Annotated in this window: 55 protein-coding genes (1 of these 55 running past the window's edge); 26 read left to right on the forward strand and 29 right to left on the reverse strand. The window is 71.4% G+C overall.

The window, feature by feature from the left end; genetic code table 11:
* Positions 1-224 precede the first annotated feature (224 nt).
* From ACTMTI_RS30530 to ACTMTI_RS30560, 7 genes are all read right to left on the reverse strand, one after another.
* Positions 225-407, reverse strand: coding sequence for a hypothetical protein (locus tag ACTMTI_RS30530; protein ID WP_441124033.1), 183 nt, complete (start codon positions 405-407; stop codon positions 225-227).
* A gap of 138 nt (positions 408-545) precedes the next feature.
* The gene (locus ACTMTI_RS30535) at positions 546-914 is read right to left on the reverse strand and encodes an STAS domain-containing protein (RefSeq protein ID WP_441124034.1); all 369 of its coding nucleotides are present in this window, start codon (positions 912-914) and stop codon (positions 546-548) included.
* 562 nt (positions 915-1,476) lie between these two features.
* On the reverse strand, positions 1,477-3,453 hold the full coding sequence (locus ACTMTI_RS30540; RefSeq protein ID WP_441124035.1) for a 2'-5' RNA ligase family protein: 1,977 nt from the start codon (positions 3,451-3,453) through the stop codon (positions 1,477-1,479).
* Between the two features lie 67 nt (positions 3,454-3,520).
* Complete coding sequence (locus ACTMTI_RS30545; protein WP_441124036.1) at positions 3,521-4,792, reverse strand: hypothetical protein; 1,272 nt, start codon at positions 4,790-4,792, stop codon at positions 3,521-3,523.
* 33 nt (positions 4,793-4,825) lie between these two features.
* Positions 4,826-5,023 (reverse strand): hypothetical protein, encoded by a 198-nt coding sequence (locus ACTMTI_RS30550; RefSeq protein WP_441124037.1) that lies wholly within the window; start codon positions 5,021-5,023, stop codon positions 4,826-4,828.
* A 118-nt stretch (positions 5,024-5,141) separates the two neighbouring features.
* Complete coding sequence (locus ACTMTI_RS30555; RefSeq protein ID WP_441124038.1) at positions 5,142-6,824, reverse strand: hypothetical protein; 1,683 nt, start codon at positions 6,822-6,824, stop codon at positions 5,142-5,144.
* A 28-nt stretch (positions 6,825-6,852) separates the two neighbouring features.
* Positions 6,853-7,314, reverse strand: coding sequence for an IPT/TIG domain-containing protein (locus ACTMTI_RS30560; protein WP_441124039.1), 462 nt, complete (start codon positions 7,312-7,314; stop codon positions 6,853-6,855).
* A gap of 319 nt (positions 7,315-7,633) precedes the next feature.
* Between ACTMTI_RS30560 and ACTMTI_RS30565 the strand changes: the two genes are divergently transcribed.
* Both ACTMTI_RS30565 and ACTMTI_RS30570 read left to right on the forward strand, forming a co-directional pair.
* Positions 7,634-8,569, forward strand: a complete 936-nt coding sequence (locus ACTMTI_RS30565; protein ID WP_441124040.1) for a hypothetical protein — start codon at positions 7,634-7,636, stop codon at positions 8,567-8,569.
* Complete coding sequence (locus ACTMTI_RS30570) at positions 8,557-8,787, forward strand: hypothetical protein (RefSeq protein ID WP_441124042.1); 231 nt, start codon at positions 8,557-8,559, stop codon at positions 8,785-8,787. Before ACTMTI_RS30565 ends, ACTMTI_RS30570 begins: the two co-directional genes overlap by 13 nt.
* An 85-nt stretch (positions 8,788-8,872) precedes the next feature.
* Here ACTMTI_RS30570 and ACTMTI_RS30575 read toward each other — a convergent pair whose 3' ends face one another.
* The 5 genes from ACTMTI_RS30575 to ACTMTI_RS30595 all read right to left on the reverse strand — a co-directional run bounded on the left by ACTMTI_RS30575 (position 8,873) and on the right by ACTMTI_RS30595 (position 11,582).
* Positions 8,873-9,133: a hypothetical protein gene (locus tag ACTMTI_RS30575; RefSeq protein WP_441124043.1), complete on the reverse strand. Its 261-nt coding sequence runs from the start codon at positions 9,131-9,133 to the stop codon at positions 8,873-8,875.
* A 3-nt stretch (positions 9,134-9,136) separates the two neighbouring features.
* Positions 9,137-9,352, reverse strand: coding sequence for a hypothetical protein (locus ACTMTI_RS30580; protein ID WP_441124044.1), 216 nt, complete (start codon positions 9,350-9,352; stop codon positions 9,137-9,139).
* Positions 9,349-9,621, reverse strand: coding sequence for a hypothetical protein (locus ACTMTI_RS30585; RefSeq protein WP_441124045.1), 273 nt, complete (start codon positions 9,619-9,621; stop codon positions 9,349-9,351). Before ACTMTI_RS30585 ends, ACTMTI_RS30580 begins: the two co-directional genes overlap by 4 nt.
* Positions 9,622-9,688: 67 nt before the next feature.
* Positions 9,689-11,050: a hypothetical protein gene (locus ACTMTI_RS30590; RefSeq protein WP_441124046.1), complete on the reverse strand. Its 1,362-nt coding sequence runs from the start codon at positions 11,048-11,050 to the stop codon at positions 9,689-9,691.
* Between the two features lie 58 nt (positions 11,051-11,108).
* Positions 11,109-11,582 carry a MarR family winged helix-turn-helix transcriptional regulator gene (locus tag ACTMTI_RS30595; protein WP_441124048.1) on the reverse strand — a complete coding sequence of 158 codons (474 nt, stop codon included), beginning with the start codon at positions 11,580-11,582 and terminating at the stop codon, positions 11,109-11,111.
* Between the two features lie 74 nt (positions 11,583-11,656).
* On the opposite strand from ACTMTI_RS30595, the gene ACTMTI_RS30600 reads away from it, so the two are divergent.
* Positions 11,657-13,114: an MFS transporter gene (locus ACTMTI_RS30600; RefSeq protein WP_441124050.1), complete on the forward strand. Its 1,458-nt coding sequence runs from the start codon at positions 11,657-11,659 to the stop codon at positions 13,112-13,114.
* 26 nt (positions 13,115-13,140) lie between these two features.
* On the opposite strand, the gene ACTMTI_RS30605 is transcribed toward ACTMTI_RS30600, so the two are convergent.
* Together ACTMTI_RS30605 and ACTMTI_RS30610 are read right to left on the reverse strand one after the other, a co-directional pair.
* Complete coding sequence (locus ACTMTI_RS30605) at positions 13,141-13,803, reverse strand: FadR/GntR family transcriptional regulator (protein WP_441124051.1); 663 nt, start codon at positions 13,801-13,803, stop codon at positions 13,141-13,143.
* On the reverse strand, positions 13,800-14,924 hold the full coding sequence (locus tag ACTMTI_RS30610) for an L-talarate/galactarate dehydratase (RefSeq protein ID WP_441124053.1): 1,125 nt from the start codon (positions 14,922-14,924) through the stop codon (positions 13,800-13,802). The genes ACTMTI_RS30605 and ACTMTI_RS30610 overlap by 4 nt, the downstream gene beginning before the upstream one ends.
* A gap of 115 nt (positions 14,925-15,039) precedes the next feature.
* Here ACTMTI_RS30610 and ACTMTI_RS30615 point away from each other — a divergent pair, with 115 nt between their 5' ends.
* On the forward strand, positions 15,040-16,173 hold the full coding sequence (locus ACTMTI_RS30615; protein ID WP_441124055.1) for a GTP-binding protein: 1,134 nt from the start codon (positions 15,040-15,042) through the stop codon (positions 16,171-16,173).
* Positions 16,170-16,394 (forward strand): 30S ribosomal protein S18, encoded by a 225-nt coding sequence (gene rpsR, locus ACTMTI_RS30620; protein ID WP_441124057.1) that lies wholly within the window; start codon positions 16,170-16,172, stop codon positions 16,392-16,394. The genes ACTMTI_RS30615 and rpsR overlap by 4 nt, the downstream gene beginning before the upstream one ends.
* Positions 16,395-16,453: 59 nt before the next feature.
* Here rpsR and ACTMTI_RS30625 read toward each other — a convergent pair whose 3' ends face one another.
* From ACTMTI_RS30625 to ACTMTI_RS30645, 5 genes are all read right to left on the reverse strand, one after another.
* Complete coding sequence (locus ACTMTI_RS30625; RefSeq protein ID WP_441124301.1) at positions 16,454-16,891, reverse strand: anthrone oxygenase family protein; 438 nt, start codon at positions 16,889-16,891, stop codon at positions 16,454-16,456.
* A 107-nt stretch (positions 16,892-16,998) separates the two neighbouring features.
* The gene (locus ACTMTI_RS30630) at positions 16,999-19,797 is read right to left on the reverse strand and encodes a glycoside hydrolase family 2 TIM barrel-domain containing protein (RefSeq protein WP_441124059.1); all 2,799 of its coding nucleotides are present in this window, start codon (positions 19,795-19,797) and stop codon (positions 16,999-17,001) included.
* A 109-nt stretch (positions 19,798-19,906) separates the two neighbouring features.
* Positions 19,907-21,352, reverse strand: coding sequence for an aldehyde dehydrogenase (locus ACTMTI_RS30635; protein WP_441124060.1), 1,446 nt, complete (start codon positions 21,350-21,352; stop codon positions 19,907-19,909).
* A 20-nt stretch (positions 21,353-21,372) separates the two neighbouring features.
* A complete protein-coding gene (locus ACTMTI_RS30640; RefSeq protein WP_441124062.1) occupies positions 21,373-22,473 on the reverse strand; it encodes an NAD(P)-dependent alcohol dehydrogenase in 1,101 nt (366 codons plus the stop codon).
* A gap of 66 nt (positions 22,474-22,539) precedes the next feature.
* Complete coding sequence (locus tag ACTMTI_RS30645; RefSeq protein ID WP_441124064.1) at positions 22,540-24,177, reverse strand: sigma-54-dependent Fis family transcriptional regulator; 1,638 nt, start codon at positions 24,175-24,177, stop codon at positions 22,540-22,542.
* Positions 24,178-24,620: 443 nt separating this feature from the next.
* On the opposite strand from ACTMTI_RS30645, the gene ACTMTI_RS30650 reads away from it, so the two are divergent.
* The 3 genes from ACTMTI_RS30650 to boxB are packed head-to-tail and all read left to right on the forward strand — an operon-like array spanning position 24,621 to position 28,536.
* The gene (locus tag ACTMTI_RS30650) at positions 24,621-25,484 is read left to right on the forward strand and encodes a 3-hydroxyacyl-CoA dehydrogenase family protein (RefSeq protein WP_441124066.1); all 864 of its coding nucleotides are present in this window, start codon (positions 24,621-24,623) and stop codon (positions 25,482-25,484) included.
* Positions 25,481-27,022: a phenylacetic acid degradation bifunctional protein PaaZ gene (paaZ, locus tag ACTMTI_RS30655; protein ID WP_441124068.1), complete on the forward strand. Its 1,542-nt coding sequence runs from the start codon at positions 25,481-25,483 to the stop codon at positions 27,020-27,022. Before ACTMTI_RS30650 ends, paaZ begins: the two co-directional genes overlap by 4 nt.
* Positions 27,023-27,057: 35 nt before the next feature.
* The gene (boxB, locus tag ACTMTI_RS30660) at positions 27,058-28,536 is read left to right on the forward strand and encodes a benzoyl-CoA 2,3-epoxidase subunit BoxB (protein ID WP_441124070.1); all 1,479 of its coding nucleotides are present in this window, start codon (positions 27,058-27,060) and stop codon (positions 28,534-28,536) included.
* Here boxB and ACTMTI_RS30665 read toward each other — a convergent pair.
* Positions 28,533-29,387: a PaaX family transcriptional regulator gene (locus ACTMTI_RS30665; RefSeq protein WP_441124072.1), complete on the reverse strand. Its 855-nt coding sequence runs from the start codon at positions 29,385-29,387 to the stop codon at positions 28,533-28,535. The genes boxB and ACTMTI_RS30665 overlap by 4 nt on opposite strands.
* A 182-nt stretch (positions 29,388-29,569) precedes the next feature.
* Here ACTMTI_RS30665 and boxC point away from each other — a divergent pair, with 182 nt between their 5' ends.
* From boxC to ACTMTI_RS30700, 7 genes are read left to right on the forward strand one after another with little or no spacing between them, the layout of a single operon-like run.
* Positions 29,570-31,282, forward strand: coding sequence for a 2,3-epoxybenzoyl-CoA dihydrolase (gene boxC, locus ACTMTI_RS30670; RefSeq protein ID WP_441124074.1), 1,713 nt, complete (start codon positions 29,570-29,572; stop codon positions 31,280-31,282).
* Positions 31,283-31,284: 2 nt separating this feature from the next.
* Positions 31,285-32,850: a benzoate-CoA ligase family protein gene (locus tag ACTMTI_RS30675; RefSeq protein ID WP_441124076.1), complete on the forward strand. Its 1,566-nt coding sequence runs from the start codon at positions 31,285-31,287 to the stop codon at positions 32,848-32,850.
* Complete coding sequence (locus ACTMTI_RS30680; RefSeq protein ID WP_441124078.1) at positions 32,847-33,845, forward strand: NAD(P)/FAD-dependent oxidoreductase; 999 nt, start codon at positions 32,847-32,849, stop codon at positions 33,843-33,845. The genes ACTMTI_RS30675 and ACTMTI_RS30680 overlap by 4 nt, the downstream gene beginning before the upstream one ends.
* 13 nt (positions 33,846-33,858) lie before the next feature.
* Positions 33,859-34,188 (forward strand): ferredoxin, encoded by a 330-nt coding sequence (gene fdxA, locus ACTMTI_RS30685; RefSeq protein ID WP_441124079.1) that lies wholly within the window; start codon positions 33,859-33,861, stop codon positions 34,186-34,188.
* Positions 34,189-34,194: 6 nt separating this feature from the next.
* Positions 34,195-35,055, forward strand: coding sequence for an amidohydrolase family protein (locus ACTMTI_RS30690; RefSeq protein WP_441124081.1), 861 nt, complete (start codon positions 34,195-34,197; stop codon positions 35,053-35,055).
* Between the two features lie 4 nt (positions 35,056-35,059).
* Positions 35,060-35,587, forward strand: coding sequence for a gamma carbonic anhydrase family protein (locus ACTMTI_RS30695; protein WP_441124083.1), 528 nt, complete (start codon positions 35,060-35,062; stop codon positions 35,585-35,587).
* 11 nt (positions 35,588-35,598) lie between these two features.
* On the forward strand, positions 35,599-36,141 hold the full coding sequence (locus ACTMTI_RS30700; RefSeq protein WP_441124085.1) for a DUF6158 family protein: 543 nt from the start codon (positions 35,599-35,601) through the stop codon (positions 36,139-36,141).
* 36 nt (positions 36,142-36,177) lie between these two features.
* On the opposite strand, the gene ACTMTI_RS30705 is transcribed toward ACTMTI_RS30700, so the two are convergent.
* On the reverse strand, positions 36,178-36,912 hold the full coding sequence (locus tag ACTMTI_RS30705; RefSeq protein WP_441124087.1) for an enoyl-CoA hydratase/isomerase family protein: 735 nt from the start codon (positions 36,910-36,912) through the stop codon (positions 36,178-36,180).
* Between the two features lie 73 nt (positions 36,913-36,985).
* A complete protein-coding gene (locus tag ACTMTI_RS30710; protein ID WP_441124089.1) occupies positions 36,986-37,753 on the reverse strand; it encodes an alpha/beta hydrolase in 768 nt (255 codons plus the stop codon).
* A gap of 77 nt (positions 37,754-37,830) precedes the next feature.
* Here ACTMTI_RS30710 and ACTMTI_RS30715 point away from each other — a divergent pair, with 77 nt between their 5' ends.
* Positions 37,831-38,412: a DinB family protein gene (locus ACTMTI_RS30715; RefSeq protein ID WP_441124091.1), complete on the forward strand. Its 582-nt coding sequence runs from the start codon at positions 37,831-37,833 to the stop codon at positions 38,410-38,412.
* A 32-nt stretch (positions 38,413-38,444) separates the two neighbouring features.
* Here ACTMTI_RS30715 and ACTMTI_RS30720 read toward each other — a convergent pair whose 3' ends face one another.
* Positions 38,445-40,013 carry an OmpA family protein gene (locus ACTMTI_RS30720; RefSeq protein WP_441124093.1) on the reverse strand — a complete coding sequence of 523 codons (1,569 nt, stop codon included), beginning with the start codon at positions 40,011-40,013 and terminating at the stop codon, positions 38,445-38,447.
* 226 nt (positions 40,014-40,239) lie between these two features.
* Between ACTMTI_RS30720 and ACTMTI_RS30725 the strand changes: the two genes are divergently transcribed.
* The 5 genes from ACTMTI_RS30725 (at position 40,240) to ACTMTI_RS30745 (ending at position 47,163) form a co-directional block, all read left to right on the forward strand.
* On the forward strand, positions 40,240-41,208 hold the full coding sequence (locus ACTMTI_RS30725; protein ID WP_441124302.1) for an alpha/beta fold hydrolase: 969 nt from the start codon (positions 40,240-40,242) through the stop codon (positions 41,206-41,208).
* Between the two features lie 59 nt (positions 41,209-41,267).
* The gene (locus ACTMTI_RS30730; protein WP_441124095.1) at positions 41,268-41,849 is read left to right on the forward strand and encodes a PadR family transcriptional regulator; all 582 of its coding nucleotides are present in this window, start codon (positions 41,268-41,270) and stop codon (positions 41,847-41,849) included.
* Positions 41,846-42,730: a CPBP family intramembrane glutamic endopeptidase gene (locus ACTMTI_RS30735; protein WP_441124097.1), complete on the forward strand. Its 885-nt coding sequence runs from the start codon at positions 41,846-41,848 to the stop codon at positions 42,728-42,730. The genes ACTMTI_RS30730 and ACTMTI_RS30735 overlap by 4 nt, the downstream gene beginning before the upstream one ends.
* A gap of 84 nt (positions 42,731-42,814) precedes the next feature.
* Positions 42,815-44,704, forward strand: coding sequence for a glycoside hydrolase family 97 catalytic domain-containing protein (locus tag ACTMTI_RS30740; protein ID WP_441124098.1), 1,890 nt, complete (start codon positions 42,815-42,817; stop codon positions 44,702-44,704).
* Positions 44,705-44,754: 50 nt separating this feature from the next.
* Positions 44,755-47,163, forward strand: a complete 2,409-nt coding sequence (locus ACTMTI_RS30745) for a glycoside hydrolase family 95 protein (protein WP_441124100.1) — start codon at positions 44,755-44,757, stop codon at positions 47,161-47,163.
* 111 nt (positions 47,164-47,274) lie between these two features.
* Here the strand turns inward: ACTMTI_RS30745 and ACTMTI_RS30750 are convergent, their stop codons facing one another.
* On the reverse strand, positions 47,275-47,796 hold the full coding sequence (locus tag ACTMTI_RS30750) for a GNAT family N-acetyltransferase (protein ID WP_441124102.1): 522 nt from the start codon (positions 47,794-47,796) through the stop codon (positions 47,275-47,277).
* A 193-nt stretch (positions 47,797-47,989) separates the two neighbouring features.
* Complete coding sequence (locus ACTMTI_RS30755; protein WP_441124103.1) at positions 47,990-48,505, reverse strand: GNAT family N-acetyltransferase; 516 nt, start codon at positions 48,503-48,505, stop codon at positions 47,990-47,992.
* 248 nt (positions 48,506-48,753) lie between these two features.
* Between ACTMTI_RS30755 and ACTMTI_RS30760 the strand changes: the two genes are divergently transcribed.
* Both ACTMTI_RS30760 and ACTMTI_RS30765 read left to right on the forward strand, forming a co-directional pair.
* Positions 48,754-50,031: a winged helix-turn-helix domain-containing protein gene (locus tag ACTMTI_RS30760; RefSeq protein WP_441124105.1), complete on the forward strand. Its 1,278-nt coding sequence runs from the start codon at positions 48,754-48,756 to the stop codon at positions 50,029-50,031.
* A 110-nt stretch (positions 50,032-50,141) separates the two neighbouring features.
* Positions 50,142-50,846, forward strand: coding sequence for a hypothetical protein (locus ACTMTI_RS30765; protein ID WP_441124107.1), 705 nt, complete (start codon positions 50,142-50,144; stop codon positions 50,844-50,846).
* On the opposite strand, the gene ACTMTI_RS30770 is transcribed toward ACTMTI_RS30765, so the two are convergent.
* Entirely contained in the window at positions 50,847-51,371 is a 525-nt protein-coding gene (locus ACTMTI_RS30770; protein WP_441124109.1) for a TetR/AcrR family transcriptional regulator, read from the reverse strand. It lies immediately after the preceding gene.
* Between the two features lie 101 nt (positions 51,372-51,472).
* On the opposite strand from ACTMTI_RS30770, the gene ACTMTI_RS30775 reads away from it, so the two are divergent.
* Positions 51,473-52,393: a TIGR03620 family F420-dependent LLM class oxidoreductase gene (locus tag ACTMTI_RS30775; RefSeq protein WP_441124111.1), complete on the forward strand. Its 921-nt coding sequence runs from the start codon at positions 51,473-51,475 to the stop codon at positions 52,391-52,393.
* A gap of 67 nt (positions 52,394-52,460) precedes the next feature.
* Here the strand turns inward: ACTMTI_RS30775 and ACTMTI_RS30780 are convergent, their stop codons facing one another.
* On the reverse strand, positions 52,461-53,342 hold the full coding sequence (locus ACTMTI_RS30780; protein WP_441124112.1) for a DNA-3-methyladenine glycosylase family protein: 882 nt from the start codon (positions 53,340-53,342) through the stop codon (positions 52,461-52,463).
* 153 nt (positions 53,343-53,495) lie between these two features.
* On the opposite strand from ACTMTI_RS30780, the gene ACTMTI_RS30785 reads away from it, so the two are divergent.
* Together ACTMTI_RS30785 and ACTMTI_RS30790 are read left to right on the forward strand one after the other, a co-directional pair.
* Entirely contained in the window at positions 53,496-54,434 is a 939-nt protein-coding gene (locus ACTMTI_RS30785) for a sulfite exporter TauE/SafE family protein (RefSeq protein WP_441124114.1), read from the forward strand.
* Positions 54,435-54,485: 51 nt separating this feature from the next.
* Positions 54,486-54,866, forward strand: coding sequence for an RrF2 family transcriptional regulator (locus ACTMTI_RS30790; RefSeq protein WP_441124116.1), 381 nt, complete (start codon positions 54,486-54,488; stop codon positions 54,864-54,866).
* Between the two features lie 50 nt (positions 54,867-54,916).
* On the opposite strand, the gene ACTMTI_RS30795 is transcribed toward ACTMTI_RS30790, so the two are convergent.
* A complete protein-coding gene (locus ACTMTI_RS30795; RefSeq protein WP_441124117.1) occupies positions 54,917-55,282 on the reverse strand; it encodes an STAS domain-containing protein in 366 nt (121 codons plus the stop codon).
* 170 nt (positions 55,283-55,452) lie between these two features.
* A protein-coding gene (locus tag ACTMTI_RS30800; RefSeq protein ID WP_441124119.1) for a sigma-70 family RNA polymerase sigma factor crosses the window boundary here: on the reverse strand, positions 55,453-56,651 show its 3' portion. Its footprint extends 481 nt past the window's final position; 1,199 of the gene's 1,680 nt are visible here — the last part of the coding sequence; its start codon lies off the right edge, out of view; it ends in the stop codon at positions 55,453-55,455.

The following is a 56,651-nucleotide window of genomic DNA, read 5'->3' on the forward strand; positions in this document are numbered from 1 at the left end:
AAACCGCGACCGCAACGCGTGGGCGGCGTGCAACGCCAGCCGGGTCTTGCCGACCCCTCCCGGACCGGTCAGCGTCAGCAGTCGCGTTTTCGACACCAAGCGCCGCACATCGGACATCTCGCGTTGACGCCCGACGAAAGTCGCGCTTCCGGCCGGTTCTTGTACCCGGCCTGTTTGACCAGGCATCTCCCTGCCAGCTTACAACGCGCCTTCCACCTGGGCATTTACCACGACATCAGTCCGGTGAGGGTGGCGGCATCGCCCTTCTGCAGGACCTCCCCGAGCCGGACCGGCCAGCCCTCGCCGAGCTGATCAACCAGTGCGCTCAGGAGGAAACCGACCCTGAGCGGCACCTGACGGCCTGGGAAGCGCCCGAAACCCTGGGACTCCTGGTCTGAGGGCATCACTGCTCAAAGCGTCCAGCGGGAGCGGCACCGACCGCACGGCCTGGTTCGCGATGATCCTTTGCCTGGTGCGAGTTTACTCGGTCAGCGGTGGGTCGCGGGAGCCGAGGGCCGGGGGGAGCGACCTCCGGCTCCCGCAGGTCAGGCCGCCGTCAGGGCCGCTTCGGCCTGGACGGGAAGCGGACGGAAGATGTGGTCCAAGCCGGTGCGGTGCAAGGTCTGGGCGCATCTGCCCTGCGCCCCGGCCAGCACCAGCTCGGCGCCGAGCTGCCTGGCTCGCCGATAGGCGCCGACCAGCGCGGCCACGCCGTCGAAGTCGCAGAACGCCAGCCGCGACAGGTCCACCACGACCACGTCGGGCCGGTCGGCCAAGACGCGTCCCATCTGGTCGCAGAAGTCGTTGACGGTCGCGGCCTGCAGTTCGCCTTGCAGGCCGATCACCGGGCACACGTCCGAGTGCCACATTCCGATTGTCAGAGCGCCCTTCTGACTCTGGCTGCGGACTTCCACCGGAATCACCTCACCCGACTGCCCCTGCCCCGATTCGCGGCGATCATGTGACCGACAGGAGGCCCAAACCGCGGGATGGTCACAGGGCGCGGGAGCGCGGGCGTCCGTCGTCAGCTCAGCAGCCAGACGCCCGCGCCTGTCACGAGCTCGGCTCCCCCCTGAATCCGAACCCGCCCCACCCCTCTTCATATCAGTAGTCGTCAGATCACAATTGGTGAATCGCCGTGAGTGCGGACACGACGCCAGCGCTCTGGTCATAGAGGGACGACATGGGCGCCCAAACGCGTGAGCGAAGGCCCAACCGCCCATGTCGGCCCCCAACGAGGCTGACTCCCCTCCAGCAGTCAGCCGCACACCACCTACATACCAGTAGTCAATTGATTGCAGATAGTGAGAGCCCGAAAGATCCCCGGTTGGGACTCCGACAGAACTGCAACCCTCGATCCGCCGACGCGGCAAACGCGAGCAGCCTTCTTGCCTTACGTGCCTTAACGACCTTCAAGCCGTTGACCAGCTACTTTGCTTGCGAACCCCAGATAACCATCGCCGCGCCGCCACAGCTTCACTGCTCCCCCGACCACAGCAGCGCCGCCGCGGTGATCTCGGCGGCTTCGGCCAGCATCTCGGGGGAGAGGGCCTTCATCTCGGTCGGCAGCGCGGACGGGGCGGTCGAGTCCGGCCGGACGGTCGGCTCGTCCGGCAGTACCTCCTCCTCGTCGATGTGCCGCTCGTCCGGCTCGGTCGGGTCGGAGATGTCGATCCCCGCCCGGCGGAACACCGCGAGCAGCGACGCGACTGCCTGGCGGAGGTCCTTCGCGGTGGCTGAGGACAGCACCCGGCCTGCCTTCGTCTCCAGGCCCGCCCCGATGTGCTTGACGGCGGCCGCCGTCTCCTCGAGCACCGCCACGAGGGCGCCCTCATCCGGCGTGCCGGACATGCTCACCTCAGCGGGCAGGGCCCCGCCGATCGTCACCTGGCCGGCGGGGGTGACCTCGTACGGCACCTGGAGTGTGTGCTCGGTTTCGGTGTCGTCGTGGACGGCCACGAACGCGACGTCAGCGAACGTGGCCGCGACGGTCACCCAGCCGGTGAACCCGGCGCCGCGTGCCCACTGGGCGACGGCCTGGCGGAGCTTCTCGCGGACCTCCTCCAGGCTTACGGGCACGGGAAAGCCCATCGCGCGGGCGGCGTCGAGGTGAGCGTCCTTGGTCTCCCCGCCCTTGTCGGGGGCGCTGGTGTCGAGCAGGTCGTCCCAGCCGTCCCCGCTGCCGTCGTCGTCCGGCTCCTCGCCGGCGGCCTCTGGGCTGCCGAGCGGGAACGGCGTCACCTCGCTGCCGCGCACTACCGACACCTCTCCGAACGCCACGTCGTGGGCGGGCACCGGCTCAGGCAACGCCATCGTCTCGCCATCCGGCAGGTAGGTGAGGGTGACGTGCGGCGTGTAGCCGTGATTCGACGCCGGCGCGATCCCGGCCTCGGCCAGCCGGTCCACGAGCCGCTGCCGCAGCACCTCCAGGCCGGGCACGTCCACCGGCACATACACCGGTACGCCGTCCTCGCCTGGCGGGAACGCGCCGATCCCGCCCACCACGCCGGACAGCGGCCCCGACTCGGCCGCAACCGCGGCGACCACGTCGGCCACCGTGGCGAGCGCCTTCTCGTCGAGTTCCTTGCCGAGATAGGCGAGCGTGATGTGCAGTTCGCCGGCGGGCACGCCGTCCGGCACAGCGAGCTGCTCGGCCACCTCGCCGGGCAGCATGAACGCCACCATCACGCCCGTCCCGGCGTCGGCGCGGTCCGCCTTTACCTCCCGGCCGGCGGCGGCCGCCAGGTCCTCCAGGGCGGCCGCGGCGTCCATGCCGTCCCGCCACCCCATCGGCACCATGTCGAGCTGCCCGCGCTCGCGCGCCTGCCGGATCAGGTCCCGCTTGACCTCCAGCGGCGCGCCCTCGCGCAGGCAGTCAGCGATCCGGCCGGGCAGGTCGTCGTCGGCCAGCGCCGACTTCACACTCAGCGTGAACGTCTGGCTGTTGGCGCCGAATGCGACCGGGCTGTACTCGAACAGGTCGAGCCTCTTGATCCTGCGGACGCCCTTGGCGTCGCGGGTCGCGCCGCCCTTCGGCACCCGGTAGCCGATGGACCATTCCTGCTCACGGTCGAAGAAGCGGACGTTGGAGAACGCTTCGCGGCCGTCCTTTGTCTCCAGGTTGAACCGCATCTTGACGTAGAGGGCGCCCGCGTCGCGCGGCCACGCCACCTTCGCCTCTGCGGCCATGGCGAGCAGCCGCGGATCGCCCGGCAGCAGTTCCCCGACTTCCTCGGTGCGGGCCACCCACACCTTGTCGTCGTGTGAGAAGAAGCCCTTTGGGGTGCGTGTGGCGAGTGTCTCGGCGTACGCCCCGGGCAGGATTAGGTCGCCGACGTTGTCGGTGGCTCCTGCGACACTGACGATGGCTTCTACGACGCCTTCGTCCTGCGCGTTGACGACGCCGGCGGCAAGACCCCCGGCCGCCTTCCGTTCGAGCTCCAGCGTTGGCACGGCAGCCACCCCCCTGATCGACTGCCGTGCAGGGTGGTCGCACAGGGCCGTTAGCGTCCGGCCACGATCAGGTCAGCCACTTCACGCCCCGCCAGTTGCTACCTGCCATGACGCGGTGGCCGAGCCACGGATCGTTCCTGTGGTCACGGCCGGGCCTCCACCCGATCAGGGCGATCTCACGCGGTGACGGGTAGGCGGGATCGTGGAAGGGGAGGCGCAGCCGCTCCAGGATGGCGCGGGCGGCGTCGAGCTCGGCCTGCTCCTGCTCCATCTCCTCATCGGTCAGCCCATAGCCGGCGGGCGCGGAGCCGTCCCGGTTGACCGCCAGCAGCTTCTCCACGCGGTCGATCTCGCCCATGAGCCGCGGGACGGGCTTCTTGCGGTGCTCGCTGCCCTCGGCAGGCAGCATGAAGGGGCCCGCCTCGTAGCCGTCGAACCACACATAGCCGTTCATGGCCCACACGTAGCCGCCGGCGGCCAGGCCAGGCCGGATCTCGATCCGCTCCAGCCCGGATTCGCGATACCACCCTTCGAGGTGGCCGTTCCAGGCGGAGGCGAAGCCCTGCCCCTGGTCCTCGTCTTCCATCTTGAGGAAGTCGTGCGACACCCACAGGCTGCCGTCCGGGTCGCGGTGGAAGATGCGGGTCGTCTGCCCGGCGCTCCGGCCGTTCTTGACGACCTTGGCGTCCAGGGTGACGGTGCCGCCGAACTGCTCGGAGTAGTACGGCTCGGCCATGTCGATGACGACGCCGAAGCCAGCGTAGTCACGGTGCTGAAGTTCCCGCCGGAACGCATCCGCGATCTTCTGCGCCCGATCGTGAACGTCGTCTCTGGACGCGGGGATCAGGTCGGCGAGGGACGGCCTGGCCGGGGCCGTCGTGCCTGGCGGAGGAGCCTCGCGTAACCCCATCGCGTCCACGTCCCGCCGCCATGCAGGATCGCTGAACACCTCCCGGTAGTGCACCGTGGTGGACGGGTCGTCGCGGTCGTAGCGGACCCACCCGTCGAGGTCGCCAGTCTCGTCATAGCGGACCCACGCGTCCCCAGGATGCCCGGGGCGGGAGAAGTAGGCGGCAGCCCCATCGGGGGTGGCGGCCGGGTCCCCCTCGGGGACGTGCCGCGGCGGCGTGTACGAGGTGGGCTCGACCACCTTCAGGCGGTGGGGTGCGACGGTCGTGGTACCGCCGTCGTCCCATTCCACGGCGACGCCGCGGCGCCGACTGGCGCCCCGCACGGTCCCTGTCCGGCCGAAGCCGACCAGCTTGACGCGGTCCCCGATCTCGATCCATCGCCCGTGCCATCCTCGCGGCTGCCAGTCGCCGCCTGCTTCCCGACCCACGCCGGGGATGATCTTCGGCGGGTCGGGTTAGCGTCAGGCTTCGTCGAGTCCGTAGTTGGGGTCGCGGCCGTCGATCACGTTCATCGCGCGGACGAAGCCGGGGTCGTTGAGCATCGCGTCGTCATCGGCGCCTGGGTGGGCCGCCATCCACTCGTCGCGGAGCCGGCTGTACGCCTGCTCACGGGCGACGACGTCGGGGTGCGGCCGCTGCGGGCGGGTCCTGTCTTCCACGATGGTCATGGTAGGCGCGAGCACGGCTATGGTCTCCTTCCCTGGGGCAGACGACGGTCACGAGCGCCGCCGAACAGACACGAGAACACCAAAGAATATCTCTTGTTCTTTAGTTGTGTCAGGATTGGGCGTCCGCGTCCACCACTTGCCGGCACTCCTCCAGCAGCGCGGCCGGCACGTTCACCTCGTGCTGCCGAGCCAGGAGATCGCGGGCCGTCTCCACACGGGTCAAGCCGGACGCGCGGACGCAGGTGTCCAGGTCAGTGGCGAGCCGGCCGCCGTCCCATACGTCCCACACGCGCTTACGCGGCGACTGCGCCCCCATTGGTGTCCCTCCGATCGGAAGGGCCTTGTGCCCTGTGGTCCAGGAATCGGGGATGAGATCCATCATGCCCATGCTACGGGCGAACTCGATGGCGAGGATCTGCTCGTAGCGGCTGTTCGCCGTGGCGATGAGGTGCTGAAGGTAGAAGCGGTACTTGCCGACGCGGGCGGTGACGCGCCACCGGTCGGTGCCGCCCAGGAGCACCGCCTCCCACTCGTCCAGACAGCCGATCCCCGTGCGCGGCAGCGCGAAGACACGCTCAGCCGGGACGGTGCCGTCAATGACGACGCCGTGCTCGTGAATCCACTCGAAGGCGTCGCCTTCCTGGCCGACAAACTCCTGCGCCGTAAACGGCGACAGCGTGAACGACGACAGCGGCCGCAGCGGCACATCGGCCTCGTACGCGTCCGGTCCACGGTCTCGGTCGGCCCACGCGGGCACGCCTTCCTCGGTGTCCGTGGCGTCCCACACCATGCCGCGCAGCACATGCAGGTGAGTGACGCCCGCCTCCCGTAGCCACTCCTGGGTGGCGTCGTACTGGCCGCGCACAAACGCCTCCACGAACGGCCGCTGCTTGTCCAGGATCTCGCCGGCCATCTCCAGCCGGTGAGGCTCCACGCCGTCCATCGTGGTCCGCTCCAGACCGAACTGCTCGCGGGCCACGACCTGGATGGCCAGCGACCGGGGCGACGCGCTGTTGAACGCCCACGCGTTGATCATGGCGGCCACCATGCTCTCCCGGTGCAGGGCCCGGTAGCGGTCGGCGTCGATGACCTCGAAACCACTCATGTCCATCGACCGCTTGGCGGCCTCGAACTCCTCCGGAAGCACCTCCTGGTACGTCCAGTCGGCCAACTCGTTGGGCAGCTCGGGCGAGTTCGGCTGCGCATGCAGCGCCACGTACGGGGTGGGGGTCCGCACCATGATGGACTCGCCAGACCGGAGCCGGTCGAGTGTGAATCTGACAGGCTCCTCGAGTGCGTACAGGTCGTCCACGTGCGCAGTGCGGCGGGTGAGGTCCTCGGCGATCTGCCTTTTGGCTATCGCCCGGTTCCGCATGAACAGGTCATGATCTCGGGCCTCCAGCTCGGTCACCTTGCGCCGCCCGGACGGGTCGAGGCCAGCCCACAGCCAGTCATCGAGCGCGTCCAGGTCCGCCGCGTTCGCCGTCCGGCCTGGCTGCACCTTCTCAGGCGGTTTGCGCCCCGCGCCGCGAGACGGGGCCGGCGAGCTCACCACCGCGGCGATCTGCCTGCTGTGGACGCTCGTCACATGCCCGCTGGTGTGGCGGACCCGGTACCAATCGCCGTTGCTGCCGACGACGGTAGCTCTGCCTCCGCCGTGGAGCCGGACGACGCTGCCGACCTTGATCCACCGCCCGTGCCAGCCGCGCGGCTGGTCGGGGTCGAACGCCTTCACGTCCAGGACGGCGGCCTTGTACTGCACGCCGAACCGGCTCCACTGCCACACGGCCACGAGGGGCGGCTCCTGTCTTGTCGCCTGGTCAGGCGTAGGTGTAGCCGCCGGTCGCGGTCGCCGAGTCGTTGGTGACGGCGACGTCCGACGCGCCAGCCGTCTTGGCGGGCGTCCTGCACGTGAGCGTGGTCTCGTTGACCACGGTGATGCTGGTCGCCGCGGTGCCGCCGAAGGTGACGGTGGTGCCGAGCGAGAAGTTGCTGCCCTTGACGGTGACCAGGGTGTTGCCCGCAGCCGGGCCGGTCGCGGGGCTCACGCCGGTGATCGTCGGCGTCGGGAAGCACGCGTTCAGCTCCGACTGGCGGATGACCTGCCCGGCGGCGAACTTCAGCCGGCGGCGGACGTTCGGGTAGTTCGAGCCCTCCGCACGGACAGCCTCGTAGATGCGCTCGCTGACCTTCACGAGTGGATCGGTCACCGGTACGGCGGTGACCAGCGTCGCCGCGGTCGTCTTGTTGATCTGCGTGCCATTGGCGCGGTAAACCGTCACGGCGTCCCCCTGATGCTTGCGATCTGAAGCGGCGGGCCGTACTCGAAGTAGATGTCCGCGGGTGGCGGTTCAGGCGCGCAGATCAACCACAGGACCGACCCCACAATCAGCCCTATCGTGATCCCTATGGCGAGCCCGAACCGCCACCCCAACCCCCGCACGCCCGGCAGACTGCCGGGCCGGGGAACTTACTGTCTCGCTCCGATTCCGACACTCATCCGCTGGCGCATTTGTCCTGCACATGCCCTCCTTATGTCCTGTTCACGTTCGCCCGAGGACAGGAGGCTGAGAAGAGCATGAAGACGTCGGAAGGGGTTCCATGGGAAAGTTACTCTCCACTGTGGCGTTAGCCGCCGCGGTCACGCTGGTTGCCGCGCTAGCGCCTGCCGGGTCTGCGACGGCCTCGCGCACGTCGCCGTCCGCGTGCGATCACATCGGTGACAAGGACGCCGCCATCCGCGATTTCGTGGAAGGCATCAAAAAGGATTGGAACCTCGACGTCAAGGCCCGCGACTACGAGGTTCAGGCGCACGGCGGCGAATGTGTCATCCAACCCAAGGGGACCCGCCCCGTCACCAGTGAGGCCGAGGCACGATCCGACGGTTCGACGACGTCGAGCATGACCACGGTCGAGACAATGCCGGCTTCGGCCACGCCCACGGACGGCGACGCGACGATCCAGCAGGAGGTGGACTGGCAACAACCCACTTGCTACGAATGGACGGACGCGGAACGTATCGGCTGGATGAGAGCTTGCGGGCAGTGGTCCCGTATGGACTACGCGGAGGCAACGCACAAGAACTACGGCTTCCGCATGTACGCGTCATGCCATGCGCTGGCGGGTCACGCCTTCGATCAGGTTAACTCGTGCTACGTAGCCGCGGAGCCCTTCTCCAGCACCCCGCTAGTCGTGTGGAATGACTGGGATCCCAAGGCGACTCTGGAATTCAATCCCTGTGGATCTATCCCCATCGGCCTCTCCGTGGGCCCGTTCTCGACGTCCTGGACGATCACCAGCTGCGACAAGATCGTCCCGTCAGAGAGCCCAAGCCCGGGGGTGCCTGACTGGCGAGCAACCTGGGTGGGCAAGTCGTACTACGAACAGGACGTGCGACAGACAGCGGCCATGGTCGCCTTCGGCGTTCCCAAGTCCTGGTCCGGGACACCGAGTCTCTACTTCAAACGGGGATTCACTACCGAGGAATGCGTCTGGCCGCCGACCCCCTCTCCCTACTATCCCTGGTGCGCCATTTGATCGATGCCCATGTGGAGGCGGTGGGATGGAAGACATCCATCGTCCCGATGGGACATGAAGCCTCCGGTGCGGTGTGGATTCGACGCCTGCACCACACCGGAGGCTTCCTCATCGATCAAGTCCCTCTGCTGACCACGCTCGTGGTCGATACGCCTAGTTGTGATGTCTCAGGACGTTGGTTCCACGAAGTAGTCATCAAGAGTGGACTGGAGCGGTAGGAGGTCCACTCGTTCCAGCCTCCGCTCGACGGAGATCCGGAAGTCGCTGCCCCGGGTCCGGTCGATCGGTGGCAAGCCGCCTAGCCTAGGAGCTTTCCGATTCGGCCGGACGAACGTGGATGACATCGGTCAGGTCTTGGAGCGCCTGCACGACCAGGTCCGGGTCGGCCACGTCGAGCACGTTACCGGAGCGCGGCAGCGGTTGCCCGTTGTGGAACTCCAGCAGCCGGCGCGCCGCGGCCGCCCCGGAGACGACGCCGATGCTGTCGGGCTTGCCCTCCTGGGAGTCGCCCACGGTGACGGCGTAGTAGACGCCGTCCAGATACCCCTCCACGATGCGGTCCACGATCTAGGCCTCTTCCTGGCCGCCGGCGGCCGCCTCGTTGCTAGGGAGTGTGTCAACGTACGTGGCGACCCACACGGTGGCCAGCGTCTGCTCGTCTACGTCGCGCGGGTCGTACGGGCACACCCCGGGCGGAGCGCCGAGCCGCGCCGCGCGCTTGGCGGAGCGGCGTGCGGCGACCAACTCCTCGGTGGTGGGCGTCCGCCTCTGGCCGGTGCTCATCCGAAGTCCCTTCCGTTGCCTGCGGTCTGCCGCCGCTCCTGTGCCTGCCTGCGGTCGCGGGAGTCTCCGAGCCACTGGGCGCGCCACTCGTCGTAGGTCATCCTGCCGCCGTTCGGCTGATTCGCCCACCACCGCTTGAGCTCCTCCGACGCGTAGGCGTACGCGTGGTCGGCATTGCCGCCCCACAGATCCTTCGGATCCTTGCCGGCCTTCCGCCCGAGAGGCGACAACATGTAGCCGTTGGTGGCCTTCTCTGCTCGTACACCCACTGCCGGTACATGCGGCGCACCACCTGCTCGCGCCGCTCCCCAGAGCCGCGCTCAGCGTCGATGATCGCTATCCGCTCCTGCCGGTCCATCTCCTCGTCCGACAGGCCGTACACCTCGGCGTACGCGTCACGCGGGTCATCTCGTACAGGCGCAGCTCGGCGAACTCGCCGCCCTTCCGCTGCACGGCCAGGACCTGGCCCACGACAGGGTCGGTGAAATCCGAGCCGTCCCAGCGGATGATGTCGCCCACGCCGATCCGATCGGCGGTGACGTGCTCGCGCGTGAACTCGGCCGGCGGGACGGGCAGGTCGGCAGGCAGGTCGGGCATCAGCCACAGGTCCACGCCATCCGGCAGGACCCGCTGCTCCACGCTGCCGTCCTCGTGCCGAATGTGCACCTGGTGGAGTCCGAACCCCTTCACAGCCCGGGTCGCCGTCACGGCGCCGAACCGGACCGTGCCGTCCTCCCCGGGCAGCGCGATCACGTCGCCCATGCCCAGGTTCCGGGCGTACACCCGCTCAGGACCTGGCCGGCCCGGGTCGTGCGGCGGCGGCGGGAACCCCTCCAAACGGGCGTTCGCAGCTTCGATCCACCCAGCAGTGCGGGCGAGCGCCCGCCGGCGCGCCGCAGGCACGCTCTCGTCAGCAGCCAGCGTCCGCAGATGCGCGGCGAGGGCCTGCATCTGCTCGGCGGACAGCTCCCGCCGTGCCCGCAGCCGCGCCGCAGCTTGCGCCACCTCCGGCGTAGCGCCCGAACTGGTGGCGTCGAGGTTCAGGTCCAGGAGGCGGCGCCGCTGGTCGGTGCGGAGCCGCACCCTGCCAGTGGGCATCCCGTCCGGCAGGTCCACCGCCGTGATGCGCTCAGGCTCCGCCGGCGGCACGGCCGGGCCGTCCGGCTGCGGGGTCGGGGTCCCGCTGATGCGGGTCAGCAGGAGCCGCTCGTCGAGCTCCACCTCCGACAGGCGGCCGTCCTGGTCGCGCACGTCGAACCGGGCGCGGCCGCCGTGCACCTCCGGCACGGAGGCGACCTGTATGGGGACGTCGTCGATGAGTACCCACTCGCCCACGGCCAAGCCGGACGCTTCGACCTCGTCCACCTGGGCGCCGTCCTGCGCGGGCGCAAGCTTGACGGGGCGGTCAGCGGCGATGAGGTGCCGCTCCCGCGTGTCGTCGTCGCCGCGCACGAGCGCCGACACCAGGCCGTCGTCGAGCGGCTCCACCCGCTCCACGGCCACGTCACCGGTCGGGCCCGTGATCCGGTCGCCCTCCCGCAGGCCCGCGCCGGGCACCTGCTCCGGCGCCGGGGCGGGCTCGCTGTCATCGAGCCGCAGCACGCGACGCGGCACCGAGAACCGCGTCCCGGACGGCGCCGGCACGCTGGTGCCGTCCGCCCGGGTGATGGTGACGTCGTCGAGCACCACGGACGGCATGCCGGGCTGGCGGCGCGAGACCTGTCCTTCCCGCCGGCGGCCATGACCGCCCCATCCTTCATCTGGTCAAGCGGTCGGACTCCGCGACGGCGTTGTCGCGGGTGCCGTCGAGGAAGGCGCAGATCGTCTCCAGTTGCTCGGTGGTGAACTCGCTCATCAGCCGGCGGCTGCGGGAGTCCAGCCCCTCATAGAGCGAGGCAATCTTGCCGAGCGCCTCCGGCACGGCCTCGACCATGACGCTGCGGCGATCTTCTGGATGCGGCCGGCGCCGGACGAATCCCGCCTTCTCCAGGCGGTCGATCATGTGGGTGACCGCCCCGGTCGTCCGCCCCAGCCGGGCGCTCAGGGCGCCCGCGGTGCTGGCGCCTTCCCGGTTGAGCGTGTGCAGGCACAGCAGATCCGTCGGGCCGACGCCGGCCTGTTGAGCGATCAGGTCGTTCAGCCGTCCCATCGCCCCTGCCAGATCGGTCATCGCCAGCACGATGCGATCGGCGAGCGCGTCCGCTTGCTCGTCCTGTGGTTTGACGTCCATGTCGGCTCCTTATTATCTTCATGGTTAAGATACTTAGCGGTGAAGATAAGTTACCTCGACCTTGGAGGGCCTCGGTGTCCTTGGAGACATCCAACCCGACCACCACACCCGCCACCGGCCGTGTCCGCACAGCCGCCCTCATCGTGATCTTGCTGGCCTCGTTCATGGACCTGCTCGACGTCACCATCGTCAACGTCACCGTGCCCTCCATCACGGGCGAGCTCGGCGCGTCGCCGGCGCAGCTGCAATGGATGCTCGCCGGATACACGCTCGCCTTCGCGCTGGGCATCATCACGGGAGCCAGGCTCGGCGACCTGTACGGCTACCGCCGCGTCTTCCTGATCGGCATCGCCGGGTTCACCGCCGCCTCGGCGCTGTGCGCCGCCGCCCCGACCGCCGACGTGCTCGTGGCGGCCCGCGTGCTGCAGGGACTCTTCGCCGCTGCCATGGTTCCCCAGGTGCTCTCGCAGATCCAGCTCATGTACGCGCCGCACGAGCGCGGTGGTGCGATGGCCGCCTTCTCGTCGCTGTCCGGCCTCGCGGCGGCCGTCGGGCCGATCCTGGGCGCGATGCTGCTGGAGGCGGACTGGTACGGCCTCGGCTGGCGCGCCGTGTTCTGGATCAACGTCCCGGTCGGGATCCTGACCCTGGTCGCGGCCCGCCTCGTCCTGCCTCGAGGGCGCGGCGCCACCCGGCCCCGCCTGGACCTGGCCGGGATGCTCATCTGCGCGGCCGGCCTGCTGCTGATCCTCTACCCGCTCATCGCCGGCAGCGAGGAGCGGCCCTGGCCGGTCTGGACGTACGTCTCCTTGGCCGCGGGCCTGGCCGTCCTGGCCGGGTTCCACCGCCACCAGCGATGGCTGTCGGAGCGCGGAGGCAGCCCGCTGGTGGAGGTGTCGCTGTTCCGGGTGCGCTCGGTCGGCGGCGGGCTGCTGGTCCAGTTCCTGTTCTTCGTGCCGGTGATGGGTTTCTTCTTCACCTTCATGCAGCTGCTGCAGTCCGGCCTGGGCATGGCGCCGCTGGCCGCCGGGGTGACGATCCTGCCCTGGCCGATCGCCACCACCGTGGCCGCCGGTCTCGGGGCGGCGGTGCTGCTGCCACGCCTCGGCCGGCTCACCGTACAGCTCGGGCTGGTCATCCTGGCCGCCGGATTCGCCCTCCTGGCAGTGACCGCGACCAGCGCCACGCCGGGCACCGGCTGGCTCGCCTTCCTGCCCGGCGTCGTGATCGGCGGCGCGGGGATGGGCCTGACCGTCGCGCCGCTCGCCCAGCTGACACTGGAGCGGGTCCCTGCCGAGCACGCGGGGTCGGGCTCCGGTCTGTTCAACACGGTCGCCCAGGTCGCCGCCTCCGTCGGGGTCGCCGTCATCGGAACGATCTTCTTCCCGCTGCTGACCACGTACGCCGCCGAGCCGTCCCACGGCTACGGTACGGCCTTCGCCGTCACCATCTGGGCCAGCATCGTCCTGCTCGCACTGACGATCGCGGTCACGTTCCTGATGCCCCGCAAGCCCGGGAACGCCGCCCTCTGAGGTGGGGCGCCGGCATGCCCGGCGTCCTAGGGAGCCAGCAGCCGGGCCCGGCTGTTCGACAGGTGGACGCGTACGGCGGCGCGGGCGGCTTCGGCGTCCTGCCTTTCGATGGTGGCGTAGATGGTGTCGTGCTCGGCGACGATCCTGGCGAAGTCCGGCCGGTCGGGATGGAGCCGCTCGCGCGGCACGATGATCATTGACGGGCCGAGCGAGGCCAGCAGGTCGGCGAAGTAGCGGTTGCCGGTGGCCTGCGCGATGCGCAGATGGAACTGGAAGTCCGCGCGTACGGCCGCGCTCGGGTGGTCGGCGGCCGCCGCGAAGTCGTCCAGCGCCTCGCGCAACCGCGCCAGGGCGGGCCGGCCGCGGCGGGCCGCGGCCAGGCCCGCCGCCTCCACCTCCACCCCGATGCGGAAATCGAGCAGGTCGAGCAGCTCCTGCCGGGTGGCGGCGGGTGCCGGGTCGAAGCCGGTCGTGCTGGGCCGGGCCAGCACGAAGCTGCCCCGGCCGTGCTGGGTGTCGATCAGCCCGGCCGCCTTGAGCCGGGCGATGGCCTCGCGCACCACGGTCCGGCTCACCCTGTACGTCTGGACCAGGTCGGCCTCCGTCGGCAGCCGCTCGCCCGGCCTGATCACGCCGTCCTGGATGCGCGCGGTCAGCGTGTCGACGAGCTGCTGGGTGCGGCTGGTCACGTGGTGTACTGCTCGGCGGTCCATTTGGCCGCCTGCTCGCTCATGGTGATGCCGATCCCGGGCCGGTCGGGCACCAGCATGCGGCCGTCGCGGATCTCCAGGCGCTCGTTGAAGAGCGGCTCCAGCCACTCGAAGTGCTCCACCCACGGCTCCATCGCGTAGGCGGCGGCCAGGTGCAGGTGGATCTCCATGGCGAAGTGCGGGGCGAGCTGCAGCCGCTCGTGCTCGGCGAGCGCGGCCAGCCGCAGGAACGGGGTGATGCCGCCGATGCGGGGCGCGTCCGGCTGGATGATGTCCGCGCCGCGCGCCCTGATCAGCTCGGCGTGCTCGCCGACGCTGGTCAGCATCTCGCCGGTGGCGATCGGGGTGTCCAGCGCGGCGGCCAGTGCCGCGTGCCCGGCGTGGTCGTAGGCGTCCAGCGGCTCCTCGATCCACACCAGGCCGTGCTCCTCCAGCGCCCGTCCCATCCGCGCCGCGGTCGGGCGGTCCCACTGCTGGTTGGCGTCCACCATCAGCGGCACGTCAGCGCCGAGGTGCTCCCGCACCGCCCGGACCCGGGCCAGATCGGTGCGGGTGTCGGGCTGGCCGACCTTGATCTTGATGCCCGCGATGCCGCGCTCCAGCGCCGCCGTGGCGTTGTCCAGCACCTGCTCGATGGGCGCGTGCAGGAACCCGCCCGAGGTGTTGTAGCAGCGGACCGCGTCGCGGTGCGCGCCCAGCAGCTTGGCCAGCGGCAGCCCGGCGCGCTTGGCCTTCATGTCCCACAGCGCGACGTCGAGCGCGGCGATGGCCTGCACCGCCAGGCCGCTGCGCCCCACCGACGCGCCCGCCCAGCACAGCTTGTCCCACAGCCGGGCGATGTCGTTGGGGTCCTCGCCGACCAGGTCGCGCGCGATCTCCTTGGCGTGCGCGTACTGGCCGGGGCCGCCGGCCCGCTTGGAGTAGCCGAACCCGATGCCCTCGTGTCCCTGCTCGGTGCCGATCTCGGCGAACAGGAACGCGATCTCGGTCATCGGCCGCTGCCGGCCGGTGAGCACCTTGGCGTCGCTGACCGGTGTGTCGAGCGGAAGGTAGACGGAGGAGAGGCGCACCCAGGCGATACGGTCCGCAGAAGTCATCATGACAACATTCATAGTCGTCATACAACCTCCTTCGCAACCCCCTCCCTCCTTCAGGGGTTGACGGCGTGTGCCATGATAATGACAATGATTTTCATTCTGTAGCCGAGGAGGTCCCTTGCCCACCCCTGTCGCCCTCGTCGCGGGCCTGCATGGCGGCGCCCGGGCCGCCGTGGTCGAGCGGCTGCTGCGCCGGCATCCAGGAGCCGTCGCGATCCACCACGACCTGCGCGCCATCGGCGCCGGCCGGGTCGAGCGCGTCGTCCGAGACGTCTCCGGCGTCCTGGACCGCGCCGAGGTGCACCTGGCGCACGGCTGCGTCACCTGCACCGTCCGCGAGGATCTCCTCCCCGAACTGCTGCGCCGCGCCCCCACCGCGGCCCTGCTGGTGGTGGACCTGTGGGACTCCGTCGAGCCGCGCCCGGTGGCCGAGGCGCTGGCCCATGAGGAGGCCGCCGACCTGCTGCGCCTGACCTGCGTGCACACCGCGCTGGACGCCGGCCTCATGCCCCTGGACATCTGCCGCGGCGAGCGCCTGGCCGACCTCGGCCAGGCGGCGGCCGCCGGTGACCAGCGCTATCTGGCCGAGGTGCTGGCCCGCCAGATCGAGTACGCCACCAGCATCTCCCTGCACGACGGCGACGAGGAGGACGCCGAGCTGTCGGCCGCCGTGCTGGGCCACCTCGCCCCGCACACGCCGATCGTCGCCGAGCCCGCCACCACCGGCCCCGCGGTGTGCGTGCACGAGCTGGCCGAGCGCGTCGATCCGGCCACCGCCCAGCTTCCCGGAGAGGCGCAGACCGGCGAGATCACCACGGTCGTCTGGCACCGCCTGCGCCCGCTCCACCCCGACCGCCTGTTCGAGGCCATAGACGAGCTGGTCACCACGTCGGTACGCTCCCGCGGCCGGTTCTGGCTGGCCAACCGGCACGAGCGCATGCTGGCCTGGGACGCCGTGGCCGGCGTGGTCTCCGTGGAGGACGCCGGGCCATGGCTGGCCGCGCTGCCCGAGGCCGCCTGGGAAATGACGGCTCCGGCCCGCCGCGCCGCCGCCGCCCTGGACTGGAACCCGATCATCGGCGACCGCGTGCAGCACCTCGTCTTCACCGGTCCCGACCTCGACCGCGAGCGCATCTTCGCGCTGCTCGACGCGTGCCTGATCGACCAGGGAGACGCCCTGCCCGGCGCCGAGGAGTGGGCCCGGCACGACGACCCGTTCGCCCCCGTACTGGATCTTGAGGAGACCGCGTGAAAGACCGCCGCACGCCCAGGAAGAAGGTCAACCCGCTGCTGCGGGTCGACTTCATCGACTACAAGGACACCGACCTGCTGCGGAAGTTCATCTCGGACCGTGGCAAGATCCGCAGCCGCCGGGTGACCGGCGTGACCGTGCGACAGCAGCGGCAGCTCGCCCGCGCCATCAAGAACGCCAGGGAGATGGCCCTCCTGCCGTACTCGTCGCGCGCCAAGTGATTCGAGCCCGCGGTCGTGCCCGGACGGCACCGGTACGAGCGGTGGCCAGGCGGCCTGACTCACAGAGCGGCCAGGCCGAGTCCGGTCAGGACGAGGCAGGCGAAGCAGGCCACGGCGCGCAGCGTGTTCCAGGCGGTCCACCTGGGCGAATAGTCCTTCCACGACATGCTGCCCGCGTTGAGCGCGTTGTTCATCGGCACGTTGATCGCCACGGTGACCAGGAACGAGCCGGCGAAGCCGACCCCGGCGGCGGCGAAGAACCAGCTGGCGGCCGGCGCGTCCGCGAGGAATCCCGCCGCCAGCGCGGTGAGCGGCGCGCCGAGGAAGGCGATGTAGAGCCAGGGGTTGAGGATCTTCCTGTTGACGCTCCGCATCGCCGTCTCGGCCTGGGCGGGTTCGATGGCGTTCAGGCCCGGCATCACGGACATGGAGAAGGCGTAGAAGAGGCCCGCGAGGGCGCCGTGCAGCGCGAGGGTGACAAGAGCCAGGATCAACATGGTCACATCATGTTCCTCGCACGGTGAGACGGTCCATGCATCTTCCGCTCAAACGCATACGAGAGCGTCCAACGGGGACGGGCCCGGATCGGGCCCGTCCCTTCAGATCAGGAAATCTCCAGGAAAGAGAGTTCGAAGGTGGCGGGCTCGGCGTGGAGCTCGTACTGAGGCAGCACGCCGGGGCCACAGGAGGCCGAGCCCAGGCCCTGCTGGGCCAGGTCCAGGTTGACGTAGACCGCGTCGCGCGGGACGAGATCGGTGACGTGGCGGGCGGCGTCCAGGTCCTCGCTGGTCCAGCGGCGCACCGTCAGCCCGAACAGGCCCTCCACCCGCACTCCGCCCAGCTCGGCCCAGCGCACGCCGGGACGGTGGCCGTTCTCCTGCGGGAAGACGTACGGCGTCTGCATGTCCTCGACGGACATCGCGTACCGGCCGACCCGCGCCGCCTTGGCACTGTCGGGGTAGGCCTCACCGGGGCCGAGGCCGTACCACTCGACGCGGTTGAGGGAGGCGGGCAGCTCCAGGCGCACGCCGAGGCGGGGGATCGGGAAGTCCCACTCGCCCTCGGGCTCGGTCGTGAGCGCGAGGGAGAGGCGGTCGCCGTCGGCCGTCCAGCGGTAGGTGGCGAGGATGCCGCGATCGTGCGCGGCGGCGGCCACCCTGGTGCGGACCACCAGGGCCGCGCCGGACCGGTCGATGCCGAGCAGCCGGTGGTGCAGGCGGTCCAGGCCGGCGTTCCGCCAGTCGGTGGCGACCTGACTCTGCCAGCCGCGCAGGTCGTTGTCCGTGGGGGCGCGCCACAGGTCCAGCCGGAAGTCCGCGATGGGGAGCCGTCCGATCCCGGCCAGCCGGCCGGTCCGCGCGTCGAAGGTCCCCGGCCCCACCTCCAGCACCTCATCGGTGCGGTGGGCAACGGGTACGGCGGAGCCCGGCGCGTGGCCGGCGCCCTGACGCACCAGGGTCTGGCCCCAGGCGATCTCATGGCCCGCCGGGGCCCAGGGCTGATCGGCGGTGAGCGTCGCGCGCACGGTCAGCCAGGTCTCGGCGGCGGTCTCCGGCAGGGCGGGCAGCGGGATCTCGGCGGAGGCGCCGGCGGCGAGGCCGGGCACGTCCAGCGCGCCGGAGGCGACCGGAACGCCTTCCTCCTCCAGCGTCCAGGAGAAGGACAGGTGGGACAGGTCGCGGAAGTCGTGCTGGTTGGCGACGGTCACCGAGGAGGGGGAGACGGTGACGCGGACCGGCTCGATGACCTTCTTGAACTCGATCAGGCCCGGCGAGGGCGTGCGGTCGGGGAAGACCAGGCCGTCGGTGATGAAGTTGCCGTCGTGCACCTCCTCGCCGTAGTCGCCGCCGTAGGCCCAGCCGTAGCGCTCGTGGGCGAAGCCGTGGTCGATCCATTCCCAGACGAAGCCGCCCTGGCAGCGCGGGTACTTCTCGAACAGTTCCTGGTAGTCCGACAGGCCGCCGGGGCCGTTGCCCATCGCGTGCGCGTATTCGCACAAGACGAACGGCAGGCCGCGCCGGTGCGCGTCGAGGTCCGGGTCGTCCAGGGGCTTCTCCGCGAGCCGCCCGATCGCGTCGACCTCCTCGGGCCCGGCGTACATGCGGCTGTACATGTCGACGTAGCCGCTGTCCCAGTCGCCCTCGTAGTGAATCGGCCGCGACGGGTCGCGCTCGCGCGACCACTCGGCCATCGCGCGCAGGTTGTCGCCCACCCCGGCCTCGTTGCCGAGCGACCAGATGATGATGCTCGGGTGGTTCTTGTCCCGCTCGACCATGCGGGCCATCCGGTCCAGGTACGCCTCGCGCCAGCGCGGGTCGGCGCTCGGGTTGCCGCGCCAGCCGGTCGGGTGGAAGCCGTGGGTCTCCAGGTCGCACTCGTCGATCACCCACAGGCCGTACTCGTCGCACAGCTCCAGGAAGCGCGGGTGCGGCGGGTAGTGGCTGGTGCGCACCGCGTTGACGTTGTGCTGCTTCATCAGCTCGATGTCGGCGCGCATCGTCGCCTCGTCCAGCGTCCTGCCGGTCTCCGGGTGGAACTCGTGGCGGTTCACGCCGCGGAACAGCACCCGCCGGCCGTTGACCTTGATCACGCCGTCCTCGACCGCCACGGTCCGGAAGCCGATCTTGAAGTGGACGGTCTCGCCGCCCGCGCGCAGCTCGGCGTCGTACAGCCGGGGCAGCTCCGCCGACCACGGCTCCACCGCCATCGTGTGCGGCCCCCGCGCGGGGACCTCGGCCAGCCCCAGCTCGGGAACGCTCAGCGTGGCCTCGCCGGCGTCGGTCTCGACCGACAGCGTGCCGGAGCCGGTCAGGTGGTCATAGTCGGCGTGCACGAAGAAGTCATTCACGACAGGCGTCGCCAGCAACGTCACATCACGAAATATCCCGGACAACCACCACATGTCCTGGTCTTCCAGGTAACTCGCCGCCGACCACTGGTGCACCCGCACGGCCAGCACGTTGCGCCCGGGACGCAGGCTCACCTCGAACTCCGCAGGCAACCGGCTCCCGGTGGACCAGCCCAGCTCCTCCCCGTTCAGCCACACCTTGAAGCACGAGTCCACGCCCTCGAACCGCAGCACCCCGCGCTCGAACGGCGCCTCGAACTCCAGCCGGTAGTCACCGGTCGGGTTCTCGTCCGGCACGAACGGCGGCTCGACCGGGAACGGGTAGTTCACATTGGTGTAGGCGGGCTCGCCGTACCCGTGAAGCTGCCACATCGACGGGACCGGCAGCTCGTCCCAGCCGGAGAAGTCGGCGTCGACGGGCTGGCCCGCGGCGGTGGGGGAGAGGCGGAAGCGCCAGGCGCCGTTGAGGCTGAGGCGCGCCCCGCCGGAGGCGAAGCCCGCGCGGGGAGCCCGCCGACCCGCCCCCGGCTCGTACGTGGTCAGGTAGTCGGTCACGAAGGGCCTCCTCGGTAAGCGCTTTCCATGGCTGAACCCCAGCCTATGAAGGCGCGAGGAGGCCCTACAAGAGCCTATCGCGGTTGACGATTTCCAGATTCCGGTGGCGTCACACGTAGACGGTCTGCGTTTGCTGGTAGCCCGCCAGACCCTCCGGGCCCAGCTCGCGGCCGAGGCCGCTGGCCTTGACACCGCCGAAGGGGGCGGCGGGGTCGGGGATGTAGCGGTTGACGCCGATGGTGCCGGTGCGGACCCGGTGGGCGACGGCCGCGCCGCGCTCGGGATCGGCGGTCCACACCGTGCCGCCGAGCCCGAAGTCGGAGTCGTTGGCGATGCGCACGGCATCGTCGACGTCGTCGTACGGGATGAGGGACAGCACCGGGCCGAAGATCTCCTCCTGGGCGATGACCGAGCTGTTGTCCACGTCGGCGAACACGGTCGGCTCCACGAACCAGCCCCTGTCCAGGCCCGCGGGACGCCCGCCGCCGACCGTGAGCCGAGCCCCGTCGCCGCGCCCCTTGGCGATGTACGTCTCGACGCGCTCACGCTGCCGCGCGGTGGCCATCGGCCCGATCTGGGTCGCCGGGTCACCGGCGTCGCCGACGGTCAGGGAGCCGGCCAAGGCGGTAAAAGCGTCCACGACCTCGGCGTAGCGGCTGCGCGGGGCCAGCACGCGGGTGCCGAGGAAGCACGTCTGGCCGTTGTTGAGCAGCGTGGAGCCGAACAGCCCCTCGCCGATCTTCGCCAGGTCCAGCTCCGCGTCGTCCAGGACGATCGCCGCGGACTTGCCGCCGAGCTCCAGGGTGACCGGGCGCAGCAGCCGCCCGCAGGTCTCGGCGATGATCCGCCCGGCGGCGGTGGAGCCGGTGAAGGCCACCTTGTCGACGTCCGGATGGGCGACCAGGTACGCGCCGACCTCGCGCCCGGCCGGCACGATGTTCACCACCCCGGCCGGGACGCCGGCCTCCTCGACGGCCTCCGCCAGCAGGTACGCGTCCAGCACGGTCTCCGGCGACGGCTTGATGACGAGCGCGCAGCCGGTCGCCATCGCGGGCGCGATCTTGAACATGGTCAGGGCCTGCGGGAAGTTCCACGGCACGATGGCCGCGACGACGCCGACCGGCACCCGGCGCACCTGGATCGAGCCGCCGAACAACCCGGCCCGCGTCTCCTCGAAGGCGGCCTCGCGCGCCAGCCCGGCGTAGTACCGCAGCACGGCGCTCGGGTAACCGGTCTCGAGCTGCCGGGCGACCGCGACCGGCATGCCGTTCTGGGCGCTCACCCGCTCGACGAAGCCGTCGGCCCGCCGGTCGATGGCGTCGGCCAGGCGGTCCATCACCTCGGCCCGCCGCGCGGGCTCCCAGCTCGCCCAGCCCGACGGGTCGTCGAAGGCCCGGCGGGCGGCGGCGACCGCCGCGTCGATGTCGGCCTCGGCGCCCTCGGGCACCTGGCCGAGCGGCTCCTCCGTGCTGGCGTTCACCGGGCTGATCACACGGTCGGTGGCGGGGCGGACCCACGCGCCGCCGATGTAGAAGGTGTCGTAGGAGAGTTGCATGACCGGGGCTCCTTGGTCGCTCAGGCGAAGGTCAGGACGGGCTTGAGGGTGGTCCCCTTCTCGGAGTCCTCCACCGCCTGGTTGATGTCCTCGAAGGCGTAGGTCTTGATCAGCCGGTCGAACGGGAAGCGGCCCTGCCGGTAGAGGTCGACGAGCTTGGGGATGAACAGCCGCGGCACGCTGTCGCCCTCGACGATTCCCCGCAGGGTGCGGCCGAACAGCAGCGCCGACATGTCGATGGAGACCTCGGTGCCGAGCGCGGCGGCGCCGATCAGGCCGCAGGTGCCGCCCTGGTTGAGCGCGTCGACCGCCTGCCGCAGCACGGCCGGGACCGCGGTGGTCTCCAGGGCGTAGTCCACGCCGAGGCCGCCGGTGAGGTCGCGGAGCGCGGCCACCGTGTCGCCATCGGCCGCGTTGATCACGTGCGTGGCGCCCAGTTCCTTGGCCAGCTCCAGGCGCTGGTCGTTCAGGTCGATGGCGACGATGGTGGTGCAACCGGCGACGACGGCGGCCATGACGGCGCTGATGCCGACCGAGCCCGCGCCGAAGACCGCGATGCTGCTGCCCGCCGGGGGTTTGAGCGAGTTGAGCACCCCGCCCGCGCCGGTCTGGATGCCGCAGCCCAGCGGGCCGAGCAGCTCCAGGGGAGCGTCCCGGTCGACCTTCACCACGTTGCGCTCGGTGGCGAGGGCGTAGGTCGCGAAGGACGACTGCCCGAAGAAGACGCCGTGCACGTCGCCCGACTCGCGGTGCAGGGGCATGCTGCCGTCGGTCCGCGAGCCCGCGAAGTTGCAGGCGAAGAACTGGTCGCAGTACGCCGGGCGGCCCTGGTCGCACATGCGGCAAGTGCCGCAGGAGTTGAACGTGAGCACGACGTGGTCGCCGGGTGCGACGTAGGTGACCCCGTCGCCGACGGCCTCCACGACGCCCGCGCCCTCGTGGCCGAGCACGGCCGGCAGCGGAACCGGGTACCACTGGTCGCGGACGATCAGGTCGGTGTGGCATACGCCGGAGCTCACCATCCGTACGACGACCTCACCCGGCCGGGGATCGTCCAGTTCGAGGGAGGTGAGGGCGAAGAGAGCGCCTTGGGTCTCGGTGAGTGCCGCCGTGATACGCACGTTACGACTCCTTTGCCGGTGTGTTTCTTACCGGCAAAATATGGCTGGATGCGCCCGGCGTACTGTTCAACTATTGGACACGGTCATCTGCAGTGCCCTCATGCGGTTGTAGAGCGTCGTCCGGCTGATGCCGAGCCGCTGCGCCGCGCGCAGTTTGTTGCCGTCGTGCTCACGCAGCGCGGCGGCGATGGTGTCGTGCTCGGCCCGCTCCAACGGCGTCATCCTGCGCAGCCGGGGGCTGACCTGGTAGTTCGGGGGCAGGTCCCGGGGCGTCACGTCGCCCGCCGAGCGATGAGCCAGCACCGTCTGGAGCACCGTGCGCAGCTCGCGCAGGTTGCCCGGCCACGGGTGACCGGCCAGGGCCGCGAGCGCGGCGGGCGTGAACCGTACGCGGTCGCCGGCCCCCAGGTCCTCGAGCATGGCGCGGACCAGCGCCGGCAGCTCCTCCGTGCGGTCCCGCAGGGCGGCCAGCTCCATCCGGGCGGGGCACTCGGCGGCGAGTACGGCCGCGTAGCCGCGCAGCTCGGCGACCGGGGCTCCGGTGAGGGCGATCCACGGTCCCGGGCGTTCCATCAGCCGCCGCAGGTGGACCGCGCAGGCGTCGGGCAGCAGGTGGGCGTCCTCGACGAGCAGCAGGCCGGGGGCGCCGGCCGCGGCGGCGTCGAGGGCGGCCAGCCAGGCGGCTTCGCCGTCGACGGCCGCCTTCGAGGCGTCGAGCGCGACGATCCGCCTCTTCCCGGCCAGCGACCGCACCATCGTGGCGCGTCCGGTTCCCGGTGCGCCGCCGACGTACACCGAGGTGCCGGGCCCCGGGCGAGTGGACCGGGCCATGCCGCGGTGCGGGGTTTCCCCTGGATCGGTGAACTCGAACAGCACGCCGTCGGCCCCCGGCGCGACGGCCCGGAGCCGGACCGCCAGCGTTCGTCCCGAGGAGAGCTCGATCGGCCGCGTCTCGCGGTCCCGGCCGCCGAGGTCGGCTGCGAGCTCGCGCAGCCGGATGTGGTCGACCGGGCCGAGCAGCTCCACGGCCGCGGAGTTGGCCAGCACCACGCCCTCGCCGAGCACCAGCACGGGCCGGCCGTGCCCGGCCGAGGCGGCCTGGAACGCGGCGAGCATGCGCTGCTCGGCGCGGCGCGCGGTGTGCAGCAGCCGCTCCTCGATGTCGCTCACCGCCCGGCTCAGGAACGGGCCCAGCAGCGTGGAGTCGTTCTCGGCCAGGCAGGTGATGTCGAGGACGCCCTCCAGCCGGCGGGTCACCGGGTGGAGGATCGGGTGCCCGTAGCAGCTGAACCGCTTGAAGGGCTCCAGGTAGTGCTCCTCGCCGTGCACCGCGATGCCGCGGCGCAGCTCGTACACCGTGGCGATCGAGTTGGTCCCGGTGGTCTCCTCCATGAACACCCCGCCGGCCACCACGCCCAGCTCCGTCAGCATGCCGCGCAGCTTGCGGGCTCCGATGGGCACGTCCACGATCCGCGACTCGCGATCGGCCAGCATGACGCAGTAGCCGGTGTCGCCGAGCTCCGCGGCGAGCTGTTCCAGGACCGGCTGGGCGGCGGCGACGAGGCGGCTGCGCCGGTCGACCCCGTCCGGCTCGAAGCGGAGGTCGGGCGCCGCGGGCCCGAGACCGCTGAGCCGGCAGCGCCGCCAGGACAGTTCGATCTCCGGGCGCAGCTCGCTCTTGGGTGTCCTGTCGCTGGTGCGCACGGCGTCCTCCGCCAGGTGGTGCGTTTTTCGCGGATATGCGCATGGTAATCAGCGCATTCGGATGTGTGAACCGTTCAGCCGACGCCGAGGAGGGCATGCGCGCGGGCGCGGTCCGCGCGGAAGTCGGCGGTCGAGCCCCGGTACACGATCCGGCTCACCGCCGGACTGGCTCAGGCTGGAACCCGCGACGCAACCCGACAGCCTGCTGCGCCTGGTCGGAGCGTGCGGAGGACAACGGAGGGAACGCCCATGTGCGACTCCTGGGAGGAACGACGTCGGCGCCATGCGCAGACACGGTGGGCTCAGAATCCACAGATCTGTGTTGTGACGTCAAGAGTTTGTAACCAAACGAGACCTATGTTGCGGGAAAGCTTCTGATCTGCGGCGATATATCTACTACATATGTCTTCCGCTGCGCAATGAGAGTGTGGCAAGTTTGAGTCATGACCGAGACCACCGGGCTGCCCGGACACTGCGGGGTGGTGGGCGGCGGGCGCATGGGCGCCGGCATCGCCCACGCCCTGCTCCTCGCCGGTTGCCACGTCACGCTGGTGGAACGCGACGAGGACGCCGCGGCCGCCGCCCGGGAGCGGGTGGCCCGCGCCGTCACGGGCAGCGCCGAGCGCGGCCTCGTCGATGACGCGGACGAGCCGATGTCCCGCCTCGACCCGGTCACCGGCGCGGCCGGGCTGGCCGGAGCCGGGCTGGTGATCGAGGCGGTGCCGGAGGACCTCGACCTCAAGCTCGCCACGCTGCGCGCCGTCGAGGACGCGGTCGGGCCCGAGACCGTCATCGCCTCCAACACCAGCAGCATCTCGCTCGACACGCTCGCCGAGGCGCTCGCCCGGCCCGAACGCTTCCTCGGGCTGCACTTCTTCAACCCCGTCCCGGCCAGCAGGCTCGTCGAGGTGGTCATCGCGGCCGCCACCGGCCAGGCCCTGCGGGACCGGGCGGTCGCGTGGGTGGCGGAGATCGGCAAGACCGCCGTGGTCGTCAACAATGCGCCCGGCTTCGCCAGCAGCAGGCTCGGCGTCCTCCTCGGGCTGGAGGCGATCCGCATGGTCGAGTCCGGCGTCGCCGCGCCCGCGGACATCGACGCCGCGATGACGCTGGGCTACGGCCACCCGATGGGGCCGCTGCGGCTCACCGACCTGGTGGGCCTGGACGTGCGGCTGGGCATCGCCCGCTACCTCGAACGCGAGCTGGGCCCCCGGTTCGCCCCGCCCGCCCTGCTCGTCAGGCTCGTCGAGCAGGGCCACCTCGGACGCAAGACCGGCAAGGGCTTCTACGACTGGAGTGACTCATGAGCACGCTGCCCAGCTTTCTCGCCGGCGCCTGGCGCGGCGGCGCCGGCGAAGGGGTCCCGGTCGCCGACGCGGTGACCGGGGAGACCGTCACCCGGGTCAGCAGCGAAGGGCTGGACCTCGCCGCCGCGGTGGCGTACGCCCGCCGGACCGGACTGGCCGCGCTCGGCGAGCTGACCTTCCCCGAGCGGGCCGCCGCGCTCAAGGCGGCCGCACTGGCCCTCCAGGAGCGCAGGCAGGAGCTGTACGAGCTGTCGGCGCGGGCGGGGGCGACCCGCGCCGACGCCGCGGTGGACGTGGACGGCGGCATCGGCACGGCACTCGTCTACGCCAGCCTGGCCCGCAAGGGCCTGCCCGACCACACGGTGATCGTCGAGGACGACCCGGTGCCGCTGGGCAAGGGCGGCACGTTCGCGGGCCGGCACGTCCTCACCACCCCGCGCGGGATCAGCCTGCAGATCAATGCGTTCAACTTCCCGGTGTGGGGCATGCTGGAGAAGCTCGCGCCCGCGTTGCTGGCCGGGCTGCCCACGATCGTCAAGCCCGCGACGCCGACGGCGTACATTGCGGAGCATGCTGTCCGGATCATCGAGAGCGCCCTGCCGCCGGGCGCGATCCAGCTCGTCTGCGGGCCCGTGCCCGGCCTGTTCGACGTGCTCGGCGGGCAGGACCACATCGGGTTCACGGGCTCGGCGGACACCGCCGCCCGGCTGCGGTCCGACCCGGCGGTCACCCGCCGCTCGGCGCGCTTCAACGCCGAGGCCGACTCGCTCAACTGCGCGGTGCTCGGCCCGGACGCCGTGCCGGGACAGCCGGAGTTCGACCTGTACGCCGACGCGCTCGTCACCGAGATGACGGTCAAGGCGGGCCAGAAGTGCACGGCCATCCGCCGCGCGTTCGTCCCCGCGCACCTCATCGACGCGGTCGCCGAGGCGGTCGCGGCCAGGCTCGCGCGGGTCGTCGTGGGCGCGCCGGGCGCCGAAGGCGTGACGATGGGCGCGCTCGCCGGCCTGGCCCAGCGCGAGGACGTCCGGGCCGCGGTCGCGCGGCTGGCCGCGGCCGGCTCGATCGTGTACGGCGACCCGGACAAGGTCGAGGTCGCCGGCGCCGACGCGGAGCGGGGCGCGTTCCTGTCGCCGCTGCTGCTGCGCGTGGACGACGTGGCCCGCTCCGAACCGCACGAGGTGGAGGCGTTCGGGCCGGTGAGCACGCTCATGCCCTATGGCACGGTCGCGGAGCTGGCCGGGCTGATCGCCCGCGGTGAGGGTTCGCTGGCCGGCTCGGTGGTCTCGTACGACCCCGGCTTCGTCCGGCAGGTCGTGCTCGGCGCGGCCGCCCACCACGGCCGTATCCTCGTGCTCGACCGCGACAGCGCGGGGGAGTCCACCGGGCACGGCACGCCCATGCCGCAGCTCGTCCACGGCGGTCCAGGCCGCGCCGGCGGCGGAGAAGAGGAAGGCGGGCTGCGTGCCGTATACGCCCACCTGCAGCGCACCGCCCTGCAGGGCAGCCCCGCAACACTCGACTCAATCGTGAAGTAACGTCAAAGAAGTGTAGAGCTTCGAAGGAGAGCCCGATGAGCACCGACTCCCGTACCGGCGCAGCGCCGTCGCCCTCCGGCCCGCTCAGCCGGGTCGACTACAGCGAGCGCATCCCCAACAACGTCGACCTCGCCGGCGACCGCCGCCTGCAGCGCGCGCTCGAAGGATGGCAGCCGAAGTTCCTCGACTGGTGGAAGCAACTCGGCCCGGCCCTGCCGACCAAGGACGTCTACCTGCGCACGGCGATCGCCGTGGGCCGCGACGGCTGGGCGCACTTCGAGCACGTCCCCATGGACGAGTACCGCTGGGGGATCTTCCTGGCCGAGCGCGACCCGGACCGCAAGATCAACTTCGGCAAGCACAAGGGCGAGCCCGCCTGGCAGGAGGTGCCCGGCGAGCACCGGGCGGACCTGATGCGCCTGATCGTCGTGCAGGGCGACACCGAGCCGGCCTCGGTCGAGCAGCAGCGCGTCCTCGGCAACACCGCGCCGAGCATCTACGATCTGCGCAACCTCTTCCAGGTCAACGTGGAGGAGGGCCGCCACCTGTGGGCGATGGTCTACCTGCTGCACGCCTACTTCGGGCGGGAGGGCCGCGAGGAGGCCGAGCAGCTGCTCAAGCGCAACTCCGGCGACCTCGACGCGCCGCGCATCCTGGGCGCCTTCAACGAGGCCACCACCGACTGGCTGCAGTTCTTCATGTTCACCTACTTCACCGACCGGGACGGGAAATACCAGCTCGGCACCCTCAAGGAGTCGGCCTTCGACCCGCTGGCGCGCACCTGTGAGTTCATGCTGAAGGAGGAGGCGCACCACATGTTCGTGGGCACCACCGGTGTCCAGCGGATCCTGGAGCGCACCGCCGAGCTCATGAAGGAGCACGGCACGGCGGACATCTTCCCGCACGGCGGCATCCCCCTGGACGTGATCCAGAAGTACCTGAACTTCCAGTACTCGGTCTCGATGGACCTTTTCGGCTCCGAGCAGTCGACGAACGCCGGCAACTACTACTCCTCCGGGCTCAAGGGCCGCTGGATGGAGACCCGGCGCAAGGACGACCACGTGCTGCTGGACGCCACCCGCGAGCTGCGTTACATCGAGGACGGCCAGATCACGACCAAGACCGTGCCGATGCTCAGCGCGCTCAACCTCGACCTGCGCGACGAGTACGTCGCCGACTGCGCCAACGGCGTGCGCCGCTGGAACCAGGCGCTGGAGGACGCCGGGCTCACCGAGCGGCTGTACCTGCCGCACGAGGGCTTCAACCGCAAGGTCGGCGTGTACGCGGGCCACCACGTGACCCCGCACGGCGAGGTCGTCGACGAGGCCACCTGGCAGGCCAGTGCCGGGGAATGGCTGCCCACGCCGCAGGACCGCGAGAACGTCGCGGCCCTCATGATCCCCGAGTACGAGTACGGCAAGTTCGCCGGCTGGATCGCCCCGCCGAAGGCCGGCATCAACGACCAGCCGGTCGAGTTCGACTACGTCCACCTGGCCGACGAGGGACTCATCTAGTGCCGGGCGGCGGCGCTCTCGTCCATGCGGTCCCACTCGTCCTGGGCGCGCCGGTGCCACCGGTTGCGCAGATCGTGGAAGACCGCCGCCGCCCGAGGCCCCGGCCAGTCGTGATCGAGCAGCTCGGCCGGGAGATCGGGGTCGAGGAACGGGAAGCGCCGCCATTCCTGGATGAGCTGCACCTGATTGGCGAACGCCGCCCGGTCCGAGGAGACCGTCACGCCGTGGAAGCGCTCGATGAAGCTCAGGTAACGCTTCTCGACGGCGTCGAGGTCCCACGCGGCCGTGATCAGCTTGGCGGTGTCGCCGATCCCCGCCGACGAGCCCGTCCACGCGTATGCCCGGTCCTCCAGGTTCAGCTCGCGGATGACGTCGCGGACCGCGGACTCCTTCGACTCGTCCGGAATCACCCAGAGGCCGGGGGAGGGCGAGCCGAGCCCGAGCCAGGTGAGCTTGGTGCGCAGCCGGTGGCGCAGCTGGCGCTGGGCCTCCGGCACGCCGGCGATGAGGACGAGCCAGCGGCCGTCCCACCCGTGCGACCTGCGCATGAAGCCGTAGATGCGCTCGGTGCCCTCGCGCAGCAGCCGGTCGCCGGCCGGCGTCAGGTTCCAGCGCACCTTGCGGCCGTGCCGCGCCGAGTCCAGCAGCCCTTCGGCCGCGGTGCGCGACAGGGCCTGCCGCGCGGACTTCTCCTCGATGCCGAGCGCGCCGAGGGCGTCGACCAGGGTGCCCGTCCAGACCTCGCCCCGGCGCGGGAGCACGAACTCGCCCAGGATCGTCAGCAGCAGCGAGCGGGCGCTGGTCGCCGCCTTCTCGGGCTGGCGTTCCGCAGGCTCGGTGCGCGGGGCCACGTTTGCTCTCCTGTCGTTCAACACCGTCGTGACGCGCATTCTGCCAGTTCAGGCACGCCGGCGCGTAACCTCACCTCACCAGCGAACGCGTACGCAATAAATGCTACAGACCCTTGACGCTACATCTCCCATACGTCGAACATTGGGCACTAGAGTCCTCGCTACCACCCAACGGAGCGCGCATGACTGTCACCGCTGAAACGACGCAGAGCACGGCGAGTGCTGATTCGGCTCCGCCGGTGGTCCGCTTCGCCACATCCCCCGACCGCTACCGCCACTGGAGTCTCCAGGTGGACGGGGCGGTGGCCACCGTCACGCTGCGCGTCGACGAGCACGGCGGCCTGGTCCCGGGCTACGACCTCAAGATGAACTCCTACGACCTCGGTGTCGACATCGAGCTGTACGACCTCGCGCAGCGGCTGCGCTTCGAGCACCCCGAGGTCAAGGCGGTCGTCGTGACCGGCGGCCTGGAGCGGATGTTCTGCGCCGGGGCCAACATCAGGATGCTGGCCCAGTCCTCGCACGGGTGGAAGGTGAACTTCTGCAAGTTCACCAACGAGACCCGCAACGGCATCGAGGACGCGACCGAGCACTCGGGGCAGACCTGGATCGCCGCGCTCAACGGCACCGCCGCCGGCGGCGGCTACGAGCTGGCGCTGGCCTGCGACCAGATCGTCCTGGTCGACGATGGCTCGTCCGCCGTCTCGCTGCCCGAGGTGCCGCTGCTCGGCGTGCTCCCCGGCACCGGCGGCCTGACCCGGGTCGTGGACAAGCGGCACGTGCGCAAGGACCGCGCCGACGTGTTCGCGACCAAGTCCGAGGGCTTCCGCGGCGCCACGGCGGTCGCGTGGGGCCTGGTGGACGCCACGGTGCCGCGCAACGGGTTCGACGCGGAGGTGGCCAGGCGCGCCGGCGAGGCCGCGGCGGCCTCCACGCGGCCCTCGGACGCCCAGGGCGTGACGCTGACGCCGCTCGACCGGGTGGACGAGGGCGACACGATCACCTACCCGTACGTGTCCGCACGGATCGACCGGGCGAACCGCCGCGTCGAGATCACCGTCGACGGCCCTCAGGACGCCCCGCCGGCGGATGCCGCCGCGGTGCTGGCCCAGGGCACCGGGTACTGGCCGCTCGCCGTGACCCGCGCGCTGGACGACCTGATCCTGCACCTGCGGACCAACGAGCTGGAGCTCGGCATCTGGGTGCTGCGCGCCACCGGCGACCACGAGCGGGTGCTGGCCTACGACGCGCAACTGCGCGAGCTGGCCGATGACTGGTTCGTCAACGAGGTGCGCCACTACTACAAGCGCACGCTCAAGCGGCTCGACGTCACCAGCCGCAGCCTCATCGCCGTCATCGAGCCCGGCACCGCCTTCGCCGGCCTGCTGGCCGAGCTGGCCCTGGCGGCCGACCGGCAGTACATGCTGGAAGGCGTCTACGAGGACCGCGACGACACCGGCGCCCCCGCCACCATCATCCTCACCCCGTCCAACGACGGCGACTTCCCGATGGGCAACGGCCTGTCCCGTCTGCAGTCCCGCTTCTGGGGCAACGACGAGGACCTGCGAGCCGTCCGCGCCAGGATCGGCGCGCCGCTCGACGCCGCCGCCGCGATGGAGCTCGGCCTGGTCACCCTGGCACTGGACGACATCGACTTCGAGGAGGAGCTGCGTATCGTGCTGGAGGAGCGCGCCTCGCTGTCGCCCGACGCGCTGACCGGCATGGAGGCCAACCACCGCTTCGCCGGCCCCGAGACGATGGAGACCAAGATTTTCGGACGGCTCACCGCCTGGCAGAATTGGATCTTCATCCGGCCGAACGCCTCCGGTCCCCGCGGCGCCCTGCGCCGCTACGGCACCGGCCTCAAGGGCGACTACGACATCGAGCGAGTGTGATCATGAGCGGGACAGAGTTCAACGCCGGCACCTGGCTTACCCACCGCCACGTGGAGGAGGGCCGCGGCGGCCAGGTGGCGGTGCGCGGCGCCGCCACCCTGACCTACGCCGAGCTGTCGGACCTCGTCGGGATCGCCACCGCCGGCCTGCGCTCTCTCGGACTGCGGCGCGACGACCGCGTGGTGTTCGTCACCAACGACGACGTGCCCATGTTCACCGGGATCCTCGCCGCCTTCTGCGGCGGCTTCGTGGCCGTGCCGGTCTCGACCATGCTGGGGGCCGGCGAGCTCGGGGCGATCATCGCCGACTCCGGCGCCGCCGTCGTGGTGGCCAGCCCCCAGTACGGCCCCCAGGTGCAGCAGGCCCTCGCCACGGCGCCCGAGGTGCGCCACCTGGTGTGCGACGGCGCCGAGGCGCTCGCCGCCCCGCCTCGGGTCACCTCCTGGACCTGGTCCGATCTGGTCGCGGCGGGGGAGAAGGAGCCGATCGAGCGGCGCGCGCCCGCCGCCACCCCGGAGGACTCCTGGGCCCTGTGGCTCTACACCTCCGGCACCACCGGCGCTCCCAAGGGAGCCATGCACCGCCACGCCAACATCCGGCACGTCTGCCTGACCTACGGCGACCAGGTGCTCGGCATCCGGCCCGATGACGTCTGCTTCTCCATCGCCAAGCTCTTCTTCGCCTACGGCATCGGCAACTCGATGTTCTTCCCGCTCTCGGCCGGCGCCGCGACCGTGCTGGAGCCGCGCCGCCCCACCCCCGCCGTGACCGCCGAGCGGATGGCCGCGGACCGGCCGACCCTGTTCTTCGCCGTCCCCACCTTCTACGCCGCGCTGCTCGCCGCCGAGCTGCCGGTCGGCACCTTCGGGTCCGTACGGCTCGGCGCCTCGGCAGGGGAGGCGCTGCCCGCGCCGCTGCAGGAGAGGTTCACCCGGCGCTTCGGCGTCGACATCATCGACGGCATCGGCTCCACCGAGGCCCTGCACATCTTCCTGTCCAACCGGCCCGGCGAGATCCGCCCCGGCACCACCGGCCGGCCGGTGCCCGGCTACGACATCGAACTGCGCGACGCCGACGGGACGCCGGTGCCCGACGGCCAGCCCGGCTCGCTCCACGTCCGCGGCGAGTCCATCGCCCTGGGCTACTGGCGGCGCACCGACGCCAGCCGCGCCGTGTTCGCCGGCGAGTGGCTCAACACCGGCGACACCTACGTGCGCTCGCCGGACGGCTTCTACACCTGCATGGGCCGCAGCAACGACCTGCTCAAGGCGGGCGGCATCTGGGTCTCGCCGACCGAGGTCGAGAGCCGCCTGCTGGAGCACCCGTCCGTCGAGGAGGCGGCCGTGGTCGGGATGGCCGACGAGCATGGCCTCGACAAGCCGGTCGCCTGCGTCGTCGTCAAGGGAGAGGTCACCGCCGACGAGCTCATCCAGTGGTGCCGCGAGGGGCTGGCCGCGTTCAAGCGGCCCCGCCAGGTGATCTTCCTCGACCGGCTGCCCAAGACCGCGACCGGCAAGATCCAGCGCTTCAAGATCCGCGAGCTGCTCGCAGAGGAGACGAGCGGATGAGCGCCCTTGACGTCGACGTGCTGATCGTCGGGGCCGGGCCGGTCGGGCTCTTCGGCGCCTACTACGCCGGCGTGCGCGGCCTGCGCACCGCGGTGGTCGACTCGCTCAGCCAGGTCGGCGGGCAGGTCAGCGCCATGTACCCGGAGAAGGAGATCCTCGACATCGCCGGGTTCCCCGCCGTCTCGGGGCGCCACCTCATCGGCAACCTGGTGGCGCAGGCGGCGCCGTACGAGCCTGCGTACCTGCTCGGGCAGGAGGCCCAGCGCCTCGACCGGGCGCCCCGCGACGGGCGGCCCGATCTGCTCGTGGTGAAGACCAGCGCGGGCACCGAGATCACCGCCGGGGCCGTCGTCGTGACCGGCGGCATCGGCACCTTCACGCCCCGCCCGCTGCCGGCCGGGGAGGAGTTCCTCGGCCGGGGCCTTGAGTACTTCGTACCGGACAGCGCGGACTACGCCGGGAAGGACGTCGTCGTCGTGGGCGGCGGCGACAGCGCCGTGGACTGGGCGCTCATGCTTCACCCCGTCGCCAGGAACGTCACGCTCGTACACCGCCGCGCCGCGTTCCGGGCCCACCACGGCTCGGTCGAGCGGCTCAAGACCTCCCCCGTAGAGATCATCACCAACGCCCAGGTGACCGCCACGCTCGGCGCCGACCGGCTGGAACGGATCGAGCTCAGCGCGGCCGAGGGCACCCGCACCCTGCCGTGCGACCGGCTCGTCGCGGCCCTCGGCTTCACCGCCAACCTCGGGCCGCTCCGCGAGTGGGGGCTCGACCTGCACGACAACCGCCACCTGGTGGTCGACTCCGCGATGCGTACCAACGTGCCCGGCATCTTCGCCGCCGGCGACATCGCCGACTACGACGGCAAGGTCCGGCTGATCGCGGTCGGCTTCGGCGAGGTGGCGACGGCCGTCAACAACGCCGCGGTGCACCTCGACCCCGACGCCCAGCTCTTCCCTGGGCATTCGACCGACAGCCCGCCGCCGGCCTGATCAGGAGCTCCACATGCCGTACGTCATCGCCGCACCCTGTATCGACGTCATGGACAAGTCGTGCGTCGAGGAGTGCCCGGTCGACTGCATCTACGAAGGGGACCGCAAGCTCTACATCAACCCCAAGGAATGCATCGACTGCGGCGCCTGCGAGCCCGTGTGCCCCGTCGAGGCGATCAGCCAGGACCGGCGGGTCGCCCCCGAGCACGAAGGTTTCGTCGAGGACAACCGCCGCTTCTTCGTCGAGGTCCTGCCGGGACGCGACGCGGCGCTCGGCGCGCCCGGGGGATCGCACAAGACGGGCCGCGTCGGCGTGGACACCCCCATGGTCGCGGACAGGTAGGGGAACATGCTCGACGGCATCCGGCTCATCGACGCGCACGTCCACGTGCCGCTGCTCGACACCCTCAAACCGGCCTGGCTGCGCTGGGCCCGCGACTTCGGCCAGGACGGCATCGTGGAGGACGTCTGGGACGCCGGCGGCAAGCCCCGCCCGGACCGCCTGGACGAGCTCTTCGCCGCCCAGGGTGTCGATGTCGCGCTGCTGTTCTGCGAGTACAGCCCCAAGGCGACCGGCACCCAGACCTTCGACGACCTGCTGCCGATCGTCGAGCACAACCCCGGCCGGTTCCGCCCGGTCGCCAACGTCAATCCGCACCTGCACTTCCCCGTCGCCGCGGAGCTGCGCCGCCAGCTCGGCCTCGGCGCCGCCGCGCTCAAGCTGCACCCCGTGCACGGCGGGTTCCGCTGCGACGACCCGGCTCTTTACCCCGCCTACCACGTCCTCGAGGAGCGCGGCGTCCCGCTCGTCGTGCACTGCGGCACCAGCTCCTTCCCCGGCGCGATGAACGAGAACGCCGACCCGCGCTTCCTCATCCCCGTCGTGCGCGACTTCCCCGGCCTCAACGTCGTGCTCGCCCACGGCGGACGCGGCTGGTGGTACGACGCCGCGGCCTTCCTCGCCCTGTCCAACGACACCGTCTGGCTGGAGCTGTCCGGCCTGCCGCCCAAACGGCTGCCCGAGTACTACGCGCGGCACGACCTCGCCCGCCTGGCCAGGAAATGGATCTTCGGCACCGACTGGCCCGGCGTGCCCGGCGTCGCCGCCAACGCCCGCGCCGTCGCCGGGCTGCTGCCCGACGAGGTGGCCGCGGCCGTGCTCGCGGGGAACGCGGCGAAGGTGTACGCCGGCCTGCCGGCAGGGGAGTGAACCGATGCCCGTCTACGCCCTCGGCGACCAGGTGCCCCAGATCCACCCGGATGCCTATGTCCACCCTGACGCCGTCGTCATCGGCGACGTCGCCATCGGCGCGGAGTCGTCGGTATGGCCGGCGGCGGTGCTGCGGGCCGACTTCGGCCGCATCGAGATCGGCGAGCGCACCTCCATCCAGGACGGCACCGTCCTGCACACCACCGAGCGGTGGCCCACCGCGATCGGCAGCGACTGCGTGGTCGGGCACAACGCCCACCTCGAAGGCTGCACGGTCGAGGACCGCTGCCTCATCGGCTCGGGCGCGGTGGTCCTGAACCGCGCCGTGGTACGCGCGGGCTCGGTGATCGGCGCCCAGGCGCTCGTACCCGAAGATCTGGAGATCCCGGCCGGGCACATGGCGCTCGGCGTGCCCGCCCGGCCCCGGCCGATGGACGGCACCGTGCAGAGCGAGTGGATCGACTTCGGCGTGAACGAGTACCGCGGCAACGCCAAGCGCTACCGGCACGAACTGCGCAGGCTCGACCTCTGAGGAAAGAGACCATGATCGATCACGACATCCAAGGACGGCCGGCCGCCGAGCTCAGCGACAAGGAGCTGGAACGGCAGGGCACCCAGGCGCACGCCACCCGCAACTGGGTCTTCCTGCACGGCAGCGCCGAGCAGTTCGCCCGCCACACCACCCGCATGCTGGAGCTCGAACGCGAATACCTGCGCCGCTTCCCCAAGCGGACCTGGCAGGGCTCCGGCGGGGTCGCCCAGGACCGCGAGGCCACCGCCGACGCCTGGCGCGAGACGGTGCTCGGCATCATCGAGCAGCTCACCGCCCTGCTGGAGCGGCCCAGCCCGCAGCCCGCCGACGCCTCCGCCGCGACCGACCCCGCTCAGGCGTTCCTCCAGCGGATCGCCGACGCGGGCGGCCGGATGCACAAGCTGGAGGCGCACCAGGCGGCCCGCGAGGCCGGGCTGGAGCGCGCGGCGGTGGCCGACCTGTACAAGGCGGACCCGCCGCTGCTCACCACTGACGGCCACGACCGCGTGCTCACCGACGCCGGCCGCGCCCTCCTGGCCCAGGACACCACGTGATCGTCGGCGGCTGATCGCCTGCGCCGCGCGCCGTGGTCAGCGGCGCCGCTCCAGGAACGCGGTCATGCGCTCGTGCTTGTCCTCGGTCTCGAACAGCACGGCCTGCGCCACGTCGTCGAAGCGAGGATGGGCTCCAGGGGGCGCGGCGAGGGCGAGCTTGGTCAGGCGCAGCGCCAGCGGCGCGTTCCTGGCGATGCGGGCGGCCAGCCGGTCCGCCGCGGCCAGGAGCTCGTCCTCGGGGACCAGCTCGTTCACCAGTCTGACGGCCAGCGCCTCCTCGGCCGACACCGTCTTCCCCGCGAGCAGGACCTCCTTGGCGAGCGGCTCGCCGACCAGCTCGCGCAGCCGCCAGCACGCGCCGGCGGCGGCCATGATGCCGAGCCCCGCCTCCGGGTTGCCGAACCGGGCCCGCGGGGTGGCGATGCGGAAGTCGCAGGCGTAGGCCAGCTCCGCGCCGCCGCCGAGGGCCGGGCCGTCGATCGCCGCGATCGTGGGCAGCGGCAGCCGGGCGATCCGGTCGAACAGGCCGCTGTTGATGCCGGCGAGGGCGTCCTCGCGGCGGCGCTCGCGCAGCTCGCGGATGTCGGCGCCGGCGGCGAAGATCCCGGCTGCTCCGGTGATCACCAGGATCCGCGGCCGCCGCTCCAGCTCGGCGCACACCTCGTGCAGGTCGGCCACCATCGCCGCGTCGATCGCGTTGCGCACCTGTGGGCGGTCCAGCCGGACCAGCACCCGATCCGGCCCGTCCTCGACCTTCAACGTGTCGTTCACCGCAGGCTCCTCCGATCGCGACGCACTACACAGTCATAGCGCATCGAAAGCCAAGTGTAGAACAAATTGTGCCTCACCATCCATGGCCGCGCAGGAAGGCGGCGCAGCGCCGGGTCCAGTCGCCCACGACGGGGTCCGTTTCCGCCAGCCCGAGCCCGTGCTTGCCGCTGGGATAGACGTGGACCTCCAGGGGGATCCGGTGGCGGGCGAGCGCCTGAGCGAGCTGGAGGGTGTTCTCGACGGGCACCGACTCGTCGTCGGCGGTGTGCCACAAGAACGTGGGCGGCGCCGCGGCGCTCACGCGCGGGGGGAGCGACAGCCGGGCGCGCACGGACTCCGGTGCGTCCTCGCCGAGCAGGTTGGCGGCAGAGCCCTCATGCGCGGCGGGCCCGGTGAGCGTGGCGACCGCATAACAGAGCACGGCGAGGCCGGGCCGCGGATCGGCCCGGTCGACCTCATCGTGCGGGCCTTCCGTGAGCATGGGACCCGCCTCGGTGGCGAGGAGCCCCGCCAGGTGACCGCCCGCCGAGAAGCCCAGCACGCCCACGCGGGCCGGGTCCACGCCGGTGGACGCGGCGTGATGCCGGACCCAGCGCACCGCCCTGGCGGCGTCGAGCAGCGGCAGCGGATGGCGGTGCGGCGCGATCCGGTAACGCAGCACGAAGGCCGCGATGCCCAGCGAATTGAGCCACCGTGCGACCGGCGCCCCCTCGTGGTCGGCGAGATGGTGGTAGGCGCCGCCGGGGAAGACCACGACGGCCGGACTGGGACGGTCGCCTCGTACGGGGAAGGCGGTGATGGTCGCCTCGCCGGTCGTAGGCCACAAGGGATGCTCGCTCATGCCACACCTTTCATGTCGTTCGACGACGGATGTTAGCGAGCCGCCTCGGGGCCGCTCCGACTGGCAGAATGTCCGGCATGCCCGGACCCGATGCTAAAGCTGACCTTCGCCGATACCTGCAGACCGCCCGCGAGGCCCTGCTGTGGAAGCTGGAAGGGCTTTCCGAATACGACGTCCGCCGGCCGCTGACGCCGACCGGCACCAACCTGCTGGGCCTGGTCAAACATGTGGCCAGCGTTGAGCTGGGGTATTTCGGCGACGTTTTCGGCCGGCCGTCAGGCGTGCCCATGCCCTGGCTGGAGGACGGCGCGGAGCCCAACGCGGACCTGTGGGCGACCGCCGAGGAGTCCCGCGAGGAGATCATCGGGCTGTACCACCGGGCATGGGCGCACGCGGACACCACCATCGAGTCGCTGCCGCTGGACGCGCCCGGCCAGGTGCCGTGGTGGCCGGGCGACCGGGGGCAGGTCACACTGCACCGGATCCTGGTGCACGTGATCGCCGAGATCAATCGGCACGCCGGACACGCCGACATCGTCCGGGAGCTGATCGACGGGGCCGCCGGGCTGCGCGAGGGGACCGACAACCTGCCGCCGGTCGATCGGGCGTGGTGGGAGTCCTACCGGAGCCGCCTGGAGCGCGTGGCGCGGGAGGCCTGAGGCCCGCTCCGCGCCGGGGCACCGCTGCGGCGCTACCGGATCGGCACCTGCAGATCGCGGAAAGTCCCGATCTTGACCTTCAGCGAGGTGGCCGTCTCGGGCATGGAGAACAGGCTCCAGAACTCCTTCTCCTGCCCGGGCCCGAACTTCTCGGTGCCGAGGCGTACGCCCGACAGGTCCGTGCAGGCGCAGTAGGAGTCGACGCCGCCGTTGTCGGCGGGAACCTGGAGACGTCCCGGCAGGTACTGGCGGCGGGCGGCCACGTCCGTGAGCGTGACGTTGAAGGCGGCCCGGTACTTGAACGACATCCAGTCCCGCGCCTGGTGCAGCTCGTTGAACCAGGCCTCGCCGTCGCCCTCGTTCGTGACCCGGTAGGTCAGCAGGCCGAGACCGCCGGGGAGCCGCCGCAGGCCGGTCACCTCCATGGAGATCGGCTGGCCGTCCGCCTTTCCGGTGCCGGTCAAGCCGGTTCCCCCGGGGGAGACGGTCGCGGCGGGGACGGTGGCCGCGGCCGGCTGCGGTTTGGCGAACGTCACCGTGACGCGGCGGTTGCGCCGCTTGCCCTCGTCGGTGTCGTTGCCGTAGAGCGGGCGGCGCGAGCCGTACCCCTTGGCCTGGAAACCCACGCCCTCCCTGGTGACCAGCGCCGACAGCGCCTTGCGCACGGCCTGGGCGCGGCGCGCGGAGAGCGGGTCGTTGATGGCGTCGGTGCCGGAGGAGTCCGCGTGGCCCTCCACCTTCACCGAGGAGCCGGTCGAGGAGTCGATCAGCTTGGCGGTACGCGCCAGGATCGCCTTGGCCTTCGGGGTGAGGGTGGCCTCGTTCACCGCGAACAGCACGTCGGAGGAGAGGCTGACCTGCAGATCCGTGCCGTCGTCCGCGGTCTCCTCCGATCTGTCCAGCGACTCCGAGGGGGTGACCAGCCGGCGCGTGAGGGTGGTGACCGGCTCGGCGTCCGGATCGGGGATCGTCATGCCGGGTGGGGTGACCGGCGGCTCGTCGCTGATCGGCACGCCGGGCATGGGCGGTCCCACCGGGGTGACCACCGTGGTGGTCGCGGGGTTGCCTGAAGGGGCGGGCAGGACCGCGTACACGCTGATCGACTGGCCGGGGTCGATGAAATAGCCGAGCCCGTCACGATCCTGGTCGCTGCACAGGCAGGGGAAGCCGGCCGGCTGGTACGGCAGGATCCAGGCCCGCGCCTGCGCGTCGAGCACTCCGATGCCGGAGGCCCAGCGGATCTGGCCGAGCGGGCGGGTGTTGTCGCCCATCTCACCGGTCCACGGCAGGTGCTTGCCGGTGCCGGTGTGGGTGAGCCGGAGCTGGACGATCAAGTGCTGGCCTTTGACCCGGTTCAGCCCGACGACCTCGACCTTGAGGCTCTCGGTCATCGTGCTGCGGGTCTGCGCGAGCGCCGGTCGGGTGTCCTGACCTGACGCGCTCGGAGTGCTCGTGGCCGCCGGAGTGTTCGTGGCCGCCGGAGCGGCGGGTGAGGATGCGCCGGGCGACGGTGCGGCTGCTCGCGGCGCGGCCTCTTGGGGCAGGCCACAGGCTGAGATCATGGACAGAGCGGCCAAGGGGACGGCGATCCGGTACCTCACCCGGGAGATACTGCCGCACTGCTGTCAATACCGGGTAATTCCCGCAGTCAGTCCGCTCCGGGCACGCGCCTGCACCGGATCGCCCTGGGACGTCGCAGCCGAGCACCCGGCGGCCTCCTCCGCACGGCGTACGCCGGCGCCCGGCTCCCTGGGACCCTGGTCCCAGACCGGGTTCGATCGCCCGGGGGAGGAAACCGGAAGATCGCGCACCTAGATTCGGGGCGTGATGGTCGAGGAGAGCCGTGGCGGCCGGCGGTGGTGGCGGGTGCTGCGCAGGGTCGCCGGCTGGTGTGCCGTCCTGGTCGTGCTGGTGGTGGGTGCGGGGTTCGGGTACGAGTCGGTCGCCGGGCGGCGGGACGGGGAACGATTCCCCGCGCCCGGGAGGCTGATACGCGTGGGCGACCAGCGGCTCCACCTGAACTGCGCGGGAACCGGCGGTCCTACCGTCGTGCTGGAGGCGGGGCTGGCCGAGTCGAGTGCGAGCTGGGAGGTGATCCAGCGCCGGCTTTCCGGCGGCCACCGCGTGTGCGCCTACGACCGGGCGGGATACGCCTGGAGCGAGGACGGCCCGGGGCCGCGTACGGCGGCGCAGGCAGCGGCGGAGCTGCGCGGACTCCTCGCCGCGGCCGGCGAGGCCGGGCCGTACGTGCTGGCCGCGCACTCCTACGGCGGCTCCGTCGCGCGGGTCTTCGCCGATCACTGGCCGGATCTGACCGCCGGCCTGGTGCTGATCGACGTCACCGACGAGAACGCTGTTCAGGCCCTTCAGGTGTCCCGGCCGCTGCTCGCCGCGCAGTTCACCGTCAGCGGGCTGCTGGCGCGGGCCGGCGGGCTGCGGCTGTTCGGCGACGCGTTGCTGCCCGCGGACGCCACCGCCGCGGCCCGGACCCAGGCGCTCGTGGTCTATGGCGCCAGGAGCATGGCGGCGGCGAGGGCCGAGGCCTGGGCCGCTGTGGAGAGCGCCGCCCAGGTCCGGGCGACGGTACGGCCGGGAGCATGGGGCGACCGGCCCGTGATCGTCATCGTCCCCGCGCGCCAGCCCGGGGCCGCCGTCGAGCAGGCCAGGCGCCTTGCCGCGCTGTCCGGTCGCGGCCGGCTGCTCATCGCCGCCACCGGTGACCACTACGTGCATCACGCCCAACCCGATCTCGTCATCGACGCCATCCGCGACGTCATCGCCGCAGCCGGGAGGTAGGCCGTTGCCAACGCCCATTCGTATCTGTTAGATATATCTCTCAGATATGGAGGTGTGCGATGGCACGGCGAGATCAGACGGAAATGGCGGTCCTTGGGGCCCTGAGCATGCAGCCGATGACGGCGTACGCGCTGCGGGAGGCCATCCGGGAGGTGCTCGGGCACTTCTGGAGCGAGAGCTTCGGCCAGATCTACCCGACCCTGAACGCCCTCGAAGGGGAGGGACACGTCCAACGCCAGGAAGGACCGCGCGCCGGCTCGTCGATCTTCACGATCACCGGCAGCGGCGCCGCCCGCCTGCGCGACCTGCTGAACGAACCGGTCAAGAGCGTGCCGCCGCGCAACGGCCTCCTGCTGCGCCTGTTCTTCGGCCGGCACCTCGGCGCAGGCAAATGCCGGGAGTTGCTCCAGGATGCCAAGGCGGACGCCGAGCGCCGCCTGAGGGACTACGACGCGCTGGCCCGCACGGTCGCCGAGGAGGACCGGGACTCCCCGGATCTGCCGTACGCGCTGTTGACCGTCTCGGCCGGCCGGCACAGCGCCGAGGCCGCCGTCGCCTGGGCCGACGAGGCCCTCGCCCTCCTCGACACGCTCCCCGAGACCGTCCATGACACGCCCCTCGAGAATGGAGAGCCCCGGTGACCGCGGTAGTCCCCGTCACGAGCCCCTCGCGCCTGCGCGCCCGCGTCAACTTCGCGATCTTCGCGACCGTCGCCGCCGGCGGCGGCTGGCTCTTCGTCGCCCTGGACCGGTCCGCCGGACAGCTCGTCGGCACCGCCGCCACCACCTCGACCAGCGGCAGTACGCCGGGGCAGGGACTGTGGATCCTGGTCCCGGCGCTGACCGCGCTCGCCCTCTACTTCTTCAACAGGGATGGCGCCGGCTCCCTGGGCCTGACGTTACGGTTCGCCGCCCGGGCCCGCTGGTTCGGCTTCGCGGCGGTGATCTTCCCCGTGGCGGTGGTTCTCTGCGCCGGAGCGGCGACGGCCGCCGGCGTCGCGGCGTTCTCGTGGACGCCCGCGACAGGCAAGCCCCCTCTCCTCGAGGCGATCGCCACCGCGGTCGGCTTCCTGCTCGTCAAGAACCTGCTGGAGGAGCTGATCTTCCGCGGGTACGGCACCCGCACCGCCATGGCGCTCGGCCTGCCGGGCGTCGCGCCGCACGTGCTCGTGGGCGTGGTGTGGGCGTCGTGGCACCTCCCGCTGTATCTGGTCTGGATGCACCCGGCGGACTTCCAGACCACCACGAGCCTGCCCTGGTCGTTGTTCCTGCCGGCCTTCTTCGCCGGCATCGTCGCCCTGTCCGTCCTCTACGGCGAGCTGCGCGTACGGACCGGCTCCATCTGGCCGGGAGTGGTGCTCCACACGATCAGCAACGCGCTCTCCACCCCGCTCCTGCTCAACGGCCACCTGCGCATCGAGGGCCACGCGGACGCGCTGCTCGGCATCGCACCGCACTCGCTCGCCTCGATGCTCCTGTTCGGCGGCGCCGGGCTGTACCTGCTGCGGCGCCGTACCCGGTGATCCGATCTCGGCGCTGGCCATAGGGACATCCACGGGTTACGATCCGGAAACACATCCGATGTATGTGGCCCGCAGGAGCCCCCCATGCCGAAAGCCACACCGATTCGCCTGTTAGGCGCACTCCTCCTGTCCCTCAGCCTCCTTCCCGCACCCGCCGCCCAGGCCGAACAGGCCGGACCATCCGGATGGAAGGTCTCCGGGTTCCCCGGCGGGCCGGCGGCGGAGCTCGCGCTCGATCCCCAGGCGGGAACCCTCACCCTCGCCGCCACCCGCCATGGCGCGCCGGTCCTGGAGCCCAGCCCCGTCGGCATCGTCACCGAACGGGCCGACCTGTCCCAAGGGCTGCGCCTCCTGCACCGCCGTGACCGCCTGGTGGCCGAGCACTACACCACCACGGTCGGCAAACGGCTCAAGAGGTCGGCGCTCATGCGCGAGGCGACGTTCGCCTTCCAGAACGCCGCCGGCGCCCGGCTCGACCTGATCGTCAGGGTGGCGCGGGACGGGGTCGCCTACCGGTACCGGCTGCCGGACGGCTACGGCCCCGTCCTGCGCGAGACGTCCGCGTACACGCTCCACCAGGACGCCACCGCCTGGCTGGCCCGGCACCGCCGCGACTACGAGAACCCGTTCGTCCAGTACACCGCGCTGACCGCGCCCGCGGCCGACTTCATGGTGCCCGCCCTGTTCGAGACCGGCGGCGGCCATCTCCTGATCACCGAGTCCGGGCTCGACGGCCGCTACTCCGGGCCGCGGCTGGCGCACGAGGAGGGCACCGGCACGTACCGGCTCCGGCTGTGGGACGAGCAGGTCCAGGTCGACGGCGCGCTGGAGAGCCCGTGGCGGGTGCTGGTCATCGGAGACCTCGCCACCGTCACCGAGTCCACGCTGGTGGACGACCTCGCCCCCGCCTCCAAGGTCCGCGACACCTCCTGGATCGCGCCGGACCAGGTGCTGTGGACCTGGCTCGCCGGCGGCAGGGAGGCCGGGCAGAGCCTGGAGATCCAGAAGGGGTACGTCGACTACGCCGCCGCGCGCGGCTGGCCGTACGTGGCGGTGGACGCCGGGTGGTACTTCCTGAAGGACCAGTGGGACGTCACCGACCCGGACTGGCCGGCCACGAGCTGGATCCCGCAACTCGTCGAGTACGGGCGCGCCAAGAGCGTGGGGATCATCGTCTGGATCCATTTCCGCGACCTCGACACGCCGGAGGAACGCGCCCTGTGGCTGCCCACCCTGAGCCGCTGGGGCGTGCGCGGCGTCAAGATCGACTTCATGGACGCCGAGTCGCAGGAGCGGCTGCGCTGGTACGACGAGATCCTGCCCGCCACCGCCGCCAACCGGCTCCTGGTCAACTTCCACGGCTCGACCATCCCCAAGGGCGTCCACCGCACCTGGCCGCACGTGATGACCATGGAAGGCGTGCACGGCGGCGAGAAGCGCACGCTCACCACCGCCCACCTGACCACCCTGCCCTTCACCAGGAACGTCGTCGGCTCGATGGACTACACGCCGATGGCCTTCCACCGGCCGGCCCGGCCCACCTCCGACGCGCACGAACTGGGCCTGGCGGTGACGTACGAGTCCGGGCTGCAGAACCTGGCCGGCACCGTCGAGTCCTACCAGTCCAGGCCCGAGGCCGAACGGTTCCTGGAGCAGGTCCCCTCCGCCTGGGACGAGACGCGGCTGCTGTCCGGCCGCCCGGGCGACCACGTGGTGCTGGCCCGGCGCAGCGGCGACCGCTGGTTCGTGGGGGCCGGCGTCTCCGGCCCGGCGAGGGGGCTCGACGTCCCGCTGACCATGCTGCACGGCCGGTGGCTGGTCGAGGTCGTCCGCGACGGCGAGACCGGCCTGGTGCGGGAGAGCCAGGTGATCGACGGGCCGCACGGCCGGCTGTCGGTGCCGGTGCCCGGCGAGGGCGGGTACGCGGCGATCGCCTGCCGCTGGCATCCCCGGATCACGACCTGCGACCGATAGACCTCCGACCTCAACTTTCACACACATCCGATGTATAGGTGCACACCTTGATGATGACACGGTTGCTGGCAGGGCCGATCGTCCTGCTTCTCGGCGCCGCGCTGACGGTGGTCCCCGTCGCGCAGGCGCAGGCCGCGGAGCCGTACACGCTGTGGTACGACGAGCCGGCCCCCGACACGAACCAAGGCTGGGAGACGCGGTCGCTGCCGATCGGCAACGGGGCCATGGGCGCCACCGTGTTCGGCGGCGTGCAGGCCGAGCGGCTGCAGTTCAACGACAAGACCCTGTGGACCGGCGGTCCCGGCGTCGCCGACTACAACTTCGGCAACTGGGACGCCCCGCGGCCCGGCGCGCTGGAGGCGATCAGGGAACGGATCTGGAAGGAAGGCGGTATCTCGCCCAATGACGTTCTGGCCGCGCTCGGGCTGAAGTCGGACACACCGCGCCACCGCCGGTTCGGCGCGTACCAGAGCTTCGGCGACCTGCGCCTCGCCTTCCCGGATCTCCCGGCAGATCCCGCCGGCTACCGCAGGGACCTCGACATCGCCCGCGGCGTGGCAGGGGTGTCGTTCACGGCCGGCGGCGTCCGCCACACCCGCGAGTACTTCGCCTCCGCACCGGCGGGCGTGATCGTGGGCAGGGTCGCCGCCGACCGGCCCGGCGGGGTGGCCTTCACCGCGCGGATCGCCGTGCCGGGCAACCGGTCGGCCACGGCCTCCGCGAAGGACGGGCGTCTCACCGTCAAGGGGGCGCTGCACAGCAACGGGATGGCGTACGAGACCCAGCTCCAGGTGCTCAACGAGGGCGGGACCAGGACCGACAACCCGGACGGCAGCGTCACCGTGACCGGCGCGGACGCGGTGGTCCTCATCCTCGGCACGGGCACCGACTACGCCCCCGACTACCCGGCCTACAAGGGCGACGACCCGCACGCCAGGCTCACGGCGCGGATCGACGGAGCCGCCGCCCAGGGGTACACCAGGCTGCTGGCCGCCCACCGGGCCGACCACGCCGCGCTGTTCGACCGGGTGAAGCTGGACCTCGGCGGCGCCCTGCCCGCCGTCCCCACCGACGACCTGCTCGCCCGGTACGGCCAGGACCCGGCCGCCGACCGGGCGCTGGAACAGCTCTTCTACCAGTACGGCCGCTACCTGCTCATCGCCTCGTCCCGCCCCGGGTCGCTGCCCGCCAACCTCCAGGGCGTGTGGAACGTCCTCGACGCCCCACCGTGGCAGTCGGACTACCACGTCAACATCAACCTGCAGATGAACTACTGGCCCGCCGAGATGACCAACCTGGCCGAGCTGGCCCAGCCCCTGCACGCCTACGTCGACGGGCTGCGCGAGCCGGGCCGGGTCACCGCCAAGCAGATGTACGGGGCGCGCGGCTGGGTCGCGCACCACGCCTCGAACATCTTCGGCCACACCGGCGCCTGGGACCACCCGGCCTACTTCTTCCCCGAGTCGGGAGCGTGGCTGTCGCTGCAGCTCTACGACCACTACCGGTTCACCCTGGACAAGCGCTTCCTGAAGCGGACCGCGTACCCGATCATGAAGGAGACCGCGCAGTTCTGGCTCGACTTCCTGCAGAACGACCCCAGAGACGGCAAGCTCGTCGCCATCCCCAGCCGCTCTCCCGAGATCGGCCCGACCACGGCCGGGGCGTCGATGTCGCAGCAGATCCTCTGGCACCTGTTCACCGACCTGCGCGAGGCCGCCGAGCAGGTGGGGGACCGGCGGCAGGTGGACGCGGCCGCCAAGGTGCTGGCCAAGCTGGACCCGGGCCTGCGGATCGGCCGGTGGGGGCAGCTCCAGGAGTGGAAGGAGGACATCGACGACCCGGCGGAGACCCACCGGCACGTCTCCCACCTGTTCTCGGTGCACCCGGGGCGGCAGGTCTCACCCCGTACGACGCCGGAGCTCGCGGCGGCGGCCAAGGTCTCGCTCGAAGCCCGCACCGACGCGGGCACCGGCTGGAGCAAGGCCTGGAAGATCAACTTCTGGGCGCGGCTGCTCGACGGGGACCGCGCGCACAAGCTGCTGCGTGACCAGCTCCAGACCAGCACGCTGGCCAACCTGTGGGACACGCACCCGCCGTTTCAGATCGACGGGAACTTCGGCGCGACCTCCGGCATGACCGAGATGCTGTTGCAGAGCCACCTCGGCGTGCTCGACCTGCTGCCCGCGCTGCCCGGCGCGTGGGCGGACGGGAGGGTGGCGGGCCTGCGCGCCCGCGGCGCTCACACGGTGGACCTCGCCTGGGCGTCGGGGCGGCTGTCGGAGGCGCGGCTGACCTCGGGCGACGGCGGTGTGGTCAAGCTGCGCAACGACGCGTTCCGGGGCGAGGTCCGGGTCACGGCCGACCGCGGCCGGCCGGTGGCGTTCACCGCTGACGGGGACACGGTGACGTTCCGGACGCGGCCCGGCGAGAATTACCGGATCGCGGTGATCACCCGATAGCTCTCCGGTCCTTCCGCGCGCCGCCGATCCTCGGCGAAGTCCGGTCCTTCCGCGCGCGGCCGGTCCTCGGCGAAGTCCGGGACGGCCGCGCACAGGATCGGGCAGCCGGCGTCACTGATCTGCAGGTGTGAGAGCCTGGTGGAAGCCGCTGTTGAGACGGGCGTGCTGGTGCATGTCGTGCCAGCCGTCCGGGTGCAGGGCCTGCCGCCGTGCGGTGCCCTCCGGCAGATAGCCGGCCTTCACTGCGACGCGGCAGGACGCCTGGTTGCGGATGGAGTGCGCCAGCTCGGCGCGGGCCGCTCCGAGCTCCTGGAACGCCCACCGCGTCACCGCCCGCACGGCGTCGGCCGCGACTCCCCGGCCTCGAGCCTCGGGCAGCACCCAGTACGAGAGCTCGACGATGCCTTCGTCGAGGACGATGCGTCGCAGACTGATCTGGCCGCTCGCCCGGTCGTGGAGTTCCACCGCCCAACCGGCCCCGGTCTCCTCCGCCCACCGCCCAGGCCAGTGTTCGATCCACTCCCGGGCCTCCCGCTCGGTCATCGACCGGGCGTGCCACTGCATGATCGCCGGATCGTTGTAGGCCGCGACCACCGCGGGCAGGTCCTCGGCAGCCCAAGGACGCAGAGTCACTTCTCCTTCGCGGAGCACCGGCTGGACGAGACGCGACAACCTGCCGGGCGGCAGCACGGGGGACACGAGACGAGGCACGCTCCAACATTAGGGCGCCGATCACTGAACCACGTCGTTTTATCAGCACAGTGGGGTCTGTCCGACCCGATGGGGGATCGGCAGCGGCATGCCGCTGCCGATCCCCGTGGGACGGCTACCGGTGGGCCGGCAGCGTGACGCGGTATCGGATGATGCCGTGCCCGGTCTCAGCGTTCGATCGCTCGAAGCCGGCCTTCTCCAGGACCCGGATCGAAGGCGGATTGGACGGTTCCACGTGGGCGCAGACCGTATGGACGTCCGGCGCCGTGAGGGCGAACTCGGTCAGGGCGCGCGTGGCTTCCGGAGCGTAGCCGCGACCCCGGCGGGAGGCGACGATGCCGTACCCGATTTCGACGGTGCCGGCGCTGGGCGGCCAGAACAGGCCGATCGAGCCGACCACCAGGCCGCTGTCACGTTCGATGATCTGACGGTGGCCGTATTCGCCGAGCCACGCGGGGTGCTCGCTGAACAGGCCCGCGATGACCTGATCGCCCTCGGCGGGGAAGTCCTCGGCCCAGTGCGCGAGCCGGGTGCCGTTAAGGACGGCGGTGACCTCGCCGGCGGTCCACGACCGCAGGATGAGGCGGTCGGTGTTGAGCTCGGTATCGGCCGGTGAGAAGGAAGAAGACACGTGAGACTCCTGGTCGGTGAGACGACCCGGGCCGCGCTAGGGTCGCGCGGGCCGGACAAGGGCATGCTGATGAGGGCTGCTGGCAGCCATATTCATCAACCTCCCTCGTCGCCTCGTGCTCAGGCGTCTCTCACGCCGCCGCAACGCTAACAAGCTCTGGACCGCCAGGGCAAACCGTTGGAAGGCGGCGCTCCAGCGACGGCCGGATAACGGCTCGCATCGAACATCTCTTCGATTACACTGCTGCCGTGCCGAATCCTCTGGTTCTGAGCCTGGAGTCCGCGCGGCGGCTGGCCGTGACCTGCCAGCACCTGGCCGGCCCGCGCCCCGGCGGCGACGTCGACGGGCTGCGCCAGGTGCTGCGCACGTTGCGGTGCCTGCAGCTCGACCCCGTCAACGCGGTGGCCCGCAGCCACCTGCTGGTGCTCTGGAGCAGGGTCGGCGGCTACGATCCCGCCGACCTGGACACATTGCTGTGGGAGGAGCGCTGGCTGTTCGAATACTGGGCGCACGCGGCGTCCATCGTGCTGGCCGAGGACTATCCGATCCACCAGGTCATGATGCGCGGCTACCCGGGGACCGGATCGGTCTACGGGCGGCGGGTCCGTGACTGGCTGGAGGCGAACGGCGAGCTGCGGCAGCACGTGCTGGACCGGTTACGGGAGTCGGGGCCGCTGGCGCCCGCGGCCTTCGACGACCGCGCGAGCGTGGCCTGGCAGTCGAGCGGGTGGACCAACGGCCGCAACGTCGAGCGGATGCTGGACTTCCTGTGGGTTCAAGGCCAGATCATGGTGGCGGGCAGGCGGGGCCGCACGCGTCACTGGGACCTGGCGGAGCGCTGGCTGGCCGGATGGGCCGGCGCCGCGCCGTTGCCGCGGCGCGAGGCGGTGTCGCAGGCGGCCGAGCATGCGCTGCGCGCGCTCGGCGTGGCCCGCCCCGCCGACATCGAACGCCACTTCACCCGCGACCGGTATCCCGGCCTCGCCCAGATCCTGGACGATCTCGAACGCTCGGGCCGGATCGTGCCCGCCGAGGTCGAAGGCGGCTCCGAGCGCTGGTATGCCCATCGTGACGTGCTCGACCTGCTGGAGCAGCCCTGGCAGCCGCGTACGACGCTGCTGTCGCCGTTCGACAACCTCATCTGCGACAGGGCGCGCACCGAGCGCCTGTGGGGCTTCGCGTTCCGTACGGAGATGTACGTCCCGAAGGACAAGCGGCTCTACGGCCACTACATCATGCCGATCCTGCACGGCGAGCGCCTGGCCGGCAGGCTCGTGCCGCGCCTGGACCGGCGCCGGAAGGTGCTGGAGGTGGAGGGCCTGTTCCCCGAGCCGGACTTCCCGTACGGGGAGGCGTCCGTCCAGGCCGTCGGCGAGGCGATCGCCGAGCTGGCCGCGTTCGCGGGGGCCCGCGAGGTCGGCTACGCCGGCACCGTCGCCGACCCGTGGCGAACGGTGCGCACCTCGTACGTGGCGGGCCGGTCAGCCAGAGCGCGCGCAGTCCGCCGCACGGCCGGATGTGAGTAAGGGGCTACTCATGTGCCCGCGGTGACTCCGGGACAGGATCCGATCACGGGGGGCCGGGAGTGCCCGGCCGCGCCCCGAGATCCGTCCCTTGATGTCCCGGAGGGGTACACATGCTCACACGATCCGGCAGACTCGCGGCGATGACCGCGTCGGGGTGCCTGGCGCTGTCGGTGCTCGGCGCCACGGAGGCCGGTGCCGAGACGGCGCAGTTCGCCCCGGACACCTGCGCCAGCGGGTACGTCTGGCGTGGCGCGCGGCCCAGTGACCACGTCTGCGTGGCCCCGTCGGTACGCGACCGGACGCAGTCGGAGAACGCCTCGGGCGTCTGGCACGCGTGCACGACCGGGTTCGTCTGGCGGGAGGCGTACCCCGGCGACCACCGGTGCGTGGTCCCCGGCTCCCGCACCCAGGCGCGGCGCGACAACGCCAGTGCGGCCCACCGGCTCGCCTGGGTGGTCATGGTCAAGCGCAACCACTCCGGCGCGGGGCCCTCCTGCGACGGCGAAACCTGTTCCACCACCAACGAGGGGCCGTACCAGACCGTCGGCGTGCGCGGCTATTACCTGACGCCGGGCACCTCGGTCACCGTCCAGGTCAGGCGGCCTTCCGACGACCGGGTGCTGTGGCAGACCCGCACCACCGCGCGGTCGGGCGGCAACGGCCCGGCGGGCAGCTACTCGGTCGACACGGGGCGCGTCCTGTGCGGCGGGAGCTCGTTCACGCCGCCGCTCACCGCCTACGTGGTGGTACGCGGCGACGGCGGGCAGTGGTCGCCGCGCGTGCCGATCGCCTGGCGGTCCTGCAACCTGCTGTGATCAGGTGCGCAGGCCGTCGAGCGTCAGCGTGAGCAGCCGTTCGGCGCGGCCGGGGTCGGGGGCCACCTGGGCGATGCCCGCGGTCAGCTCGACGACGTCGGCGAACTCGACGTCGGCCCGTACGCACCCGGCCTGCTGAGCGGGCACCAGCAGGCGCTCGGCGGCGGCGCGTATCGTCGCCCAGCAGTCCACGCCGGCCGCGGAGGTGGTGAGCATCATCCGCGCGCCCAGCCCCCGGTCGGTCATGGCGTGCGCGAGCAGCAGACGTAGCCAGGCGACCAGGGCCTCGCCGGGCGGCATGGCCTCGGCCAGTTCGTCCGCCCGCGCGCACAGTCTGGTCAGCCGCCCCTCGGACACCGCCGCGAGGAGCTCGTCCCGGGTGGGGAAGTGCCGGTAGAGGGTGCCGGGCCCCACCCCGGCCCGCCGCGCGATCTCGTTCAAGGACGCGTCGGGACCCTCCTCGGCGACCACGGCCATGGCCGCCGCCACCAGCAGGTCGCGATTGCGGCGCGCGTCGGCGCGCATCGGCACGGGACACCCCCGGGACGTTGAAACGGAGAGACTCTCCGTATTATAGTCCCCAAGCTATCCGGAGAAGTTCTCCGGATAATGTGAGGGGAAGACCCATGACCAGTACGCACAAGGACGGCGCCCCGAGACTCGGCCGGGTCGGCATCTGGACCTTCGCCTTCGACGGGCGGCCGGCGGGCGAGGTACGCGACGCGGCGGCCGAGATCGAGGAGCTCGGCTACGGCGCCCTCTGGTTCGGCGAGGGGTTCGGGCGCGACTCGGTGAGCCAGTCGTGGCTGCTGCTCTCGGCGACCCGGCGCATCCCGGTGGCGGCGGGCATCGCCAACATCGCCTTTCGCGACCCGATCTCCATGGCGGCCGCCGAGCGGGCGATCAACGAAGGGTACCCGGACCGGTACGTCCTCGGCCTCGGCGGCCACCGGGTCAGCGACACACCGATCCAGATGGACGGCTACGCGATCCCCAGCCGGGGCCGGGCGGTGGCCACGATGGGCGCCTATCTCGACGCGATGGACGCCATCCCGCTGAACTCGCTCGCGCCGCCGCACCCGCCCCGCCGCATGCTGGCCGCACTGGGCCCGAAGATGCTGGACCTGGCGGCCCGGCGCACGCTGGGCGCGCACTCGTACTTCGTGTCCGTGGAGCACACCGCGCAGGCCAGGCAGCTCATGGGGCCGGAAGCGCTGCTGGCGGTGGAGCAGGCGGTCGTGCTGGATGCCGACGTGGCCAGGGCGCGCGAGGTGGCCACGGAACACGTGGACTCCTACCGCAGCGCCGCCCCGCACCAGATCGCCAGCCTGCGCCGGCTCGGCTTCACCGAGGACGAGGTCGCGCACGGCAGCGACAGGATGGTGGACGCGATCGTGGCCTACGGCGGCGCGGACGCGATCGAGAAGCGGGTCCGCGCCCACTTCGACGCGGGCGCTGACCACGTGTGCCTGCAGGTGCTCACCTCGTGCCCGGAGGAGATCCCACTCGCCGAGTGGCGGGAGCTGTCCGCCCTGACGACCCTGTGAGCGCTCACTTCCGGCCGTGGCCTGGCGCCCTGTGAGCGGTCCGTCCAGCCATGGCCTGACGGCCCTGTCAGTGATCAGTCCGGCCGTAGGTGGAGGCCCGGAACAGGAAGGAGGCCCAGGAGCGGTAGGGCCGCCAGGCCACGGCCAGCTTCCGGTAGGCGGCCGGCGGCGCGTCCTCCGGCAGTCCGTACGCCTCGCGCAAGATCGCGAACAGGCGCGGCTCGTCGCCCGGGAACGCGTCCGGCGCGCCCGCGCCGCGGATCAGGATCAGGCCCGCGGAGAACGGCCCCAGGCCGGGCAGGGCGCGTAGCTCGGCCAGGGCCTCCTGCGGGTCGAGCGCGCGCAGGTGCTCGGTGGTGAGCAGGCCGTCGAGCGCCGCCCGCGCGATCCCGCGCAGCCACTCCTCCTTCTGCGCGGGCAGGCCGAGCCCGCCGGCCTCCAGCAGCGTCACGGGCGGGGGGAAGACCGGGTATGCCCGGCCGTCCACGGTGACCGTCGCGCCGTAGCGCTCGGCGATGCGCTGCTTGAGCCGGGAGGCGATGAGCATCGACGAACGCTGCACGATCACCGCCCAGCAGGCCGCCTCCCAGGGGCTCCAGAAGCACACGGGCCGCAGGCCCGGGCTGCGGCCCTGCAGGTCGCCGAGCACCGGGTCGGCCTCGCCGAGCTTGGCGAAGCCGGCGCCGTCCACGTCGAGGGACAGGATCCGCGCCACCTCGTCCCGGATCTTCGGTCCCGCGGCCCGCGTGGTGGCCACGGCCACCCCGCCGGGCGCGGCCGTCACGGTCACGCCGATCGGCAGCCAGTCATGCTCCGCGCAGTAGGCGAAGCGCAGCGCCCGCCCGTCGGAGGGCAGCGCGCTGGTGGCCGGCCAGTCCTCGACGAAACGCAGAGAGGCGCCGAAGTCGAACGGGCCCTCGGCGGTGATCGTGAATCCGTGCGTGGTCATGCGTCGCATGATAGGAGGCCCCACCGACAGCGCCGGCTCGGTGTCGAGCCCGGTGACCTGTGCAGAAGGCAAAGTCAGGACCACACCCCTTGACGAAACCGTGAGAGTCATAAATGATTATCCCTACTTATTAAGTAGAGAAAGGGGAGATCGGTGCGAGCGCTCATCCTGCTCGGGCTCGTCGGTTTCGTGGCCCAGCTCGTGGACGGCAGCCTGGGCATGGCCTACGGCGTCACCTCCAGCACGCTGCTGCTGGCCATCGGCACCAACGCGGCGGCCGCCTCGGCCACCGTGCACCTGGCCGAGATCGGCACCACGCTCGCCTCGGGCATCTCCCACTGGCGCTTCGGCAACGTCGACTGGAAGGTCGTCGCCAAGATCGGCATTCCGGGCGCCGTCGGCGCCTTCGCCGGTGCGACGTTCCTGTCCAGCCTGTCCACCGAGATCGCCGCCCCCGTCATGTCGATCATCCTGCTGACGCTCGGCGCGTACATCCTCGTCCGCTTCACCGCCTTCGGGCTGCCGCGCGGCAACCTGGGCAAGCCGCTGCGCAGACGCTTCCTGGCCCCGCTCGGCCTGCTGGCCGGGTTCGTCGACGCCACCGGCGGTGGCGGCTGGGGCCCGGTCGGCACCCCCGCCATCCTGGCCAGCGGCCGGCTGGCGCCGCGCAAGGTGATCGGCTCCATCGACGCCAGCGAATTCCTCGTCGCGATCGCCGCCAGCATCGGCTTCTTCGTCGGCATCGGCTCGGAGCGCATCGACTTCGCCTGGGTCGCCGTCCTGCTGCTCGGCGGCGTCATCGCCGCGCCGATCGCGGCCTGGCTGGTGCGCCACATCCCCCCGCGCATCCTCGGCTCCGCCGTGGGCGGCATGATCATCCTGACCAACGTGCGCACCGTGCTGCGCAGCGACTGGATCGACGCCTCCGGCGGTGTCCAGACGGTCGTCTACCTCGCCATCGCCGTGATCTGGGCCGCCGCCATCGCGTACTCCGTGCGCGAGTACCGCCGGGACAAGGCCAGCGAGTCGGTCGAGGCGGTCGAGCAGGAGCTGCACAACCGAGCCGGTGAGGAGGAGCAGGCCTCCGCATGAGGCCGCAGGCACCGGACCCGGCCCCCGGGCGGACCCGGTGCCTCCACGCCTATGAGAATCTCCGCCCGCACCCAGTACGCGCTCGGCGCCATGCTCGCCCTGGCCGAGGCGGACGGCCCGGTGCACGCAGAGTGGATCGCCGTCTCCCAGGACATTCCCCGGCGTTTCTGCGACAACATTCTGCTCCAGCTGCGCCGGGCCGGACTCATCCACAGCCGGCGCGGCCCGGACGGCGGCTACTGGCTGGCCCGCCCGGCCGGGGAGATCGCGCTCGCCGACGTCATCCGCATCACCGAAGGCGCCGAGCCGGTCGGCCGGCCCCTCCCGAGGTCGGCCGCGCCGCTGGCCGAGGTCTGGGCCGAGTTACGTGACCGTGAGGACCGCCTGCTGAGCGCGATCACCCTCGCCGACGTCCTCTCGTCCTCCCACTGACCCTGCCCCACAGGAACGCACTGACCTCGCGACCCCGGGGCCGGCCGCCCTCAGGCCGGCTCCGGCGGGTGGGCTTCCCGAGCGCTCAGTACGCCGGCGATCGCCTGTTCCACGCTGGGATGGATGTTGAGTGCCAGCCATACGCCGGTGATCTGCAGCACGCGGGCCGGCACATCATGGACGGCGGCCAGGTGGAGGGTCGTGTCCTGGGCGCGCAGGGTGGCGTTGAGACGTAACAGCACATGGAGGCCCATGCTGTCCATGAACGTCAGCCCGCTCAGGTCGAGCACCACCGGCTCACGAGGCAGGATCCGCTCGTGCAGGAAGGTCTCCAGTCTGGCGGCGTTGGTGGCGTCCACCTCGCCGGTCACGATGATCAGCACGCCGGCGACCAGGCGCTGACTGTCCAGGCTCAAGGGCGACATGGCGACCTCAAAAATGAGACGGATCCCCTTCCCCCGAAACTGTAATCACAGAAGCTAGTTACCGGAAAGACAGTTCCTCATAGGATCTTCCGGAGAAGGATCGGCAACACCGAGCGCGCCGCACAGAGCGTCGTGACCGACTCGCCGGTGCGCGTCCTGACTCAGGAGGCCGAGACCCGGGACCGCTGGGGCACGTCCACGGGGTTGGCCGGGTTGGCGCGGGTCAGGTACTGCGGGACGGGGGCGCGGTCGTTGCCGGTGTCGCGGGTCAGGCCGTAGCGGATGATCCCCTTGGCCCGGTCGGGCCTGGTGGTGATGTCGGCCCACACTTCGCGCCAGGTCTTCGGCGAGACGTTGAGGTCGACGTCGGTGGTGCCCTCGTTGTTGTGGAAGGTGACGGTGCCGTTCAGGTAGTAGAACTCGTTCTGCCACATCTGCTGGTGGCCCCTGGGCAGCTTGACGGGGCCCATCCAGGTGACGCCCGGAGAGCTCTCGTCGTCCAGGCGCCGGCCGCCGCCCGAGGCCACGTGGAACAGCTTGCCCTTCAGTCCCGTCCAGGTCGCGGGCGGGAAGTCGCCGGCCCTGTTGTGGTAGAGGACGCCCCACCTGACCTGGAAGTATCCCTTGCCGGTGAGCGTCACGTAGTCGCCCCGGTGGTTGATCTGCGGGGCGCCGCCGAACCGGGAGTAGTCATGTTTACCGGTGATCTTGATGGTGCCCTCGGGGCGTTCCGGGAGCGCGGCCGGGCGGGCGTTCTCCGGCGGCGCCTGGTCGACGGTGTCCACGGTGGTGCCGTACAGGCGGGGCCGGGGTTTCTTGGTGGTCTTGCGAGGGGACGGCTGGGTGGGAGACGGCCTCGCGGAGGCCGGGGACGAGGCGACGACGGCGGGGATGGCGGCCGGGCGGGGCGGCGGGTCCGGCTGGAGGGTGTACACGGCCACGGCGCTGCCCGTCACCAGCGCCGCCCCCACGGCCGCCACCGCGATGGGCTTGACCACGGCTGAGCCCGCCGCGCCGGCCGCGCCCGCGGCGCCCGCGGCCCCGGTCGCGGCGGCCTGGGTCTTGAGCAGCGAGGTGAGCGCGAATCCCACCGGCACCGCCACCAGGGTCAGGCCCGCCAGCAGCTTGTCGGCGGGCACCAGGTCGGCGTGCGCGTTCGCACAGTGCGGGCACTCCTGTACGTGCCGGGAGATCCGCTTGCGCCAGAGCCCGCTCGGCCTGCCGTCCCATCCTCCGAGCAGCGCCCGCAGCTCGCCGCACGGCGCGGCCAGCGCTCTGACCACGGCTCTGGAGGCCTCCAGTCGCTGCTTCATCCGCTGGACGCGGACGGCGGCGTGCTGCTCGGTCAGGCCGAGCCCGG

The sequence above is a fragment of the Nonomuraea sp. H19 genome, from assembly GCF_052068215.1.
Taxonomy (GTDB): domain Bacteria; phylum Actinomycetota; class Actinomycetes; order Streptosporangiales; family Streptosporangiaceae; genus Nonomuraea.

What these genes read in the sequence shown, in the direction of transcription:
- ACTMTI_RS30740 (WP_441124098.1), top strand. Translation starts at nt 42,815, where the DNA reads ATGCCGAAAGCCACACCGATTCGCCTGTTAGGCGCACTCCTCCTGTCC.
- ACTMTI_RS30780 (WP_441124112.1), bottom strand. Translation starts at nt 53,342, where the DNA reads ATGACCACGCACGGATTCACGATCACCGCCGAGGGCCCGTTCGACTTC.
- ACTMTI_RS30765 (WP_441124107.1), top strand. Translation starts at nt 50,142, where the DNA reads ATGCTCACACGATCCGGCAGACTCGCGGCGATGACCGCGTCGGGGTGC.
- ACTMTI_RS30775 (WP_441124111.1), top strand. Translation starts at nt 51,473, where the DNA reads ATGACCAGTACGCACAAGGACGGCGCCCCGAGACTCGGCCGGGTCGGC.
- ACTMTI_RS30700 (WP_441124085.1), top strand. Translation starts at nt 35,599, where the DNA reads ATGATCGATCACGACATCCAAGGACGGCCGGCCGCCGAGCTCAGCGAC.
- ACTMTI_RS30695 (WP_441124083.1), top strand. Translation starts at nt 35,060, where the DNA reads ATGCCCGTCTACGCCCTCGGCGACCAGGTGCCCCAGATCCACCCGGAT.
- ACTMTI_RS30680 (WP_441124078.1), top strand. Translation starts at nt 32,847, where the DNA reads ATGAGCGCCCTTGACGTCGACGTGCTGATCGTCGGGGCCGGGCCGGTC.
- ACTMTI_RS30725 (WP_441124302.1), top strand. Translation starts at nt 40,240, where the DNA reads ATGGTCGAGGAGAGCCGTGGCGGCCGGCGGTGGTGGCGGGTGCTGCGC.
- ACTMTI_RS30710 (WP_441124089.1), bottom strand. Translation starts at nt 37,753, where the DNA reads ATGAGCGAGCATCCCTTGTGGCCTACGACCGGCGAGGCGACCATCACC.
- ACTMTI_RS30790 (WP_441124116.1), top strand. Translation starts at nt 54,486, where the DNA reads ATGAGAATCTCCGCCCGCACCCAGTACGCGCTCGGCGCCATGCTCGCC.
- ACTMTI_RS30590 (WP_441124046.1), bottom strand. Translation starts at nt 11,050, where the DNA reads ATGCCGTCCGTGGTGCTCGACGACGTCACCATCACCCGGGCGGACGGC.
- boxC (WP_441124074.1), top strand. Translation starts at nt 29,570, where the DNA reads ATGACTGTCACCGCTGAAACGACGCAGAGCACGGCGAGTGCTGATTCG.
- ACTMTI_RS30675 (WP_441124076.1), top strand. Translation starts at nt 31,285, where the DNA reads ATGAGCGGGACAGAGTTCAACGCCGGCACCTGGCTTACCCACCGCCAC.
- ACTMTI_RS30650 (WP_441124066.1), top strand. Translation starts at nt 24,621, where the DNA reads ATGACCGAGACCACCGGGCTGCCCGGACACTGCGGGGTGGTGGGCGGC.
- ACTMTI_RS30580 (WP_441124044.1), bottom strand. Translation starts at nt 9,352, where the DNA reads ATGAGCACCGGCCAGAGGCGGACGCCCACCACCGAGGAGTTGGTCGCC.
- ACTMTI_RS30770 (WP_441124109.1), bottom strand. Translation starts at nt 51,371, where the DNA reads ATGCGCGCCGACGCGCGCCGCAATCGCGACCTGCTGGTGGCGGCGGCC.
- ACTMTI_RS30635 (WP_441124060.1), bottom strand. Translation starts at nt 21,352, where the DNA reads ATGCAACTCTCCTACGACACCTTCTACATCGGCGGCGCGTGGGTCCGC.
- boxB (WP_441124070.1), top strand. Translation starts at nt 27,058, where the DNA reads ATGAGCACCGACTCCCGTACCGGCGCAGCGCCGTCGCCCTCCGGCCCG.
- paaZ (WP_441124068.1), top strand. Translation starts at nt 25,481, where the DNA reads ATGAGCACGCTGCCCAGCTTTCTCGCCGGCGCCTGGCGCGGCGGCGCC.
- fdxA (WP_441124079.1), top strand. Translation starts at nt 33,859, where the DNA reads ATGCCGTACGTCATCGCCGCACCCTGTATCGACGTCATGGACAAGTCG.
- ACTMTI_RS30745 (WP_441124100.1), top strand. Translation starts at nt 44,755, where the DNA reads ATGATGACACGGTTGCTGGCAGGGCCGATCGTCCTGCTTCTCGGCGCC.
- ACTMTI_RS30610 (WP_441124053.1), bottom strand. Translation starts at nt 14,924, where the DNA reads ATGATGACTTCTGCGGACCGTATCGCCTGGGTGCGCCTCTCCTCCGTC.
- ACTMTI_RS30715 (WP_441124091.1), top strand. Translation starts at nt 37,831, where the DNA reads ATGCCCGGACCCGATGCTAAAGCTGACCTTCGCCGATACCTGCAGACC.
- ACTMTI_RS30690 (WP_441124081.1), top strand. Translation starts at nt 34,195, where the DNA reads ATGCTCGACGGCATCCGGCTCATCGACGCGCACGTCCACGTGCCGCTG.
- ACTMTI_RS30565 (WP_441124040.1), top strand. Translation starts at nt 7,634, where the DNA reads ATGGGAAAGTTACTCTCCACTGTGGCGTTAGCCGCCGCGGTCACGCTG.
- ACTMTI_RS30595 (WP_441124048.1), bottom strand. Translation starts at nt 11,582, where the DNA reads ATGGACGTCAAACCACAGGACGAGCAAGCGGACGCGCTCGCCGATCGC.
- ACTMTI_RS30730 (WP_441124095.1), top strand. Translation starts at nt 41,268, where the DNA reads ATGGCACGGCGAGATCAGACGGAAATGGCGGTCCTTGGGGCCCTGAGC.
- ACTMTI_RS30625 (WP_441124301.1), bottom strand. Translation starts at nt 16,891, where the DNA reads ATGTTGATCCTGGCTCTTGTCACCCTCGCGCTGCACGGCGCCCTCGCG.